50 protein-coding genes and 1 pseudogene (1 of these 51 cut by a window edge) are annotated in these 56,346 nt (G+C 67.4%); 31 read left to right on the top strand and 20 right to left on the bottom strand.

Annotated features, from left to right (window positions below):
- A protein-coding gene (locus tag LXM88_RS29505; protein ID WP_262546844.1) for a 3-deoxy-7-phosphoheptulonate synthase crosses the window boundary here: on the top strand, nt 1–903 show its 3' portion. The gene continues 228 nt to the left of window position 1, outside the view; only the last 903 of its 1,131 coding nucleotides appear in the window; its start codon lies beyond the left edge, outside the window; its stop codon occupies nt 901–903.
- Nucleotides 904–1,053: 150 nt separating this feature from the next.
- Entirely contained in the window at nt 1,054–1,482 is a 429-nt protein-coding gene (locus LXM88_RS29500; RefSeq protein WP_262546842.1) for a PRC-barrel domain-containing protein, read from the top strand.
- A gap of 221 nt (nt 1,483–1,703) precedes the next feature.
- Here LXM88_RS29500 and dapF read toward each other — a convergent pair whose 3' ends face one another.
- Nucleotides 1,704–2,534: a diaminopimelate epimerase gene (gene dapF, locus LXM88_RS29495; RefSeq protein ID WP_262546841.1), complete on the bottom strand. Its 831-nt coding sequence runs from the start codon at nt 2,532–2,534 to the stop codon at nt 1,704–1,706.
- Between the two features lie 281 nt (nt 2,535–2,815).
- Between dapF and LXM88_RS29490 the strand changes: the two genes are divergently transcribed.
- The 3 genes from LXM88_RS29490 to trhA all read left to right on the top strand — a co-directional run bounded on the left by LXM88_RS29490 (nt 2,816) and on the right by trhA (nt 5,932).
- Complete coding sequence (locus tag LXM88_RS29490; RefSeq protein WP_262546839.1) at nt 2,816–4,894, top strand: carbon starvation CstA family protein; 2,079 nt, start codon at nt 2,816–2,818, stop codon at nt 4,892–4,894.
- A 12-nt stretch (nt 4,895–4,906) separates the two neighbouring features.
- Nucleotides 4,907–5,113, top strand: a complete 207-nt coding sequence (locus LXM88_RS29485) for a YbdD/YjiX family protein (RefSeq protein ID WP_006761279.1) — start codon at nt 4,907–4,909, stop codon at nt 5,111–5,113.
- Between the two features lie 198 nt (nt 5,114–5,311).
- Complete coding sequence (gene trhA / locus LXM88_RS29480) at nt 5,312–5,932, top strand: PAQR family membrane homeostasis protein TrhA (RefSeq protein WP_262546833.1); 621 nt, start codon at nt 5,312–5,314, stop codon at nt 5,930–5,932.
- A gap of 59 nt (nt 5,933–5,991) precedes the next feature.
- On the opposite strand, the gene LXM88_RS29475 is transcribed toward trhA, so the two are convergent.
- From LXM88_RS29475 to LXM88_RS29465, 3 genes are all read right to left on the bottom strand, one after another.
- Entirely contained in the window at nt 5,992–7,398 is a 1,407-nt protein-coding gene (locus tag LXM88_RS29475) for an MFS transporter (protein ID WP_262546832.1), read from the bottom strand.
- Complete coding sequence (locus LXM88_RS29470) at nt 7,395–7,826, bottom strand: nuclear transport factor 2 family protein (protein WP_262546830.1); 432 nt, start codon at nt 7,824–7,826, stop codon at nt 7,395–7,397. The genes LXM88_RS29475 and LXM88_RS29470 overlap by 4 nt, the downstream gene beginning before the upstream one ends.
- Nucleotides 7,827–7,945: 119 nt before the next feature.
- Nucleotides 7,946–8,299 (bottom strand): DOPA 4,5-dioxygenase family protein, encoded by a 354-nt coding sequence (locus LXM88_RS29465; RefSeq protein WP_262546828.1) that lies wholly within the window; start codon nt 8,297–8,299, stop codon nt 7,946–7,948.
- 488 nt (nt 8,300–8,787) lie between these two features.
- Here LXM88_RS29465 and LXM88_RS29460 point away from each other — a divergent pair, with 488 nt between their 5' ends.
- Nucleotides 8,788–9,165 carry a hypothetical protein gene (locus LXM88_RS29460; RefSeq protein ID WP_262546825.1) on the top strand — a complete coding sequence of 126 codons (378 nt, stop codon included), beginning with the start codon at nt 8,788–8,790 and terminating at the stop codon, nt 9,163–9,165.
- A gap of 223 nt (nt 9,166–9,388) precedes the next feature.
- On the top strand, nt 9,389–9,880 hold the full coding sequence (locus LXM88_RS29455) for a hypothetical protein (RefSeq protein WP_262546823.1): 492 nt from the start codon (nt 9,389–9,391) through the stop codon (nt 9,878–9,880).
- Nucleotides 9,881–10,097: 217 nt separating this feature from the next.
- On the opposite strand, the gene hpnH is transcribed toward LXM88_RS29455, so the two are convergent.
- Nucleotides 10,098–11,258, bottom strand: coding sequence for an adenosyl-hopene transferase HpnH (gene hpnH / locus LXM88_RS29450; RefSeq protein WP_262546822.1), 1,161 nt, complete (start codon nt 11,256–11,258; stop codon nt 10,098–10,100).
- Nucleotides 11,259–11,270: 12 nt separating this feature from the next.
- Nucleotides 11,271–12,212: a 4-hydroxy-3-methylbut-2-enyl diphosphate reductase gene (gene ispH / locus LXM88_RS29445; protein ID WP_262546819.1), complete on the bottom strand. Its 942-nt coding sequence runs from the start codon at nt 12,210–12,212 to the stop codon at nt 11,271–11,273.
- 396 nt (nt 12,213–12,608) lie between these two features.
- Between ispH and LXM88_RS29440 the strand changes: the two genes are divergently transcribed.
- Nucleotides 12,609–13,796, top strand: coding sequence for a glycosyltransferase (locus tag LXM88_RS29440; RefSeq protein WP_262546816.1), 1,188 nt, complete (start codon nt 12,609–12,611; stop codon nt 13,794–13,796).
- A 130-nt stretch (nt 13,797–13,926) separates the two neighbouring features.
- Here the strand turns inward: LXM88_RS29440 and LXM88_RS29435 are convergent, their stop codons facing one another.
- On the bottom strand, nt 13,927–15,318 hold the full coding sequence (locus LXM88_RS29435) for a phage tail protein (protein ID WP_262546815.1): 1,392 nt from the start codon (nt 15,316–15,318) through the stop codon (nt 13,927–13,929).
- A gap of 108 nt (nt 15,319–15,426) precedes the next feature.
- Nucleotides 15,427–16,434 (bottom strand): hopanoid-associated sugar epimerase, encoded by a 1,008-nt coding sequence (gene hpnA, locus LXM88_RS29430; RefSeq protein ID WP_047902200.1) that lies wholly within the window; start codon nt 16,432–16,434, stop codon nt 15,427–15,429.
- A gap of 203 nt (nt 16,435–16,637) precedes the next feature.
- On the opposite strand from hpnA, the gene LXM88_RS29425 reads away from it, so the two are divergent.
- From LXM88_RS29425 to LXM88_RS29415, 3 genes are all read left to right on the top strand, one after another.
- Nucleotides 16,638–16,934, top strand: coding sequence for an acylphosphatase (locus LXM88_RS29425; protein ID WP_034187849.1), 297 nt, complete (start codon nt 16,638–16,640; stop codon nt 16,932–16,934).
- A gap of 16 nt (nt 16,935–16,950) precedes the next feature.
- Nucleotides 16,951–17,850, top strand: a complete 900-nt coding sequence (gene rarD, locus LXM88_RS29420; RefSeq protein ID WP_262546811.1) for an EamA family transporter RarD — start codon at nt 16,951–16,953, stop codon at nt 17,848–17,850.
- A gap of 410 nt (nt 17,851–18,260) precedes the next feature.
- Complete coding sequence (locus tag LXM88_RS29415) at nt 18,261–19,385, top strand: OpgC domain-containing protein (RefSeq protein ID WP_262546809.1); 1,125 nt, start codon at nt 18,261–18,263, stop codon at nt 19,383–19,385.
- A 46-nt stretch (nt 19,386–19,431) separates the two neighbouring features.
- Here the strand turns inward: LXM88_RS29415 and LXM88_RS29410 are convergent, their stop codons facing one another.
- Nucleotides 19,432–19,638: a hypothetical protein gene (locus LXM88_RS29410; protein WP_262546807.1), complete on the bottom strand. Its 207-nt coding sequence runs from the start codon at nt 19,636–19,638 to the stop codon at nt 19,432–19,434.
- Nucleotides 19,639–19,755: 117 nt separating this feature from the next.
- Nucleotides 19,756–21,276 carry a peptide MFS transporter gene (locus LXM88_RS29405; protein ID WP_047902203.1) on the bottom strand — a complete coding sequence of 507 codons (1,521 nt, stop codon included), beginning with the start codon at nt 21,274–21,276 and terminating at the stop codon, nt 19,756–19,758.
- A 499-nt stretch (nt 21,277–21,775) separates the two neighbouring features.
- On the opposite strand from LXM88_RS29405, the gene LXM88_RS29400 reads away from it, so the two are divergent.
- The 7 genes from LXM88_RS29400 to LXM88_RS29370 all read left to right on the top strand — a co-directional run bounded on the left by LXM88_RS29400 (nt 21,776) and on the right by LXM88_RS29370 (nt 29,645).
- A complete protein-coding gene (locus tag LXM88_RS29400) occupies nt 21,776–22,357 on the top strand; it encodes a cupin domain-containing protein (RefSeq protein ID WP_262546804.1) in 582 nt (193 codons plus the stop codon).
- 179 nt (nt 22,358–22,536) lie between these two features.
- A complete protein-coding gene (locus LXM88_RS29395) occupies nt 22,537–24,150 on the top strand; it encodes a peptide ABC transporter substrate-binding protein (RefSeq protein WP_175959962.1) in 1,614 nt (537 codons plus the stop codon).
- An 11-nt stretch (nt 24,151–24,161) separates the two neighbouring features.
- Entirely contained in the window at nt 24,162–25,100 is a 939-nt protein-coding gene (locus tag LXM88_RS29390) for an ABC transporter permease subunit (RefSeq protein WP_262546797.1), read from the top strand.
- A 13-nt stretch (nt 25,101–25,113) separates the two neighbouring features.
- On the top strand, nt 25,114–26,016 hold the full coding sequence (locus LXM88_RS29385; protein ID WP_262546796.1) for an ABC transporter permease: 903 nt from the start codon (nt 25,114–25,116) through the stop codon (nt 26,014–26,016).
- A 1-nt stretch (nt 26,017) separates the two neighbouring features.
- Entirely contained in the window at nt 26,018–27,010 is a 993-nt protein-coding gene (locus tag LXM88_RS29380) for an ABC transporter ATP-binding protein (protein WP_262546795.1), read from the top strand.
- Nucleotides 27,007–28,026 (top strand): ABC transporter ATP-binding protein, encoded by a 1,020-nt coding sequence (locus LXM88_RS29375; protein WP_262546792.1) that lies wholly within the window; start codon nt 27,007–27,009, stop codon nt 28,024–28,026. Before LXM88_RS29380 ends, LXM88_RS29375 begins: the two co-directional genes overlap by 4 nt.
- A 167-nt stretch (nt 28,027–28,193) precedes the next feature.
- A complete protein-coding gene (locus LXM88_RS29370; RefSeq protein WP_262546789.1) occupies nt 28,194–29,645 on the top strand; it encodes an OprD family porin in 1,452 nt (483 codons plus the stop codon).
- Nucleotides 29,646–29,696: 51 nt separating this feature from the next.
- Here the strand turns inward: LXM88_RS29370 and LXM88_RS29365 are convergent, their stop codons facing one another.
- The 3 genes and pseudogenes from LXM88_RS29365 to LXM88_RS29355 form a co-directional block, all read right to left on the bottom strand.
- Nucleotides 29,697–30,689 (bottom strand): DedA family protein/thiosulfate sulfurtransferase GlpE, encoded by a 993-nt coding sequence (locus LXM88_RS29365; RefSeq protein ID WP_262546788.1) that lies wholly within the window; start codon nt 30,687–30,689, stop codon nt 29,697–29,699.
- A gap of 154 nt (nt 30,690–30,843) precedes the next feature.
- On the bottom strand, nt 30,844–31,113 hold the full coding sequence (locus LXM88_RS29360) for a hypothetical protein (RefSeq protein WP_011353737.1): 270 nt from the start codon (nt 31,111–31,113) through the stop codon (nt 30,844–30,846).
- A 280-nt stretch (nt 31,114–31,393) separates the two neighbouring features.
- Nucleotides 31,394–32,155 (bottom strand): annotated as a pseudogene (locus tag LXM88_RS29355) (phospholipase domain-containing protein); the annotation flags it as partial.
- A 141-nt stretch (nt 32,156–32,296) separates the two neighbouring features.
- On the opposite strand from LXM88_RS29355, the gene LXM88_RS29350 reads away from it, so the two are divergent.
- Complete coding sequence (locus LXM88_RS29350; RefSeq protein WP_262546757.1) at nt 32,297–32,797, top strand: GNAT family N-acetyltransferase; 501 nt, start codon at nt 32,297–32,299, stop codon at nt 32,795–32,797.
- Here LXM88_RS29350 and LXM88_RS29345 read toward each other — a convergent pair.
- Nucleotides 32,781–32,978 (bottom strand): hypothetical protein, encoded by a 198-nt coding sequence (locus tag LXM88_RS29345; RefSeq protein WP_262546755.1) that lies wholly within the window; start codon nt 32,976–32,978, stop codon nt 32,781–32,783. The two genes, LXM88_RS29350 and LXM88_RS29345, sit on opposite strands and share 17 nt — an antisense overlap.
- A gap of 99 nt (nt 32,979–33,077) precedes the next feature.
- On the opposite strand from LXM88_RS29345, the gene LXM88_RS29340 reads away from it, so the two are divergent.
- Nucleotides 33,078–34,673 carry a thioredoxin family protein gene (locus tag LXM88_RS29340; RefSeq protein ID WP_262546754.1) on the top strand — a complete coding sequence of 532 codons (1,596 nt, stop codon included), beginning with the start codon at nt 33,078–33,080 and terminating at the stop codon, nt 34,671–34,673.
- A gap of 39 nt (nt 34,674–34,712) precedes the next feature.
- Here the strand turns inward: LXM88_RS29340 and LXM88_RS29335 are convergent, their stop codons facing one another.
- Nucleotides 34,713–34,964 carry a DUF4148 domain-containing protein gene (locus LXM88_RS29335; protein WP_262546752.1) on the bottom strand — a complete coding sequence of 84 codons (252 nt, stop codon included), beginning with the start codon at nt 34,962–34,964 and terminating at the stop codon, nt 34,713–34,715.
- Between the two features lie 386 nt (nt 34,965–35,350).
- Nucleotides 35,351–36,754, bottom strand: a complete 1,404-nt coding sequence (locus tag LXM88_RS29330) for a GntP family permease (protein WP_262546751.1) — start codon at nt 36,752–36,754, stop codon at nt 35,351–35,353.
- 316 nt (nt 36,755–37,070) lie between these two features.
- On the opposite strand from LXM88_RS29330, the gene LXM88_RS29325 reads away from it, so the two are divergent.
- From LXM88_RS29325 to LXM88_RS29305, 5 genes are all read left to right on the top strand, one after another.
- On the top strand, nt 37,071–38,558 hold the full coding sequence (locus LXM88_RS29325; RefSeq protein ID WP_262546748.1) for a sigma-54 interaction domain-containing protein: 1,488 nt from the start codon (nt 37,071–37,073) through the stop codon (nt 38,556–38,558).
- Between the two features lie 54 nt (nt 38,559–38,612).
- Nucleotides 38,613–39,140, top strand: coding sequence for a BON domain-containing protein (locus tag LXM88_RS29320; RefSeq protein ID WP_262546747.1), 528 nt, complete (start codon nt 38,613–38,615; stop codon nt 39,138–39,140).
- A 61-nt stretch (nt 39,141–39,201) separates the two neighbouring features.
- On the top strand, nt 39,202–39,474 hold the full coding sequence (locus LXM88_RS29315) for a hypothetical protein (RefSeq protein WP_262546745.1): 273 nt from the start codon (nt 39,202–39,204) through the stop codon (nt 39,472–39,474).
- A gap of 103 nt (nt 39,475–39,577) precedes the next feature.
- Nucleotides 39,578–39,877, top strand: coding sequence for an H-NS histone family protein (locus tag LXM88_RS29310; RefSeq protein ID WP_262546744.1), 300 nt, complete (start codon nt 39,578–39,580; stop codon nt 39,875–39,877).
- A 605-nt stretch (nt 39,878–40,482) separates the two neighbouring features.
- Nucleotides 40,483–42,840 carry a bifunctional acetate--CoA ligase family protein/GNAT family N-acetyltransferase gene (locus LXM88_RS29305; protein ID WP_262546743.1) on the top strand — a complete coding sequence of 786 codons (2,358 nt, stop codon included), beginning with the start codon at nt 40,483–40,485 and terminating at the stop codon, nt 42,838–42,840.
- A gap of 674 nt (nt 42,841–43,514) precedes the next feature.
- Here the strand turns inward: LXM88_RS29305 and LXM88_RS29300 are convergent.
- Complete coding sequence (locus LXM88_RS29300; protein ID WP_047902220.1) at nt 43,515–44,066, bottom strand: hypothetical protein; 552 nt, start codon at nt 44,064–44,066, stop codon at nt 43,515–43,517.
- 186 nt (nt 44,067–44,252) lie between these two features.
- Complete coding sequence (locus LXM88_RS29295) at nt 44,253–45,074, bottom strand: IclR family transcriptional regulator (protein WP_262546741.1); 822 nt, start codon at nt 45,072–45,074, stop codon at nt 44,253–44,255.
- A gap of 471 nt (nt 45,075–45,545) precedes the next feature.
- Here LXM88_RS29295 and LXM88_RS29290 point away from each other — a divergent pair, with 471 nt between their 5' ends.
- Complete coding sequence (locus LXM88_RS29290; RefSeq protein WP_262546739.1) at nt 45,546–46,394, top strand: ureidoglycolate lyase; 849 nt, start codon at nt 45,546–45,548, stop codon at nt 46,392–46,394.
- 147 nt (nt 46,395–46,541) lie between these two features.
- On the opposite strand, the gene LXM88_RS29285 is transcribed toward LXM88_RS29290, so the two are convergent.
- Nucleotides 46,542–46,925, bottom strand: a complete 384-nt coding sequence (locus LXM88_RS29285; RefSeq protein WP_174382474.1) for a VOC family protein — start codon at nt 46,923–46,925, stop codon at nt 46,542–46,544.
- A 257-nt stretch (nt 46,926–47,182) separates the two neighbouring features.
- On the opposite strand from LXM88_RS29285, the gene LXM88_RS29275 reads away from it, so the two are divergent.
- Nucleotides 47,183–47,827, top strand: a complete 645-nt coding sequence (locus LXM88_RS29275) for a CGNR zinc finger domain-containing protein (protein ID WP_262546736.1) — start codon at nt 47,183–47,185, stop codon at nt 47,825–47,827.
- 48 nt (nt 47,828–47,875) lie between these two features.
- Here LXM88_RS29275 and prpR read toward each other — a convergent pair whose 3' ends face one another.
- Nucleotides 47,876–49,858, bottom strand: a complete 1,983-nt coding sequence (gene prpR / locus LXM88_RS29270) for a propionate catabolism operon regulatory protein PrpR (RefSeq protein WP_262546734.1) — start codon at nt 49,856–49,858, stop codon at nt 47,876–47,878.
- A 170-nt stretch (nt 49,859–50,028) separates the two neighbouring features.
- On the opposite strand from prpR, the gene prpB reads away from it, so the two are divergent.
- From prpB to prpF, 4 genes are all read left to right on the top strand, one after another.
- Entirely contained in the window at nt 50,029–50,922 is an 894-nt protein-coding gene (prpB, locus tag LXM88_RS29265; RefSeq protein ID WP_262546732.1) for a methylisocitrate lyase, read from the top strand.
- 49 nt (nt 50,923–50,971) lie between these two features.
- Nucleotides 50,972–52,144 (top strand): bifunctional 2-methylcitrate synthase/citrate synthase, encoded by a 1,173-nt coding sequence (prpC, locus tag LXM88_RS29260; RefSeq protein ID WP_262546730.1) that lies wholly within the window; start codon nt 50,972–50,974, stop codon nt 52,142–52,144.
- A gap of 84 nt (nt 52,145–52,228) precedes the next feature.
- The gene (gene acnD, locus LXM88_RS29255; protein ID WP_262546980.1) at nt 52,229–54,826 is read left to right on the top strand and encodes a Fe/S-dependent 2-methylisocitrate dehydratase AcnD; all 2,598 of its coding nucleotides are present in this window, start codon (nt 52,229–52,231) and stop codon (nt 54,824–54,826) included.
- Nucleotides 54,827–54,850: 24 nt separating this feature from the next.
- Complete coding sequence (gene prpF, locus LXM88_RS29250) at nt 54,851–56,044, top strand: 2-methylaconitate cis-trans isomerase PrpF (RefSeq protein WP_262546728.1); 1,194 nt, start codon at nt 54,851–54,853, stop codon at nt 56,042–56,044.
- The last annotated feature ends 302 nt before the right edge of the window (nt 56,045–56,346 follow it).

Here is a 56,346-nt window from a genome sequence, read left to right as displayed (position 1 = left end):
GTCGTCGGCCCGTGCTCGATCCACGATCATGACCAGGCGCTCGACTACGCGCGCCGCCTGAAGATCGCCGCCGATGCGTTGAAGGACGACCTGCTGATCACGATGCGCGTCTACTTCGAGAAACCGCGCACGACGGTCGGCTGGAAGGGCTACATCAACGATCCGCGCCTCGACGGCAGCTTCCGCATCAACGAAGGGCTGCGTGCCGCGCGGCAGCTGCTGCTCGATATCAACGCGCTCGGCCTGCCGGCGTCGACGGAATTCCTCGACCTGCTGAGCCCCCAGTACATCGCCGACCTGATCGCGTGGGGCGCGATCGGCGCGCGCACGACCGAAAGCCAGAGCCATCGCCAGCTCGCGTCGGGCCTGAGTTGCCCGATCGGCTTCAAGAACGGCACCGATGGCGGCGTGCAGGTTGCGTCGGACGCGATCGTCGCCGCAGCCGCGAGCCATGCGTTCATGGGGATGACGAAGATGGGGATGGCCGCGATCTTCGAGACGCGCGGCAACGACGACGCGCACGTGATCCTGCGCGGCGGCAAGAACGGCCCGAACTACGATGCCGCGCATGTCGAGGAATGCTGTGCGGTGCTGCGCAAGGCCGGGCTGCGCGAGCAGGTGATGGTCGACTGCTCGCACGCGAATTCGAACAAGTCGCACGAACGGCAGATCGACGTCGGGCAGGACCTCGCTCGGCAACTGTCGCAGGGCGAGCACCGGATCGTCGGCGTGATGGTCGAGAGTCATCTCGAGGCCGGGCGGCAGGATTTGAAGCCGGGCGTGCCGCTGAAGTACGGCGTGTCGATCACCGATGCGTGCCTGAGCTGGACGCAGACGGAGCCGGTGCTCGACGTGCTGGCCGAGGCGGTGCGGCATCGCAGGGTGTATTCGCGCAACGCGTGACAGGGGCGGCGCCGACATGAGTGCTGCGTCATCGCGTCCGATGCAGCGTTGTGCGAGTAGCGCTAACATGGGCCGGTGCGATGGTTCGCGCACGGAGGCGGCGCGGCCGGCCGCCGATACCGACAACAATTCACCGGAGTCCACAACAGCATGTCGTTCTACAAAACCCTCATCGCAGCAACCGTCCTCGCATCGAGCGTCAGCGCACACGCGCAGATCGCCGGCGCACAGCCGCTCAGCGTCACCGTCGAGCAATCGCAGGCGCTGCTCGAAGGCTGGAGCGTGAAGAAGAGCGTGCTCGGCAAGACCGTTTATAACGACGCGAATCAGAAGGTCGGCACCGTGCGCGACCTGATCGTCGCACCGGACGGTTCGGTGTCGGCGGCGATCGTGTCGGCCGGCGGGTTCCTCGGCGTGGCCGCGCACGACGTCGCGGTGCCGATCGCGTCGCTCGACGTGCGCAACGGCAACATCTACCTGCCGGGCGCGACGAAGGATGCGCTGAAGGCGACGCCGGCATTCCAGTACGCGAAGGTGCCGTCGCCGCCGAAGCCGAAGAAGATCGACGACAAGCACTGATCGTCGATGATTGGCAGCCCGGCGCGCGCAGCGCCGGGTCTGACGAACCGCGGGCCGTCGATGGCCCCGCGAGTTTGCGTGAACGTCGGAGGCCCGACGCCGCATCATGGCGCCGAACGGATTGCCTCGACGATCGATGATCGATGACGACTGGGCTGCACACCGCGCGCCTGCCGGTGCGGTGATTCGCTCGACGCCGCGAATGCCGCACATGCCGGCGATCAGGTCGCCGGCCGCTCCCTGTCCACCCACACCGCGCTGAACCCGAACGTGACCGGCCCGCTCAGGAACACGCTGCCGGTGCCGTCCCATCGAACGGTGACGTCGCCGCCGTCGCAGGTCACGCGCACCGTATCGTCGAGCAGCCCGCGCCGGATGCCGTTGACCACCGCGCCGCACGAACACGAGCCCGAACCGAGCGGCACGCCGCCGCCGCGCTCCCAGATGCGCAGGCGGATATGCGCGCGGCCGATGACCTGCACGAAATGCACGTTGGTTTTCAACGGAAACAGCGGATGCGTTTCGATCGCCGGGCCGAGCGTTTCGATATCGACCATATCGAGATCGTCGACGAAGAACGTGCAGTGCGGATTGCCCATGTTGCACGCGGCCGGTGCGCCGCGCAGCGGGAGGGCGAGCGTGTCGACGGCTTCCGCGACGGGCACGTCCTGCCAGCCGGTGCGCGGCGCGCCCATCTCGACCGTGATCAGCCCGTGCGCATCGTGCGAACAGAGCAGGCGGCCGCGGTTGGTGCGCAGCACGACCGACGCCGCGCCGGTTTCCCGCATCAGCTTCCACGCGACGCCGCGCGTCGCGCTGCCGCACGTATCGAGCGCCGAACCGTCGGGGTTCCAGAACGCGACACGGGCGGCCGCGTCGTCGCAGTCGGACAGCACCGCGAGCTGGTTGAAGCCGATGCCGTTATGCCGGTCGCCCATGCGCCGGACGGGGTCGCGGTCGATCGTGAGCGCTTGCCCCTGATCCTGGCCGCGCAGGTCGACGATGGCGAAGTCATCGCCATTCGCGTTCATCTTCTGAAATCGGATCGGCATGGCGGTTCCGGAATCGACGCACGCGAACACTGTACGTGGCTTGCCTGGCGCGATCAATCGCGGCCGAACGATGCGCATGCAACGACCATGCGCCGCGAACCTACGTAATTCTACGTAGCCCCGCATACGTAGTTATCCGCTTGTAAGTCGCCCCCGTCGCACGGAATACTACGGCCCATCGCCGCGGCCTTTGCGAGACCGCGGCGCGACGCATCGACGTCACGCGTATGCGGCCACCTCGCCGCATGCCATCAAAACCACATTGGAGACCAGGAGACGCCATGAATCGGGCTTCCAGTACCCTGCTCTGGATCGCGGTCGCGCTGCTCGGCGCGTTCTCGTTCGGAACGATCGCACTCGCGCACGGCGAGCGCGTCAGTGCCCTCTGGATCGTGATCGCCGCAGTCTGCGTGTATCTGATCGCGTATCGCTTCTACAGCCGTTTCATCGCCAGCAAGGTCATGCAGCTCGACGGGCTGCGGATGACGCCGGCGGTCAAGTACAACGACGGCCTCGACTACGTGCCGACCAACAAGTACGTGCTGTTCGGCCATCACTTCGCCGCGATTGCTGGCGCGGGGCCGCTCGTCGGGCCCGTGCTCGCCGCGCAGATGGGCTACACGCCCGGCATGCTGTGGATCCTGGCCGGCGTCGTGTTCGCCGGCGCGGTGCAGGACTTCATCGTGCTGTTCATCTCGACGCGCCGCGACGGCCGCTCGCTCGGCGATCTCGTCAAGATGGAGCTCGGCACGGTGCCCGGCGTGATCGCGCTGTTCGGCGCGTTCCTGATCATGGTGATCATCCTCGCGGTGCTCGCGCTGATCGTCGTGAAGGCACTGACCAATTCGCCGTGGGGCACGTTCACCGTCGCCGCGACGATTCCGATCGCGCTGTTCATGGGCGTCTATACGCGCTACATCCGTCCGGGCCGCATCGGCGAAGTGTCGGTCATCGGCTTCTTCGGGCTGATGGCGGCGATCGCGTTCGGCCAGAACGTGGCCGCGTCGCCGACGCTCGCCGCGTGGTTTACGTTCAGCGGCACGCAACTCACGTGGATCCTGATCGGCTACGGCTTCGTCGCCTCGGTGCTGCCGGTGTGGCTGCTGCTCGCGCCGCGCGACTACCTGTCGACGTTCCTGAAGATCGGCACGATCCTCGGTCTCGCGATCGGCATCCTGGTCGTCGCGCCGGAACTGAAGATGCCCGCGCTGACGAAGTTCGTCGACGGCACGGGCCCGGTGTGGGCGGGCAACCTGTTCCCGTTCCTGTTCATCACGATCGCGTGCGGCGCGGTATCGGGCTTCCACGCGCTGATCTCGTCGGGCACGACGCCGAAGCTGATCGACAACGAAACCAACGCGCGCTTCATCGGTTACGGCGCGATGCTGATGGAATCGTTCGTCGCGATCATGGCGCTGGTCGCCGCGTGCGTGATCGAGCCGGGCATCTACTTCGCGATGAACGCGCCGGCCGCCGTGCTCGGCTCGACGCCGGAAGCCGTCGCGAACACCGTCACGCAGTGGGGCTTCGTGCTGACGCCCGACATGCTCACGCAGACCGCGAAGGCCGTCGGCGAAACGACGATCATCGCGCGCGCGGGCGGCGCGCCGACGCTGGCCGTCGGCATGGCGCACATCCTGCACCAGGTGATCGGCGGCGAAGCGATGATGGCGTTCTGGTATCACTTCGCGATCCTGTTCGAGGCGCTGTTCATCCTGACGGCCGTCGACGCCGGCACGCGCGCGGGCCGCTTCATGCTGCAGGATCTGCTCGGCACGTTCCACCCGGCGCTCAAGCGCACCGAGTCGCTGCCCGCGAACCTGGTCGCCACCGGGCTGTGCGTGGCCGCGTGGGGCTACTTCCTGTACCAGGGCGTGGTCGATCCGCTCGGCGGCATCAACACGCTGTGGCCGTTGTTCGGCATCTCGAACCAGATGCTCGCCGCGATCGCGCTGGTGCTCGGCACCGTCGTGCTGTTCAAGATGAAGCGCGAGCGTTATGCATGGGTGACGATGGTGCCGACCGCGTGGCTGCTGATCTGCACGCTGACGGCCGGCTGGCAGAAGATTTTCGACGCGAACCCGAAGGTCAGCTTCCTCGCGCACGCCGCGAAGCTGCAGGCCGCGGTGGACGAAGGCAAGGTGCTCGCGCCGGCGAAGTCGATCGCGCAGATGAAGCGGATCATCTTCAACGACTACATCGATGCGGCGCTGGCCGGGCTGTTCATCTTCGTCGTCATCAGTATCGCGGTGTACGGCGTGATCGCCGTGCTGCGCGCGCGCCGCGAGTCGAAGCCGACCGTGCGCGAGACGCCGTACGAAGCGATGCCGGCCGCGCAGGCGCTCGGCAGCGGACGTTAAGGGGAGGCCGCGATGTTCAGCGATCTTGGCGGCGACCTGCGCAGCGCGGGGCGTTACCTCGGGCAGGCGTTGCGGCTGATGGTCGGCCTGCCCGACTACGACACCTACGTCGCGCACATGCGCGAGACCCATCCGGACCGCGAGCCGATGACGTACGAGGAATTTTTCCGCGAGCGTCAGAATGCGCGGTACGGGTCGGGAGCAGGGAAGTGTTGCTGAACCAGCCGGGCCGGTGAAACGGCTCGGCGATCGACAAGGAAGCGCCGCGATGGATTTCGCGGCGCTTTTTCATTGGCGGGTACGGCGGCGCGTATCGCACTGCGGTCGCTTTGCCGTTTGCCGGAGCGCAGCACGGCAAACTCCGGCCGCCGGTATCATAGGGTTCATTTTCCCGATGGACCCGCAGGAGAACACGTCGTGCATGTCGGTGAGCGTTTCAACAGCATTTCCCATCTCGTCGGCGCGGTGCTGTCGGTGGCCGGCCTCGTGGCGCTCGTGACGATGGGCGCGCTCGAAGGCGACCCGTACAAGGTGGTGAGCTTCAGCGTGTACGGCGCGATGCTGATCCTGCTCTACGCGATCTCGACGCTGTACCACAGCGTGCGCAACCCGCGCCTGAAAGCGATCCTGCAGAAATGCGACCATTCGGCGATCTACCTGCTGATCGCCGGCAGCTACACGCCGTTCACGCTGGTCACGTTGCGCGGCCCGTGGGGCTGGTCGCTGTTCGGCGTGAGCTGGGGGCTCGCCGCGCTGGGCATCGTGCAGGAACTGACGCTCGGGCGGCGCACGCGCATGCTGTCGATGATCCTGTACGTGCTGATGGGCTGGCTGGCGCTCGTCGCGGTGCGTCCGCTGATCCATGCGCTGCCGCCGGTGGGCACCGCGTGGCTCGTGGCCGGCGGCGTGATCTACAGCGCGGGCATCTACTTCTTCATCAACGACGAGCGCATCCGCCACGGGCACGGTATCTGGCACCTTTTCGTGCTGGCCGGCAGCCTGTGCCAGTTCGTCAGTGTCGCGATGTATGTTGCGTGAGCGGAATGCGGCGTTGATCGCGTGACGGCACGCAAGCGGCGCGTCTGCCGCCGCATGCGCTAACGGCGCGCGGCGGTCCGCAGGCGCACGGCCGGTTCGCCGGTTGCAGGCACCGCCCGCGCCGTAATCCACCATATTGTCGCGGCGAGAGCCGACAAGCCGATCGCCGTCGCCAGCACCACCCGCATCGCGGCCGGAAACGGCTGCAGCGTCGCGATGCACGCGCCGAAGATCGCCACACCAAGCGCCGATCCGCTCTGCCGCGCCGCGTTCAGCGCGGCCGCCGCAATGCCGGCGCGGCGCCGGTCGACGGTCCCGAGCGCCGGCGATGTCGCGGCCGGCGAGATGAATCCCGATGCGAAGCCGATTGCGAGCATCGGCGCGACGGCGAGCCACGCGGGCGTCGTCGCGCTCATGGCCGTCATGCCGAGCGCACCGGCCGCATAGAGCCCGAACGCCGCGCACATCGTGCCGCGCGCGCCGAAGCGTGCCACCAGCCGTCCCGAACCCAGCCCGCCGAGCGCGACCATCGCGGTCATCGGCAGGAACGCCAGCCCTGTGTCGAGCGGGCTTGCGCCGCGAACCTGCCGGTAGAACAGGCTGAGCACGAACAGCAAGCCGTAGAACACGAACGCCGACGCCATCGACACGAACGTCGATCCCGCGAACAGCCGGTTGCGGAAGAACGCGAGCGGCAGCATCGGCTCGCGGCGCCGTGCTTCGATCGCGATGAATGCGATCCACGCGACGACGCTCGTCACCGCGCCGCCGACGACCGGCGCCGAGCGCCAGCCGAGCGACGGGCCTTCGATCAGCGTGCCGATCAGCGCCGCGATCGCGACGATGGCTGCCGCCTGGCCGCCCCAGTCGAAATGCCGCGATGCGTCGACGGCGGCGCGCGCGACCGAGCGGCCGAGCCAGATGCCGGCGAGCCCGAGCGGCAGGTTCACGAAGAAGATGCTGCGCCACCCGAACAGGTCGATCAGCAGGCCGCCGATCAGCGGGCCCGACGCCATCGCGATGCCGCCGCAGCCCATCCACACGCTGATCGCCGACGCGCGTGCGGCCGGTTCGGGGAACGCGCGGTTGATCAGCGCGAGCGAGCAGGGCACCAGCAGCGCGCTGCCGACGCCTTGCAACGCGCGCGCGATGGCGAGCGCCGGTAGATTCGGCGCGACGCCGCACAGCGTCGACGCGGCGACGAACACGGCCAGCCCCGCGACATAGACGGTGCGGTCGCCGAGCCGGTCGCCGAGCGTGCCACCCGTCATCAGCAGGCTCGCGAATACGAGCGTGTACGCGTTCACGATCCACTGCAGGCCGGCCACGCGACTGCCGAACGTGTGCGCGATGTCGGTCAGCGCGACATTGACGATGGAAGCGTCGAGCAGCACGAGCGTGTAGCTCACGCAGGTCGCGGCGAGCACGCGGCGGGCCGCGGCCCGGTTCGGCGCGGCGGCTGTCATGCGCGGTCGGGCGCCGGCGTGGCGGCCTGCAGCGCGAGAAAGCCGACCCAGCCCCAGTACACGCGATGATGGGCGATCAGCCCGTCGCGCAGATCCATCACCTCGACGAGATCGACCTGGTCGCCTTCCGGCGTGGCGCGCGGATATTCCCACGTGAGCTGGCGGCCGTTCGAGAAGAACAGCCTGGTCCGGTACCAGCGCCCGAGCCGGTTGCCCGGAGTGCGCAGGCCGGCCGCGAAGAATTCGCCGATCGCGGCCTTGCCGTGCAGCACGCCCGAGCCGTGGTCGGGCAGCGTGACGACGACGAGCGGCGTTTCGAGTATCGCGTCGTCCGCGTACAGCGACATCAGCGCGTCGAGGTCGCGAGCGACGACGGCGGCATGCCAGTTTTCATGAATGCGCCGGGCATCGGCGTCGTCGTGCGTCATGGCGGGTTTCCGTATGTGTCGATAACGGAACCCACTGTATTGGCGCGACGCGGCGAGACGTTTCACGTCAGCCCGAAACGTGGATGCGGCCCTGGTTGAAGGCGGCCGCGCGTCAGCCCTTATCCGGTCAGCGCGTCGAGATTCAGCACATACGACTTCCCGATCCACACCGCGCAATCGCGATGGTCGCGCAGGTCGTCGCCGGTATTCGGGTGCAGGAAGATGTCGAGCGCGCCGTGGTTCAGCACGAGCCACGGCACGATGCCGTCGAATTGCGCGGCGTCGAACGCGATCTGGTACGACCAGGCCGGATGCGGGCCGACGAGGCGTTCGTGAAAGCGGCCGAGTTCGATGACCGCGCCGAACCGTTCGTCGACGACCTGGCGAAACGCCCAGGCCGCGTCGCGGCTGGCCGCATCGAAATAGACGTGCGCGTGCCAACTGTCGATGGCGGTGGTGTCGAGGGCAGCCATGGAAGGACTCGATAAAAAGGGGAATGCATGAGGCGCCGTGCGAAACGGCCGATGGGTGATTATCGCGCGTCCTCGCCGGTTGCGTCGTGTCACGGTCCGGCAATCCGAAGCGGATGATTTGTCCTGTATCAGAAACGGTTTGCTCCGATGAAACCGCTCCCGTGTTATCCGCGTGCGCGATATCACGCCGGAAGCCTTGTCGGCACTTGCGCTGGCCGCAATCGCACCGACAACACGTCATTTCGGAAATTGAAAAAGCGGTGCGCGTGCCGTCTCGGGTCGTCCGGAAAAGTGCGATCAGGCAGTTGAATGAAATAAAGAAATTCCATTTCGGCGGGATTCACGAATGGCGCAGATCGCACGTCGAATGCAAAGCCGAAAATATCAATTGCGAAATAGGCTATTCAAGCGGAATGCAGCGCGACATACGATGGTTTCAACGCATCGACGATCGCGATCGATGCGGGGACAACCATCTGGAGGCCACCATGCGATCCCTCGTTCCCGTTGCTGTTCTCTCCTGCGCACTCGTTGCGCTGCCCGCCGTCAGCTTCGCGCAGTCGGCCGGCTCCGACTGGTCGCCGAACGCCGCGCGGTTGAGCTGGTCGGCGGCGCGCGCCGAAACCGACGCGCAATTGATGCAGATGACGCGTGCCGGCTATCGCGCGACGACGGCCGGCAACCAGAACTATCCGCTCGCGATGCAGCGTGCGCTCGAACGTGTCCGCAATCCGGTGCCCGACCGGTCGCGCGAAGAGCGGGCCGCGATGGAAGCGCGCGCCGCGCGCGACGTGCAGGGCGGCCATCCGGTCAACGCGTTCTTCGTGAAGACCGCGTACTACCTGAAGGGCGAGAACACGTTCTGATGTCGGAGACGAACGTGGTTTGCCCGATCCGGTTCGCCGACGTCGTGCGCGCGTCGGCGCCGCGCTGGCTGCCGGAGGCGCGAGCGACGCGGCGACGCAACGACATGCACGGCGCGCGATGTCGTGCGAAGCACAACCGTCATGCAGGCCGTGGCGCTGTCGCGTGCCGCATCGCGTCGCCGGTTTTCGCGGCGAGCGACGCTCCCGCAAGCGAGCACGAATCATGAAGGCCACCCGCAAAAACCGTCGCCACGTACCGCTGACCCGCGAGTGGCTGCTGCCGCTACCACCCGTGCATGCGCGCGACATCTCGCTGAAATGCCACATGGCGCTCGTCGCGCTGCGCGGCGAGCATGGCAACGAGGCGCTGCTGATGCGGCTGCGCACGAGCGTCTATCTGGTGTTCCTGGCGATCGACGACGCGGTGTGCCCGGAGGCAGGTATCGACTTGTGCGCCGACGCGGAGCGCGCGCTCGACGCGAGCGTGGCGCGTGCGGCACAAAGCGGCGCATGGAAGCTGCGCGACGACGAGTGCGCGGTGCTCGAGCGCGTGCTCGCCGCGCACGACACCTGCGTCGCGACGCTCGCGCGGCATCGGCTCGCCGAGCTGTGGCGTCACGTCTGCACGTTCGCGTCGAGCGGCCAGCCGGCGCTCGTGGCGAACGCGGCGGAGAAGATGCGCATGCACGAGGCCGCCGAATCGCTGGCCGCGTAGCGCCGCACCGGTTTCGCGGGGAGGATGGAGGAGACAGGGCCGGCCGCACCGGCGCGGCCGATGCAATCGCGCGACGCGGGCGATGGCACGGCCGCCGCGGCAACGTGGTGCGGGCAATCAAGCGGCCCAAAACAAAAGCGCCACGGAGCGAACTCCGTGGCGCTTCATTCCTGCCCGCCTGTGCGGAGGCTTGGCCCCCCCGCGTGGCGAAACGCGCTTAGGCCGCCGTTGCCGGCTTCGCCGGCTTCTGCAGCTTGCCCTTGCCGGCGCGCTGGATTTCCTCGAGCTTGATCTCGACGTGGCGCGAGAACACGTACTCGGCCGGACGCTGCTTCGCGATCGAGATGTCCGGTGCGAACGCGCCGTCGGTCCTGATGCCCTTGCGGCTCACTTTCAGCGCCTTCAGCGGGTGCGCGATCGTGTCCATCACGGCGGTGGCCTCGAAGCCGCAGTGGACCATGCAGTCCGCGCACTTCTCGTAGTTGCCGACGCCGTAGTTGTCCCACTCGGTCGTTTCCATCAGTTCCTTGAAGGTCTTCACGTAACCTTCGCCGACCAGGTAGCACGGCTTCTGCCAGCCGAACACCGTACGCGCCGGGTTGCCCCACGGCGTGCACTTGTACGTCTGGTTGCCGGCCAGGAAGTCGAGGAACAGCGACGACTGGCTGAACGACCAGCGCTTGCCGCCTTCGCCGCGCTTCAGGATCTCGCGGAACAGGTTCTTCGTCTTGTCGCGGTTCAGGAAGTGCTGCTGATCCGGTGCGCGCTCGTACGCGTAGCCCGGCGACACCGTGATGCCGTCGACGCCGATCGGCCCCAGCGTGTCGAAGAACTTCGCCACGCGCTCGGGCACCGCGTCGTTGAACAGCGTGCAGTTGATGTTCACGCGGAAGCCGCGGCGCTTCGCTTCCTTGATCGCCGCGACGGCCTTGTCGTACACGCCTTCCTGCGACACCGAGTGATCGTGCGCCTGCTGGTCGCCGTCGAGGTGGACCGACCAGACGAAATACGGGCTCGGCTCGTAGTCGTCCATCTTCTTTTCCATCAGCAGCGCGTTCGTGCACAGGTACACGAATTTCTTGCGCTTCATGATGCCCTTGACGATTTCCGGCATCTCCTTGTGGAGCAGCGGTTCGCCGCCGGCGATCGACACGACGGGCGCGCCGCACTCGTCGACGGCCTGCAGGCATTCCTCGACGGACAGGCGCTGGTTCAGGATCGGATCCGGATAATCGATCTTGCCGCAGCCGTTGCACGCGAGGTTGCAGCGGAACAGCGGCTCGAGCATCAGCGCGAGCGGATAGCGTTTGTTGCCGGACAGGTGCTGGCGCACGATGTATGCGCCGACACGGACTTGCTGGAGCAGCGGAATAGACAAGGGATGTCCTCCTTAAACTTCGCGGGCGACAGCTTGCGTGAGCTTCGCCGGCAGCTTGAATTCGACTTTTTCCTCACGGCCCGCCATCGTCGCGACATCGACGGGCCCCAGCGCGCGCAGCGCGCCGATTACATCCTCGACCATCTCTTCGGGCGCTGACGCACCGGCGGTCAGGCCGACCGTCTGCACACCCGTGAACCATTCGGCTTTCACTTCCGAGCCGTCGGCGACGAGATAGCTCGGCACACCGCTTTCGGTGCCGATCTCGCGCAGGCGGTTCGAGTTCGAGCTGTTCGTCGCGCCGACGACGAGCAGCACGTCAACCTGTTCGCTCAGCTCGCGCACGGCGGCCTGGCGATTCTGCGTCGCGTAGCAGATGTCACGCGTGTCCGGGCCGACCAGGTCGGTGAACCGGCGCTGCAGCGCTTCGATGATGCCGCGCGTGTCGTCGACCGACAGCGTCGTCTGCGTGATGTACGCGACCGGCGTATCGACGGGCAGCGTCAGCGTAGCGACTTCGGCTTCGCTCTGCACGAGGATCACCTCGGCCGGAATCTGGCCGATCGTACCCTCGACTTCCGGGTGGCCCGCGTGGCCGATCAGGATCAGCCGGCGGCCCGCCGCGGCATACTGGCGGCCCTGCACGTGCACCTTCGTGACCAGCGGACAGGTCGCGTCGAGCACGTCGAGCCCGCGCGTTTCCGCATCGCGCTCGACCGTCTGGGCGACACCGTGCGCGCTGAAGATCGCGACAGCGCCGTGCGGCACCTCGTCGAGTTCCTCAACGAATCGCGCCCCTTTATTACGCAGATTTTCGACGACATGCCGGTTATGAACGATCTCATGACGCACATAGACCGGCGCGCCGTGCTGTTGCAGCGCGCGATCGACGATCTCGATCGCACGGACAACTCCCGCACAAAAGCCGCGGGGCTGGGCAAGGATGACTCGCATATATGAGCGAACTCCGACGACAGACGCCGGGGTTCGAGGAGCTGGCACCGCTCGCTCGCCCCGGCTTTAAGTTATGAAGGCAGGAACGAACCGGCCAGGCCAGGCCCCGGAACCCCGAATTAATCGCGCATTTTAACCCTATCGGGAAGTCCTTGCTCTGGTGCCGTGTCGGCTGTGTTGCAATTGCGGGAGAGCCGCGTCGGCGCTGGCGTGCGCGGAACCCAGTAAACTACGCGGTTTCGCGGGCGGCCGCTCCGGCTGCCCGGCGTCGCGCTCATTTCAAGGCCATTCGATGACCGTCGATTCTTATGCGTATTGCCCGGCCGCCCGTGCGGCTGCAGGCGCTTTGTTCCTGACCCCTATTAAACATGCCGGCGTCCGGCCGGAGGCGTGCCGATGATGCTGGTGCTCGCATTCCTCGTATCCGGCCTGTCGCTGATGATCTGGATCGTGCTGCTCGTCGCGCGCGGCGGCTTCTGGCGCGCGGTGCCCGCGCGGCCGTTGCCGCCCGACGCGCGCGGCGCGGCGGCCGAGGCCGGCTGGCCGGCCGTCGTCGCGGTCGTGCCGGCGCGCAACGAGGCCGACGTGATCGCCCGCGCGGCGACTTCGCTGCTCGAGCAGGATTATCCGGGCGACTTTCATCTGATCATTGTCGACGACCACAGCGACGACGGCACCGCCGACGCGGCCCGCGCGGCGGCGCTCGCGATCAACCGCGCCGACCGGCTGACGGTGCTGGCCGCGAAGCCGCTGCCGGCCGGCTGGTCGGGCAAGGTGTGGGCGCAGTCGCAGGGGATCGCCGCGGTGCAGACGCTCGGCCTGCCGGCCGACTACCTGCTGCTGACGGATGCCGACATCGGCCACCCGCCCGACGCCGTCGCGCAGCTCGTCACGCGCGCGCAGGCCGAGAACCGCGATCTCGTGTCGCTGATGGTGCGGCTGCGCTGCGATTCGTTCTGGGAAAAGGCGCTGATTCCGGCGTTCGTGTTCTTCTTCGCGAAGCTCTACCCGTTCGCGTGGATCAACAACCCGCGCAACAAGACGGCCGGCGCCGCGGGCGGCTGCATGCTCGTGAAGCGCACGGCGCTCGAGGAAGCGGGCGGCATCGAGTCGATCCGCGGCGCGCTGATCGACGACTGCAGCCTCGCCGCGCAGATCAAGCATCGCGGCAGCGGCCGCCATCCGATCCGCCTCGACCTGGCCGACCGCAGCGTGTCGCTGCGCCCGTACGACAGCTGGCGCGACATCTGGAACATGATCGCGCGCACCGCGTTCACGCAGTTGCACTATTCGCCGCTGCTGCTGGCCGGCACGCTGCTCGGGATGGCGATCATCTACCTCGTGCCGCCCGTCGCGGCGCTCGCGTACGGCGCGCGCGCGTGGCCGGCGTGGCTCGCGTGGGCGTCGATGTGCGCCGCGTATGCGCCGATGCTGCGCTACTACCGGCGCTCGCCGCTGTGGGCGCCCGCGCTGCCGCTCGTCGCGCTGTTCTATGTGGGCGCGACGTTCGCGTCCGCGTGGCGCTACTGGCGCGGCAAGGGCGGCCAGTGGAAGGCGCGCGTGCAGGCGCCGGTGGATCGCTGAGCGTTTCGCGCGCCGCCGGCGCGCGTCCCGGGACGCTGCCTTCCCGGCAGCCGGAAAGCAAACAGCCCGATCGGTGGAAACCGGTCGGGCTGTTTCGTTTTCGACCCGTCGCGGACCGATGCGTCCGCGCTTACCGCTGGGTCAGCATCATGTACATCTGGACCACGACGTCCGGTGAGAACGTGAACGGCACCCAGCCGTAGCCGGTGTGGCGGGCGACCAGCAGGCGGTCGCCGTTCGACTGCTTCTGCACGGCCATCATCGGGTTCTTCGTCGTCACGAAACGCCAGCCGGCCGGGATGCCGGGCGGCGGCTCCGGCTGCATCGACGCGCGCGCATGCGCAAGTTCCTCGATCAACTGGCCCAGTTGCTCCGGATTCAGCGTGATCGATTCGCCGTTGATGGTCAGCGTGAGTTCGTTCTGTGACGGACGCGCCACGTGCAGCGTCGATTTGTCGGCCGGGTTGGCAGCGGCTTCGGTTTCCGTCGCGGTTGCGGCTTCGGCTTGCGCCGTCGCGACGACAGCGGTGCCTGCATCGGCCGCCACATCGACTGCAGCCGGCGCAGTTGCGATCACGGCCGGTTCCGCCGCCGGCGTGCCTGCCGGCGCCGGTTCGACGACTTCGGCGGCAACGGCCGTCGCGGCAACTGCGTTCGTCGCGGCTTCCTTGACGACGGCCTCGACCAGCGCCTCGGCGTCGGCGATGGCCTTCGCGTGGTGCTGCGCGGCGGCTTCGGCCTGCGCGATCGCTTCGGCATGGCGCTGCGTGACGGCTTCGGCCTGCGCGGTGGCGTCGGCGTGGCGTTGCGCGGCGGCTTCGGCCTGCGCGATCGCTTCGGCGTGGCGCTGCGCGACGGCTTCCGCGTCGGCGGCCGCGTCGGCATGACGCTGCGCGGCGGCCTGCGTTTCGGCGATCGCTTCCGTATGACGCTGCGCGAGCGCTTCGGCTTCGGCGATCGCGGCCGTGTGACGCTGCGTGGCCGCTTCGGCTTCGGCGGTCGCTGTCGCGTGACGCTTCGCGGCGGCCTCGGCTTCGGCGGTCGCTGCCGCATGGCGCTGCGCGGCCGCATCGGCTTCGGTCGCGGCGGCGTGATGGCGTTGCGCTGCGGCCTCTGCTTCTGCGATCGCCGCAGCGTGCCGTTGCGATGCGGCTTCGGCGTCCGCATGACGTTGCGCGAGCGCTTCGGTCAGTGCGGTGGCTTCCGTATGGCGCTGCACGGCGGCTTCGGCTTGCGCGGCGGCATCCGTATGACGGTGGGCGGCGGCTTCGGCGGCGGCGGTGGCTTCCGCGTGGCGCTGCTGCGCGGCTTCGGCCTCGGCGGTTGCCGCCGTGTGGCGCTGCGCGGCGGCCTGCGCTTCGGTTTCCGCGGCAGCGTGACGTTGCGCGGCGGCCTGGGCTTCCGCTGCTGCGGCGCGCGCGAAGGCTTCCGCGCTGCGGGCCGCTTGCTGCGCGGCGTGGTGATCGTGGAGGAGCTGATCGACGCCCGTGTTGAGCGAATCGATCTGATCGTTCAGGTTCATGCGTGTCTTCTCTGCGTAAGACCCGCGATTTTACCCGCTGCGCCGGTGCCGGTCCGCGCACGACGTGTAACAAAGTGCGCAAGGCGGCGCGAAGCGCGCCGCTTTGTGTTATTTCAGGTACCCCGCCGAGCCGAACCAGTCGAGCGCATCGCGCAGCCCTTCGCGGTACGGGCGCGCACGGTAGCCGAGTTCGCGCTCGGCCTTCGCGGACGTGAAATACATCTTGTTCTTCGACATCCGCAGCCCGTCCACGGTGACGAACGGCTCCTTCTTCGTGAACTTCGCGACCGCTTCGGCGCCGACCGCGAGCGGGTACAGCGGCCAGCGCGGCAGCGCGATCGTTGGCGCCTTGCGGCCCGTCATCTGCGCGATGTCGGCCAGCATCTGCTGCAGCGGCAGGTTCTCGCCGCCGAGGATGTAGCGCTCGCCGATCCGGCCATGCTCGAGCGCGAGGAAGTGGCCGTGCGCGACGTCGTCGACGTGCACCAGGTTCAGCCCCGTGTCGACGAACGCGGGAATCTTGCCGAGCGCGGCCTCGACGATGATGCGGCCGGTCGGTGTCGGCTTCACATCGCGCGGGCCGATCGGCGTCGACGGATTGACGATCACGGCCGGCAGCCCTTCGTCGGCGATCATCCGCTCGACCGCGCGTTCCGCGAGCACCTTGCTGCGCTTGTAGACGCCGATCGCCTGCTCGGGCGTGAGCGGCCGGTTTTCGTCGGACGGGTCGCCCGCGCTCGTGACCTTCAGCGTCGCGACGCTGCTCGTGTAGACGATCCGCTCGACGCCTTCGGCGCGTGCCGCGCGCATCGTCGCGACCGCGCCTTCGAGGTTCGCGCGCTCGATCTCGTCGGGATCGGGCGCCCACAGCCGGTAGTCCGCCGCCACGTGCAGCAGGTAGCGCACGCCGCGCAGCGCGGCGCGCATCGACGCCTCGTCGCGCATGTCGCCGGTGACGATCTCGGCGTCGAGATCCGCGACGTTCGTGCGCGGGCTGGTCGGGCGCACGAGCACGCGCACCGCAAAGCCTTTCTGCTGCGCGATGCGCGCGACGGCCGAGCCGACGAAACCGGACGCGCCGGTGACGAGAACGAGATCGCGGGAGGTATCAGTCATGCGTTTCCTTCAGGGCCGCGCGCGAGCGGCGCGGCGGTTGAGCACCGGCGAGATTGTACGTGGTCGGCGCGCGCGGCGACGCAAGGCCGGCGCCTCGGCGGGCCGTGCGTCTCCGGCGGCGCGCGGCCGGTCCGCCGGACGCGTGTGCGAAGCGGCCGACGCGACTACAATGCCGGGCTTGAATGCAACGGGAGGGCGACGCGATGAGCCGCAATGAACTGGACGAACGGATCGAGACCTACTACGTGCGGGTGCGCGGCGTCGTGCAGGGCGTCGGCTTCCGTCATGCGACGGTGCGCGAAGCGCATGCGCTGAAGCTGCGCGGCTGGGTCGCGAATCTCGAGGACGGCAGCGTCGAGGCGATGATCCAGGGCCCCGGCGCGCAGATCGACCGGATGCTCGCATGGTTGCGTCACGGGCCGCCGGCCGCGCGCGTGACAGAGGTGACGTTCGAGGAACGCCGGACCGAAAGGCGCTTCGAGCGTTTCCAGCAGCAGTAAGCGGCGCACCACAACCATGACGGGGTATCCGGAAGCCGGGCGCGGCCTCTTGCTGTCGGTGATGGCATCGATGCTGTTCGCGCTGATGTCGGCTTATGCGAAATTGCTCGCGCCGCTCACGGGGCTCGACATCTTCGCGTGGCGCGTATTGTGGACCGCGCCGGGTGCGCTCGCGCTGATCGCGTTGCGCGGCCGCTGGCCCGCGCTCGTCGAGCTCGCGCGGCGCAGCGTGCGCGACTGGCGTTTGCTGATTGCGCTGCCCGTGAGCGCGGCGCTGCTCGGCCTGCAGTTGTGGCTGTTCCTGTGGGCGCCGCTGCACGGCCGCATGCTCGAGGTGTCGCTCGGCTATTTCCTGCTGCCGCTGACGATGGTGCTCGTCGGCCGCTTCTACTATCACGAACGCCTCGACCCGCTGCAGTGGGCGGCGGTCGCGTGCGCCGCGCTCGGCGTCGCGCACGAAGTATGGGCGACGCGCGCGTTCGCGTGGCCGACGCTCGTCGTCGCGCTCGGCTATCCGCCGTATTTCGTGCTGCGTCGGCGGATCAACGCCGATTCGCTCGCCGCGTTCGCGGTCGAGATCGTGCTTCTGTGCCCGATCGCGTTCGCGATGGTCGCGACCAGCGCGACGCGCGTCGGCAGCCATCCGGTGCTGTGGGCCGCGCTGCTGCCGGGGCTCGGCGTGCTCAGCACGCTCGCGCTCGCGAGCTACCTGAAGGCGAGCCGGATGCTGCCGATGGCGCTGTTCGGGATTCTCGGCTACGTCGAGCCCGTGCTGCTCGTCGCGGTGTCGCTGCTGCTGCTCGGCGAGACGCTGAGCGTCGCGAAGCTCGCGACGTACGGGCCGATCTGGGTCGCCGTCGCGCTGACCGCGTGGCACAGCGCGATGCTGATGCGGCGATTGCCCGCACGCAGATAAGCTTCGATCCCGACTGCGGTGCGGCGGCGCGCACGGAACGCGCCGCACATCGCGCATCGCATTTCTCTCGGCGATCGAACAGCGGTCGAACGCATCGATGCTGACCGCAAACTGGCGACGCGCTGGCGTGAATCTGGCGACACTGCCGGCTTCATCTCGCCGGTCCCGCGCTTGTAATCGAACAGAAGATTCGGTTGCACTTTGTTACTTAGGGTCTCCCCCGATCGGCCACTAGACTGGCCTGACCGACTTCCCTTCGTATGCAGCTTTCCAATGAACGGTCATCCCCGTGCCTGGCCGGCCGGGTTGGCGCGATGCGGGCATACGCGTATCGCCGCTGATCGCGCTCGCCTGCTCCTTCCCGATCCATTCCCCGGCGCCGGTCGCGCCGCCGTTGCACAGGTGTGCTCATGTCGTTGAGCATGCCGTCTTCCGCCACGATTCAGCCGTCGCGCAGCGGCCGCCTGATCGAAGTCGATTTCTTCCGCGGGCTCGTGCTGTTGATGATCGTCGTCGATCACATCGGCGCGAGCGTGCTGTCGCGCGTCACGCTGCACGCGTTCGCGCTGTGCGATGCGGCCGAGGTGTTCGTCTTCCTCGGCGGCTTCGCGACCGCGAGCGCGTACGGCGCGATCGCCGAACGGCAGGGCGCGCGTGCCGCGCAGCGCCGGTTCGTGCGCCGCGCGATGCAGATCTACCGCGCGTTTCTCGCGACGTCGACGCTGATGCTCGTCGTGTCGGCCGTGCTCGATCACTACGGGATCGATGCACCGAACCTCGCGCTCGACGACGTCAGCGTGATGCTCGCGTCGCCGCTCACGGGCCTTGCCGAATTGCTGACGTTCCAGCGCCAGCCGTATCTCGCGTCGGTGCTGCCGATGTACGTGCTGTTCGCGCTCGCGTCGCCCGTGCTCGTGCCGTTCGCGCGCCGCCATCCGTGGCTGCTGGTTGCGCTCAGCGTCGCATCGTGGCTGGCAGCGAGCTGGCTCGGTCCCGAACTGCTGGACACCGACGGCTTCCGCTGGAGCTTCAACCCGTTCGCATGGCAACTGATGTTCGCCGCCGGCGTGCTCGCGCGCTGCCAGCCGTTCTATCGGCGCATCGCGCTCGGGCGGTGGGGCGCCGCGGCGACCGGCGTCGCGTGCGCGGTCGTGCTCGGCTGTGCGAGCTACAAGCTGTTCTCCGGGCTGCCGCTGCCCGAAGGCGTGCTCAAGCGCGATCTCGCGCTGCCGCGCGTCGTGAGCTTCGCGGCCGTCGCATGGCTGATGGCCGATTGCGTGCGCTACGGCTGGATCGCGCGAATCGCGCAGGGCGTGCGGCCCGTCGTTGCGGTCGGCCAGCGCGGGTTGATCTGCTTCGTCGCCGGCGCGGCGATCTCGCTCGTCATCGATTCGCTGCTGCACCCGGTCGCGCACGGCGCCGACCTGCGGCATGTCGGCGTGGGCCTCGTGGCCGACGCATGCGCGCTCGGGCTGATGATGGCCGTGGCCGGTTCGGGAACGTGGATCGCGCGGTGGCGCAGTGCGGCCGCGTGAGCGGCGCGGGAAGAGGCGCATGCGGCACGCAACGTGCCGCGCGGCGTCAGTGAGGTGAGCCGATACGGGAGCGGGGAACGGCGGTTGCTTCGTCGGATTCGGCGTCGTCGCGTTCGTCCGGCGCAGCGTCGTCGTGCTCCGCGAGTACCGCGTCGACTTCGGCCGCGGCCCGGGCGGCGCGTATCGCGGTGCAGCGCTGCGCGTGCCGGATGTCCGACAGCATCCTCAGGATCCGCGTGGTCTTGCTTTTCATCGTATTCCCCTGCCTGTCGCGCGTCCTGGTTGAAGCGCTTCTTGCAACCAGTGTAGGACGCGATCGCGCAACCGGCAGGAGAATGTGGCGTGCATGCCGCACGCCAAGGGATAGTACTTACTGGGTCGCGACGGCGCCCTGCGCCTGCAGCGCTTCTTCGCGGCGCTCTTCCGCGCAGCGCTGATGCTGGCGCGACAGGCGGTTCATCAGCGGCAGCAGCAGCAGTGCGAGCAGCATGCCGATCGCGGCGAGCCAGCCGAGCTTCTCGAACAGCGACAGGTAGAGCGGCAGCGATTCGGTGGCCGGCAGCTCGTGCGACGGCATCTGCGCGAAGTTCGCGACGACGCTGCCGAGATACTGCGACACGCCCGTCGCGACGAAATACGCACCCATCATGAAGCCGCTCATGCGCGCCGGCACGTAGCGGGCGATCATCGCGAGGCCGAGGCCGCTCACCAGCAGTTCGCCGAGCGAGTAGAGGCCGTAGCCCCACACCATGAACCACGACGACACGCGGCCGTCGACCGCGTAGCGGCCGCTGATCGTGAACACCAGGTAGCCCGCGGCGACCGCGCCGAAGCCGAGCGCGTACTTCGCGGCGACCGGGAGGTCACGGCCGCCCTTCGCGACCGAGTTGTAGACCCACACGAGCACCGGGCTCAGCAGCATGATCCAGATCGGGTTCAGCGCCTGGAACTGCGCGGCGCTCCACGTGAACAGCGTCGTGCCGAACAGGATGAAGCGGGGATCGACGTTGCGCAGCGCGAACAGCGTCAGCGACGTCGACATCTGCACGTAGAAGATGAAGAACAGGATCACCTGGCCGATCAGCACGAGCGCCGCGATCAGGCCCGCGCGTTCCGAGCGCTCCGACTTCGCGATCATGTACGCGAAGATCGCGAGGATCGCGAACGCCGCCGTCCACACGCTGGCGACCGCGAGCTGCTTGTGCTGCAGCACGTACAGCGTGATCAGCGCGAGCGCGACGCCGCCTGCCGCGACCGCGCCGAGGCGCTTCCAGCGGATCGGCTGTTCGTCGGGCTGCGAGCCGACGTGCGCGAGCGTGCGGTGCATCAGCATGAAGTTGAGGATCGCGAGCAGCATGCCGCCGCAGCAGACCGCGAACGCGGTGTGCCAGCCCCAGTGATCCTTGATCCACGGCGTCGCGAGCATCGACACCGTCGAGCCGATGTTGACCGCCATGTAGTAGATCGTGAACGCGCTGTCGATGCGCGCATCGTCGCCTTCATAGATGCGGCGCACGAGGTTCGCCGCGTTGGCCTTGAACAGGCCGTTGCCGACGACGATCACGCCGAGCGACGCGTACATGTACGTGAGCTGGTCGTTCGGTACCGCGAGCATCAGGTAGCCGGTGCACAGCACGGCCGCGCCGATGATCATCGTGCGGCGGGCGCCGAGCACCTTGTCGCCGATCCAGCCGCCGATCGACGGGGCCGCATAGACGAGCGCGGTGAACGCACCCCAGGTCAGGTTCGCATGGCTGTCGGTGAAACCGAGCCGGTCGACCATGAAGAGGACCAGGAGCGCGGCCATGCCGTAGTAGCCGAAGCGCTCCCACATTTCGATGAGGAAGACCGTCGTAAACGATCGGGTTTGTGAAACAGGTGAATGCATCATCAATCTCGGTTGAAACGGACGGCACGGATCACGCGTCGTCTTGGGGTCGAACTGGCGCCGATGCACAATGGGCCGGGTAGGTCTTGCGCTGGCGATGGAACAGTCGGGCGGTTAGCCCGGGCCGGGGGCGGACACCGCCCGGTGAGGCGGCGAGTGGCCCCGACCGGCGCGCGAATGGTAACGTTCGCCGGTCCGGTGCGTCAGGTATGCGCCACTCAGGGAAACTCCCGATGTGGCAGCAGCTTTCAGGAACATTCGTCTCGTCATCTATTTGTAAACATGTCGACCGGCTCTCCGAAGATTCCCGGAGAGCCGCTTGCAGCTTGCCTGTGAAGCCGGCGAGTCTGGCAAGATAGCGCGTCGTTTCGCTCGCTTCGTGCCCCGTTTAGTGCACCGGGCTCAACGCCGAAGGCGTGTGTTAACCCGAAGACTAAGCTATATCGATCTAACTTAGTTATTTTCCATCAAACATTTTTTGACGACTACTTTTCGGCCTGCTATGGTTCCCCCCACTGAAAACCCGCGGTCCGCAGACGCTGCCGCCGCACTGGGCAGCAAGATTCGCGCGTTGCGCCAACGACTCAAGCGCACGCTCGACGACACCGCTACCGCCGCGGGGATTTCGAAGCCGTTTCTGTCTCAAGTCGAGCGCGGGCTCGCGTCGCCGTCACTGACGTCGCTGGCCGGTATCGCGCACGCGCTCGGTGTGACGGTGCAGTACTTCGTGGATACGCCGAGCGAGGAACGCTCGGTCTGCCGAGGCGAGCAGTTGCGCTTCTTCGGGTTTGCCGATTCGGCGAACCTGTTCGCGAGGCTGACGAACGTATCCGAAGGGCGACAGCTCGAGGCGATCCTCGTGAGGTTGCCGCCGGGGCAGAAGCGGTCGGAAGTGACGACACATGCGGGAGAGGAGTTCCTGTATGTGATTGAAGGGGAAGTGTCGCTGACGCTGGAAGGCAAGACGTTCGTCCTGCAGGCCGGCGACAGTTCGCACTATCAGTCGACGGTCCCGCACAGTTGGGTCAACACCGCGAAGATCGAGTCGGTGGTGGTCTGGGTCGGTACGCCGAGGCTGTTCTAACGCACAGGTATTCCTTCGTTTCCAAGACGGGATGCCTGTCGAAAGAAACGTAAGGAATACTAAAATGCAATACGAGAATCACGGGCCTCCTCAATCGCTGCACCCGTCAGCGTCTCACGCGTAAGCCGCGGCATTCGCCGCGCGACGCTCACCGAACACACTTTCTCAAGACTGCCACGATGAAATCCTTGCATGCCATGTCGGCCGTGCTGGCCGCGCTCGCCCTGACGACGCCCGTTGCCCACGCCGTTACCGTTCCGTCGAACGTCGCGCTCGCTCCTCAACAGGACCTGACGCGACAGGTGCCCGCCGAGGTCGAGTCGCTCGACCCCGCGCACATCGAATCGTGGACCGGCAATACGATCGGCCTCGACCTGTTCGAAGGGCTTGCCCGCATCGATGCGGCCGGCCAGGTCGTGCCGGGCGTCGCGCTGTCGTGGGAACGCAAGACGCCGCAGACGTGGATCTTCAAGCTTCGCCACGACGCGAAGTGGAGCAACGGCCAGCCGGTGACGGCCGCCGATTTCGTCTATGCGTGGCAGCGCCTCGTCGATCCGAAGACGGGCTCGAAGTACACGATCCTCGTCGAGTTCGTGAAGAACTCGAAGGACATCATCGCCGGCAAGGCCGCGCCGTCGACGCTCGGCGTGCGCGCCGTCGACCCGTACACGCTCGAGGTGACGACCGACGTGCCGGTCGCGTTCTTCCCGGAGCTGACCGCAATGGTGCCGCTCGCGCCGGTGAACAAGGACACGGTGACGAAGCTCGGCGACGCGTGGACGCGCCCGGGGAACATCGTCAGCAACGGCCCGTTCCAGCTGGTCGACTGGCAGCCGAACAACCGCATCGTGATCTCGAAGGACGCGAAGTACTGGAACGCGCCGAAGGTCGTGATCAACAAGGTCACGTACCTGCCGATCGAGAGCGACGAGACCGCGATGCGCATGTACCAGGCCGGCCAGATCGACTACAGCTACTCGATTCCGTCGGGGATCTTCCAGCAGGTCAGCAAGCAGTTCGGCGGCGAACTGCGCCAGGGCCTGCAGCTCGCGACGTACTACTACTACCTGAACAACAGCGATCCGGCGCTGAAGGACAAGCGCGTGCGCCAGGCGCTGTCGATGGTGCTCGATCGCGAGGTGCTGACCTCGAAGCTCACGCAGGCCGGCGAGAAGCCGATGTACGGGCTGATGCCGAACGGCACGAAGGGCGTGCAGCCGTTCACGCCGGACTGGGCGTCGTGGCCGATGGCCAAGCGCGTCGAGACGGCGAAGAACCTGCTGAAGCAGGCCGGCTACTCGGATGCGAAGCCGCTGTCGTTCACGCTGACCTACAACACCAACGACCTGCACAAGAAGGTCGCGCTGTTCGCCGCGTCGGAATGGCGCACCAAGCTCGGCGTCAACACCAAGCTCGAGAACGTCGAGTTCAAGGTGCTGATGAAGGAGCGGCATGACGGCAAGGTGCAGATCGCGCGCGACGGCTGGTTCGCCGACTACAACGACGCAATGACGTTCTTCGACCTGCTGCGCTGCGGCAGCGCGCAGAACACCGTCGGCTACTGCAACAAGCAGGCCGACGCGCTCGTCGACGAAGGCAACCAGAAGCTCGACGACAAGGCGCGTGCCGCGCTGCTCACGCAGGCACACGACCTCGCGCTGAACGACACGCCGATGGTCCCGCTGTTCCAGTACTCGGCCGACCGTCTCGTGAAGCCCTACGTGGGCGGCTACTCGCTGAAGAACGTGATCGACATGCGTGCTTCGCAGGACATGTACCTGATCAAGCACTGAGCGGAGCGATCATGCTGGCCTACGCACTGAGGCGCACGTTGTGGGCGGTGCCGACGATCCTCGCGGTCGTCACCGTCTGCTACCTGCTGCTGCACTTCACACCCGGCGGTCCGTTCGATACGGAGAAGCAGCTTTCCGCGGCGACGCTCGCGAACCTGAACGCGAAGTACCACCTCGACCAGCCGCTGTGGAAGCAGTACCTGCTGTATCTCGACGCGCTGCTGCACGGCGACCTCGGTCCGTCGTTTCGCTATGTCGACTGGTCCGTGAACGATCTCGTGCGCAAGGCGCTGCCGGTGAGTCTCGGCGTAGGCGGCGTGTCGATCCCGATCTCGATCGGGCTCGGCGTGCTGCTCGGCACCGTCGCGGCCGTGCGCCGCGACAGCTTCATCGACCGCATCGTGATGCTGATCGGCAACGTCGGCAACGTCGTGCCGCCGTTCGTGCTCGGCCCGGTGCTCGTGTGGATCTTCGCGATCCTGCTGAAAACCTCGGCCGGCAACGGCTGGCTGCCGGCGGGCGGCTGGGGCGACGGCGGCTGGGAGTACCGGCTGCTGCCGATCGTGCTGCTGACCTTCATCAACATGTCGCTGCTCGCGCGCGTGATGCGCGGCTCGATGATCGAGACGCTGTCGAGCAACTACATCCGCACCGCGCGCGCGAAGGGCCTGCCGGGCTCGACGATCGTGCTGCGCCACGCGCTGAAGCCCGCGCTGATGCCGGTCGTGTCGCTGTTCGGCACGGTCTGCATCTCGTCGATCACCGCGGCCGTCGTCACCGAATCGGTGTTCGCGCTGCCGGGGCTCGGCCAGCTCGTCGTGAACGGCGCGATCAACCGCGACTACACGCTCGTGCTCGGTCTCGTCGTGCTGACCACCGTCTGCGCCGTGCTGTTCAACCTGCTGGTCGACCTCGCGTACGCGTGGCTCGACCCGCGCATCCGTTATTGAGCGAGGCACCGCGATGACTCCGACTACACCCGTCGTCGGCCTGCCCGTGCAGACCGACTCGCCGCCGCGTTCGCGCTCGCCGCTCGCGCTTGCGATGGCGCGTTTCCTTCACAACCGCGCGGCCGTGTTCAGCCTCGTGCTGCTCGCGCTGATCACGCTCGCGTGTTTCGTCGGCCCGTGGTTGCTTGCGGCCGACCCCGCCGCAAGCGACTGGGGCTCGATCAGTCTCCCGCCGACCTGGACGAACCAGCACTGGTTCGGCACCGACGAGCTCGGCCGCGACCTGCTCGTGCGCACGCTGATCGGCGGCCGCGTGTCGATCGAGGTCGGTGTGCTCGGCACGCTCGTGTCGGGCCTGTTCGGCGTCGCGTGGGGCGCGACCGCGGGCTTCGCGGGTGGCCGCGTCGACTCCGTGATGATGCGCATCGTCGACATGATGTACGCGATCCCGTACCTGCTGATCGCGATCCTGATGATGACCCTGTTCGGCCGCTCGTTCATGCTGGTCGTGCTGACCATCAGCGCGTTCTCGTGGATCGACATGGCGCGTGTCGTGCGCGGCCAGACGCTGTCGCTGCGCAGCCGCGAGTTCGTCGACGCGGCCCGCGCGATCGGCGTGACGCCGACGTCGATCGTGCTGCGCCACGTCGTGCCGAACCTGCTCGGCGTGGTCGTCGTGTACGCGACGGTCTCGGTGCCGGGCATCGTGCTGACCGAATCGGTGCTGTCGTTCCTCGGCCTCGGCGTGCAGGAGCCGATGACGAGCTGGGGCGTGCTGATCCAGGACGGCGCGCAGAAACTGGAATCGATGCCGTGGCTGCTGCTGGCCCCGGCCGTCATGCTGTGCGTGACGCTCTACTGCGTGAACTTCGTCGGCGATGGCCTGCGTGACGCGCTCGACCCGAAGGATCGCTGAGATGGCCGCACTACTAGAAGTCGACAACCTCGGCGTGCGCTTCACGCGCAAGGATGCGCCGCCGATCGACGCCGTGAGCGGCGTGTCGTTCTCGCTCGAAGCCGGCAAGACGCTCGGCATCGTCGGCGAATCGGGCTCGGGCAAGAGCCAGACCGTGATGGCGCTGCTCGGCCTGCTGGCCGGCAACGGCACGACGACCGGCGCCGCGCGCTATCGCGGCGACAACCTGCTCGACATGGATACGCGCGCGCTGAACAAGGTGCGCGGCGACCGGATCGCGATGATCTTCCAGGATCCGATGACGTCGCTCAATCCGTTCCTGACGATCGAGCGGCAGATGACGGAGACGCTGCAGCTGCATCGCAAGCTGTCGCGCCGGGAAGCGACCAAGCGCGCGATCGAGGCGCTCGAATCGGTGCGCATTCCCGACGCGGCGCGGCGCATCCGCATGTATCCGCACGAGTTCTCGGGCGGCATGCGCCAGCGCGTGATGATCGCGATGGCGCTGCTGTCCGAGCCGGAAATCCTGATCGCCGACGAGCCGACCACCGCGCTCGACGTGACCGTGCAGGCACAGATCATCGACCTGCTGCGCGAGCTGAACCGCGAGCGCGGCACCGCGATCGTGCTGATCACGCACGACATGGGCGTGGTCGCGGGCCTCGCGGACGACGTGATGGTCATGTATGCGGGCCGCACCGTCGAATACGCGCCGGCCGATTCGATCTTCGCGGCGCCGTCGCATCCGTACACGATCGGCCTGCTCAACGCGCTGCCGCGCCTGACCGACGCGCACGATGCGCCGCTCGTCGCGATTCCCGGCAATCCGCCGATGCCCGGCACCGCGCCGGCCGGCTGCGCGTTCGCGAAGCGCTGCACGTATGCGGAAGAACGCTGCGGCGCCGCGCGCCCGGCGCTCGAAACCTATGGCGCCGTGGGCGCGGTGCGCGCATGCCACCGCCCCGTCGCCGATCTGGCGGGAGGTCTGCGATGAGCGTCAATGAACGCCGCAATGCCGGCGCGACGGACGACACGCTGCTGTCCGTCGAGGATCTGAAGGTGCATTTCCGCGTGCCGCTCGGCGGCTATCCGTGGTCGCCGAAAGGCACGCTGCGCGCGGTCGACGGTGTGTCGTTCGACGTGAAGCGCGGCGAGACGGTCGGGCTCGTCGGCGAATCGGGCTGCGGGAAGTCGACGCTCGCGCGTGCGCTGATCGGCCTCGTGCCGATGACGGCCGGCACCGTGAAATGGCGCGGCGAAGCCGTCACGCCCGATCACTTGCGCGGCAACGCGATGCGGCGCGAAGTGCAGATGATCTTCCAGGATCCGCTCGCGTCGCTCGATCCGCGCATGACGATCGAGCAGGTCGTCGCCGAGCCGCTCGTCACGCACCAGGCCGGCCTCGGCCGCACCGAAGTGCGCCGTCGCGTGGTGTCGATGCTCGAACGCGTCGGCCTGAACGCACATCACCTGCTGCGTTATCCCCACGAATTCTCGGGCGGACAGTGCCAGCGCGTCGGCATTGCCCGCGCGCTGATCGGCGAGCCGAAGCTCGTGATCTGCGACGAACCCGTGTCGGCGCTCGACGTGTCGATCCAGGCGCAGATCGTGAACCTGCTGCGCGACCTTCAACGAGAACTATCGTTGTCCTATCTGTTCGTCGCGCACGATCTGGCGGTGGTCAAGGCCATCAGCCAGCGCGTGCTCGTGATGTATCTCGGCCGCGTGATGGAGTTCGGCACGCGGCATGACGTGTACGGCGTGCCGCAGCACCCGTACACGAAGGCGCTGCTCGATGCGGCGCCGACGCCGGAGCCGGCGCGCGAGCGTGCTCGCCGTCCGATGCTGCTGGCGGGCGAGATGCCCTCGCCGCTCAACCCGCCGTCCGGCTGCGCGTTCCGCACGCGCTGCCCGGTCGCGATCGACGCGTGCGCGCAGGACGTGCCGCTGCCGGAAGTGCGGCAGGGGTCGGCGGCGCGTGTCGCGTGCATTCGTGCGGGCGCGGCGTGATCTGAAGTAACTCGGCAAACAAAACCAAGGCTGGTCAACAGGGGCAAGGGGCGGCGCGAACGATCTTCGCGTCGCGGGGTACAGGCGCGTCCTTAACCGGGCGCGCCGGGGGGCCGGGAGCGGATCGCAACCGGCGTGGACGATATCAACACAAGACGAGAATGACGATGAAGAAACAGAAGACGATCGGGACGGCATCGAAGATGCTGCTTGCATGGGGACTGCCGGCACTCGCCGGTGTCTCGCTGACGGGCGTGGCGCACGCTGACGACGCGGCCCCCGCGCCGCTGACGGTCGCGCAGGCCGCACCGGCCACCGGCGCACCGACACAGAACGCCATTATCAATGCCGAGGCGACCCAGGCCGTCACGCCGCCCGACGAGCCGTCGGCGCAGTCGAAGTCGAAGGGCTTCATTGCCGACAGCCATCTCGACTTCCTGTTCCGCAACTATGCGGACGTGCTCGACAGCAAGGGCGGCCCGCATCGCCACGCGTGGGTCCAGGGCGCGATGGCGAACTTCGAGTCGGGCTATACGACGGGCCTGATCGGTATCGGCTTCGACGCGTCGCTGTATGCGGCACTGAAGCTCGACGGCGGCAAGGGCGCCGGCAGCATGGTGCACATCGCGAAGGGCGGCGGCGGCAGCAACCAGCTCGCATGGGCCTACCCGGGCATCTACGACATCAAGGCGCGCATCTCGAACACGGTGGTCAAGTACGGCCTGCAGGCCGTCGACAACCCGTTCATGGAGCAGCACGACAACCGTGCGCTGCCGCCGACGTTCCTCGGCGCGACGATCGTCAGCAATGAATTCAAGAACGTGATGCTCGAGGCCGGCAGCTTCACGAAGACCAACGCGCGCGGTCACACGACGCTCACCAACCTGACGACGCAATACGGCGGCACGCGCATCGATCGCCTGACGTATGTCGGCGGCACGTGGGACTACTCGCCGAACGGCGAAGTCGCGCTGTACGCGAACCAGGCCGACGACGTGTGGCACCAGTACTACGCGTCGGTGAAGCACAGCATCGGCAGCCCGCAGACGATCAAGTGGACCGGCTTCGGCAACGTCTACTCGACGCACGACACGGGCGACGCGCGGCAGGGCAAGATCGACAACAACGCCTACAGCCTGTCGGTGGCCGCGCAGCACGGCCCGCACGAGCTGCTGCTCGGCTTCCAGCAGGTGCTCGGCGACCAGTTCTTCGACTACCTGAACGAAACGAACGGCATCTTCCTGACCAACTCGATGGACGTCGACTACAACGCGCCGCACGAAAAGTCGCTGCAACTGCGTTACACGTTCTACGGCAAGGAAGCGGGCCTGCCGGGCTTCAAGGCAATGGTCTGGGGCGTGACGGGCTGGGGTGCGGACGGCAGCGCGGGCGCGGCGAACGACCCGAGCAAGTCGAGCATCTACTGGAGCAACGGCGCGCCGGTGCAGGGCCGTCACCACGAGTTCGGCTTCATCCCGTCGTACACGTTCCAGAGCGGCAAGCTGAAGGACACGAAGGTCACGTTCATCGCGATGTGGCACAACGGTTCGGCACACTCGTCGGACGCGACGAACCGCGAGTACCGTCTGGTCGTGAACCTGCCGCTGCACGCGTTCTGATCGAAGGGGGCACGGCCCCCGCATCGCGCGGCCGGCCTGCGAGCAGTGCGATCAGGCCGGCTTGTGCAACCCCGCGACCGGATCGTTCGCGGCGGGCATCTCTTCCGCGAGCGACGTGAGCTGGCGGCCCGTATCGCGCCATGCGTCGAGGCCGCCGCGCAGCGCGAGCGCATCGGTGAAGCCTGCGTCGAGCAGGCGCTTCGCCATCAGCGCGGCCGTCACTTCGTTCGGGCACGAGCAGTACACGACGAACTTCTGCGTGAGCGGATAGCGCGCGACGATGTCGCCGATCTGCCGATCGTCGGCGAACTGCGCACCGGGAATCGTGAACGGGTCGAGCTTGCGGTGTTCGGGCGAGCGCACGTCGAGCACCACCGGCGCGGTGGCGTCGCGCAGCAGCCGGTCGAGTTCGTCGACGCCGATCCGCGCGTTCGCGAGCTGGCGGATCAGCGCGCGGCGGCGCATCCAGCGCACGGCCGCATAGATCGCCAGCAGCGCGACGATGACCAGCAGCACCGCGCGGCCGAGGTGGCTCGCGCCGGCGAACAGCCAGTCGATCTGCCGGTAGAACACGATCCCGGCCACCAGCCCGACGATCGTCCACAGCGCGGCGCCGAGCGCGTCGTAACCGGCGAACGTGCGATAGCGCGTGCCGAGCGCGCCGGCCATCGGCACCGACACGAGCGACAGCCCGGGGATGAAGCGTGCGACGGCGAGCACGCGCACGCCGTAGCGGCCGAAGAAGCGCTCGGTCTTTCTCACGCAGGTATCGCGCGACAGCGACAGCCGGCAGATCGTCTTCAGCGTCGTGCCGCCGTAACGCCGCCCGGCGACGTACCAGACGGTGTCGCCGATCAGCGCACCGAACACCGACAGCGCCACCACCGTCACCAGTTGCGAGCCGATCATCTCCGGATGCATCGCGGACATCGCGCCGAACAGCACGAGCGTCGGCATCGCGGGCACCGGCAGGCCGATGGCCGCCGCGAGCACGTTGGCGAAGACGAGAAGCGGCCCGTATTGGGCGACGAGGTCACGGAGCATGACGGCTGGCCGAAAAGGAAGTGCGTGGGCAGGAAACGCAGATGGGCCGATTATCGGCCATTTTCAAGACAGCGGCGGGAATGACGGAAAGCGCCTGACGGCGGCAGGGAGATCGCGGTGAGCCGGCGCGCTGCGCGCGGCTCACCGTTCGAAATCAGGAGGACGTGCGGGCGAGCGACGCGGCGCCGTGGTTTTCGCCGGGCAGCTCGGCGCCGTGCGAGCGGATCGCCGCGATCAGTTCGGCCGGCGTGATCTCGTAGCGGACCTCGCGGTGGATGCCGGGCTTGCGTTCGTCGATCTCGATCAGCAGCACGCTCTTGCCGTCGCCGGTGGCTTCGAGCCGGAGCGACCGCAGTTCGCGGCCGTCGGCCGGGTCGTGTTCGGTGAGCAGGGTCATTGCCCCGGATGAGCCGGTAGTGCGCATCGAACCTATCCTCGTGTCGTGGATGCCGTAGCGGCAAAGATATCTTTGTTGAATACAGCTTGTGGGAGTTTAACGCGAACGGGCCACAACACGGAGCATTTTCGTGGGGTGAATTGAGGGCTGAACCATCGATCCCTCCGATGTTTGAGTCGCGTTTGACCCGCGCCGGGCGGGCGTTTCAGCCGGATCGGGCGCGGCGGCGGTGGGCGCCTGGGCGGCGTTCGCGGTCGTGCCGGCGCGGGCGGCGACACGCGGTGCAACGCGCGTCGCCGCCGCGGCGTCAGAAGCGGTCGGCCAGCCCCATCGCCGGGTCGCTGACCGAGTGGCGGCCCGTTTCGACACGGCCGGCCACGCGGCGCGAGAAGCTCGCGTCGCTGTCCGCGGTGACGATGAAGTCGTACCAGTGGCCGGTCGAGTCGAGCTTCCAGTGCAGCTCGGACTGGTCGCCGGCCCGCACCGTGGCGGTCCACGTGGTGCCCGTGCCGTTGCCATTGCCGTAATAGTGACCCTGGCTGTTGCCGTCCTCGTTGCCGTGGCCTTGACCGCGATCGTCGTTCGCGCCGCGGCCGGACTGCGGGCCGTAGACCTGATTCGACTTCACCGTGAAACGCACCGTGCCGCCGCGGTCGTTGCGCAGTCGCAGGTGGAGGTTGCCGCTCGCGCCCGCATAGCCGACGCGAACTTCCGGATGAGGTGCGCGCGCACCGGCCAGGCGGCTCAGGTCGCCGGTGAAGAGGCGGTGATAGCCGTTCGGGCCGAGCACCCGCAGGTCATATTTACCGCCGTTGTCGGCGCGCGCGGCCCAGTCGCCGTGCAGCGTCTTGCCCGGTTCGACGACATGGCGCTGCGGCAGGCGGTCGAGATGCAGCTTGTCATAGACGTGAAACACGGCGGCGGCGCGGCCCGTGTTCGCGAACGTCAGCGTGACCGTGCCGGTGCCGGCATCGGTGCGCACGCTCGCATGCAGCTCGTACGGCAACGCGCGCGACGGGCGCACGCCGGTGGCCTGCGTGGGCAGCGCCGGCGCGGCCGGCGGCGTGATTGCGTGTCGTTGCGGATGCAACGGCATCGCGCGACCACGCGACGCCCATGTTTCAAATGCGTGAAATCGGATAAGCTCGAAACGTTGCTGCGCATGTGCGCAGTCCGCGCCGCAGGCGCGACTTTTCGGACCGGCCCACCCATGACCGACATCAAGATCCGGCACAGCGAGACGCACGACGTCGACGCGATCCGGCAGATCGCCGCCCATCCCGCGGTGTACATGAATACGTTGCAGCATCCGTTTCCGTCGCTCGAGAAATGGCAGAAGCGGCTCGAAAACGCGCGCGAGCGCGGCGTGAGCCTCGTCGCCGAAATCGACGGCGCGGTGGTCGGCCATCTCGGCCTGGACGTCGGGCCGAATCCGCGCCGGCGCCATGCGGCAGGGATCGGCATGATGGTCGATGCGGCCCGCCATGGGCATGGCATCGGCCGCCGGCTGCTCGCGGCCGCGATCGATCTCGCGGAAAACTGGCTGAACATCACGCGTCTCGAGTTGACCGTGTTCACCGACAACCGCGCGGCAATCGCGCTCTACGAGAAGCACGGTTTCCGGATCGAAGGCGAATCGCCGGGCTATGCATTGCGCGACGGCGTGCACGAGGCCGTGTATCACATGGCGCGGATCAAGGGCCGGGAGTGAACAGGCGGCCGGCGCGGCCGCGGTGCCGCGCGTCATATTCATTCGAGAATTCGTTCGTTTCCCGCAGGCTGCGCCGGTCGTATCGTTGATCGATTTGCCGGTCGCTTCGGCCGGCGTCCGCGTCTTTTGCTTCGATGCGCGCGCGCCATGCGCCGCCGCATTCCGGCGTGCGCGTTGCCACACGTCGGTGCGCTTCATCGCTTCATGAACATCGCTTCATGACCGTCGTTTCGCGTGACACACCTTCCCGCAACCGTCTCTTTCAACGGAACCCGCTTCGATGAAAACCGCTCTCCGGAATCTGACTGCCGCCTGCCTGTTCGCCGCCGCGGGTGCGGCGTTTGCCGCTGCCGCGCCTTCGGGCGCCACCGTATCGAGCGCGTCGCCCGAAGGCGCGCATCTGCCGCCCGGCATCGCGTGGCAGCACGGCGATGTCGATGCCGCCTTCGCGCTGGCGAAGCGCACCGGCAAGCCGCTGCTGCTCTACTGGGGCGCGGTGTGGTGCCCGTCGTGCAACCAGGTGAAGTCGACGATCTTCAGCCAGCAGGCATTCAAGACCCGCTCGTCGTTCTTCGTGCCCGTGTATCTCGACGGCGATACCGAAAGCGCACAGAAGCTCGGCGAGCGTTTCAAGGTGCACGGCTATCCGACGATGATCCTGTTCCGCCCCGACGGCACCGAAGTGACGCGGTTGCCGGGCGAGGCCGATCTCGACCGCTACATGCAGGCGCTGTCGCTCGGGATGACGGCCGCGCATCCGGTGCGGCAGACGCTCGCGACGGCGCTGAAGAACGGGGCGTCGCTGACGCCGGACGAATGGCGCCTGCTGGCCGATTATTCGTGGGATACCGACGGCGCGTTGCCGGTGCCGGCCGATCGTGTCGCCGAGACGCTGCAGTCGCTCGCGCAACGCGCGCGGGCAGCCGGCGCGAAGGCCGAATCGGCGCGCTTCGCGCTGAAGTCGGCGGTGGTCGCCGCGTCGGACGATCCGGCGCAGGCCGGCGCGCTCGACAAGGCGGCGCTCGCCGATTCGCTGCGCACGGTGCTGCACGATCCCGCGCTGTCGCGGGCCGATTCGGACGTGCTGGTCGCGGCGCCCGCACGCGTGGTCGCGTATCTCGGCGGCGACGACACGCAGCGCGCGAAATTGCGCGGCGCGTACGACACGGCACTCGCGCGCCTGTCGACCGACACCACGCTGTCGTCGATCGACCGGCTGATGGCGCTGCACGGCCGCGTGCTGCTCGCGCGCGGCGACGCGCGCAAGGGCGCGCCGCTCGCTGCGCCGGCGCTGGCCGACGCCGCGCGCAAGCAGATTGCCGCATCGGTGCAGGGCGCCGCGAATGCGTATGAACGGCAGGCGCTCGTCAGCGAAGGCGCGGACACGCTGACCGACGCGGGGCTGTACGACGAATCCGATGCATTGCTGAAGGCCGAGCTGCCGCGTTCGTCGACGCCGTACTACTTCATGTCAGGGCTGGCCGCAAATGCGAAGGCGCGTGGCGACAAGGCCGCGGCGCTCGACTGGTATCGCAAGGCATACGACTCGGCGAGCGGGCCGGCGACGAAGCTGCGCTGGGGCGCGACCTATTTTGCGAATACGGTCGAACTGGCGCCGGACGATTCGGTGCGCATCGAAGGGATTGCCGCAAGCGTGCTCGCGCAGGCCGGCAAGACCCGGGACGCGTTCTACGGCGCGAACCTGCGCGCGTTGACGAAGGTCGTCACGCAATTGAACCGCTGGCGCAGCGGCGGCGCGCACGATGCGTCGGTCCGGTCGGTCGTGAAGCAGTTCGACGGCGTATGCGGGAAGCTGCCCGCGGGCGATCCGCAGGCAGCGGCGTGCGCGAAGCTGATCCAGCCCGTGAAGGCGTAACGACGCACGCACGCATCGTCGAGCGGGCCGGACGGTCGATTACCGGCCCGACTCCGACGACGCGCCGCGATCGCTGCCATATCCGGCGTCGTGCTCGCGGGCAATCTTCGCTTCGGCGGAAACGATGCTGGCCGGATAGAACCAGTCGCTCGACTGGAAGCCGGCTTGCTTCAGCGCCTTCACTTCGGCGCGGACCTGCGCGCGTGTCAGCGGCTGGTTCGACTGCGCATGCGCGGCGAGCGGGGCCGATACGGCCAGGGCAATGGCAACGGCTTGGATCAGGCGCTTCATGATCGGGACCTCCAGGATTCCGGTGATTCGCCGCGCTTCGTTCGTCGAGGCGCCGGGCGACGTTGGAACCAGTGTAGGCCCGGGCGGGCGCGCGAAAAATGCGATCGCGCCCAACGCAGTGTTTTGTTGCGGGCAACAATGGGCGGGCGGTGGCGGATGGCGGCTTGACTAGAGTGTCGGGCGAGACGCCATGCGCGCCGCGCGGCGGTGCGGAGCCGACCGGGTCCGGCGAGCGGGGAAATGGAATCGGACCGCATGCGAATTCCGGAATCCATTCCGGTTCGCATGCGGTCCGATCGTGACAGGCAGGTCCGGCTGGAAGACGCCGGCCGCGGCGATGCGGCCGGCCGGGAGGCGGCGTACGGAACGCCGCCTCATGCAGGCACTTACACGAGCCCCGTCGTGTAATACACGGCGATCACGAAGAACACCGCGAGCGTCTTGATGACGGTGACCGCGAAAATGTCGCGATACGACTCGCGGTGCGTGAGGCCGGTGACCGCAAGCAGCGTGATGACCGCGCCGTTGTGCGGCAGCGTGTCCATGCCGCCGCTCGCCATTGCTACGACCCGGTGCAGCACGTCCATCGGAATGTTGGCTGCCTGTGCGCCCTTGACGAACAGGTCCGACATCGCGGCGAGCGCGATGCTCATGCCGCCTGACGCCGAGCCGGTAATACCGGCGAGCGAGCTGACCGACACGGCCGCGTTGACGAGCGGATTCGGGATGCTTTTCAGCGCATCGCCGACGACCAGGAAGCCCGGCAGCGCGGCGATCACGCCGCCGAAGCCGTATTCCGACGCGGTGTTCATCGCGGCGAGCAGTGCGCCGCCGACAGCGGCTTTCGAGCCGGCCGCGAAGCGGTCGCTGACGCGCCCGAACGCGGTCAGCACGACCAGGACGATGCCGAGCAGCAGCGCGGCCTCGACCGACCAGATCGCAACGACGGTCTTGATCGACGTCGTCACCGGCGTGTGCACGCCCGGCAGCACGTCCGGCGCGACCGTGTACGACGCGGCGCCGTACCACTGCGGGATCAGCTTCGTGAACAGGAAGTTCGACACGCCGACGAGGATCAGCGGCAGGATCGCGAGCGCCGGGTGCGGCAGCGACGTCGCCTCGACGCGTTCCGGCTCGTTGACGAGCGACGTGCCGTAGCCTTCGCCCTTCGCCATCGCCGAACGGCGGCGCCATTCCAGATAAGAGAGGCCGACGACGACGATGAACAGCGAGCCGATCGTGCCGAGTGCCGGTGCGGCCCACGCGGTGGTCTTGAAGAATGTGGTCGGGATGATGTTCTGGATCTGCGGCGTGCCGGGCAGCGAATCCATCGTGAACGAGAACGCGCCGAGCGCGATCGCGCCGGGCATCAGCCGCTTCGGAATGTTGCTCTGGCGATAGAGTTCGGCCGCGAACGGATAGACCGCGAACACCACGACGAACAGCGACACGCCGCCATAGGTGAGCAGCGCGCACACCGCGACGATCACCGCATTCGCGCGCGAGCGGCCGATGTAGCGGATCGCCGCATGGACGATCGACTCGGAGAACCCGGACAGTTCGATCACCTTGCCGAACACTGCGCCGAGCATGAATACCGGGAAATACAGTTTGACGAAGCCGACCATCTTCTCCATGAAGATGCCGGAGAAGACCGGTGCGACGGCGGCGGGTTCGGTCAGGAGCACCGCGCCGAGTGCGGCGATCGGCGCGAACAGGATCACGCTGTAGCCGCGATACGCGGCGTACATCAGGAACGCCAGCGCGGCGAGGACGATCACGAATGACAAGGGAGTCTCCTAATGGCTTTGATAGTTGTTCGATCGCGCGACGTGTCGCGGACCGGCTCAGGTTCGTGCAGGTTTCGTGCCATCGGCCGGATTGCGCCGCCGGACGTGGGTCCGCCGGAGACGGGCGGGGCCGCGCCCGTCCATGTCTGACGATTCTACAGAAAACGTCTCCATCCGGAGACGATATGGCCGTCCGGCCAGCCCGCAAAATCGGGCAGGGCTTTCCCGGACAACGCATTGTGGCGTGTCTCCGGAGTGAGATAATCCGTCTCGTTCCGGAGACAACCGGCCGAAAATACACGGAGACGAAGACACGATGATGAATGACTGGGCCCGCCTGCCCGTCAACTACGGCGACGTGCTGCGGCGCGCCGCCGAGTCGCTGTTCCGGACCTTCGAGGATTCGAGCGCGGGCACGGTGGTCGTCGATCGCGATGCGCGCGTCGTGTGGATGAACGAGCGTTACGCGGCGCGCTTCGGTTTCGCCGATCCGCAGCAGGCCGTCGGTCTCGACTGCGAGACCGTGATCCCGAACAGCCTGATGCGCGAGGTCGTGTCGACCGGGCAGCCGATCCTGCTCGACATCATGGAGACGGGCCGCGAGCCGCTCGTCGTCACGCGCCTGCCGCTGAAGAACGAGGCCGGCGAGACGGTCGGCGCGATCGGCTTCGCGCTGTTCGACCAGTTGAAGACGCTCACGCCGATCTTTTCCCGCTACGCGCAGCTTCAACAGCAACTGATCGCGACGCAGCGTTCGCTCGCACAGGCGCGCCGCGCGAAATACACGTTCGCGAGCTTCGTCGGCACGAGTGCCGCGAGCCTCGAAACCAAGCGCCAGGCGCGGCGGGCCGCGCAAGTCGATTCGCCGGTGCTGCTGCTCGGCGAGACGGGCACCGGCAAGGAACTGCTCGCGCACGCGATCCACGCGGCGTCGGCGCGTGCGCTCCAGCCGCTCGTGACCGTCAACGTCGCCGCGATTCCCGACACGCTGCTCGAAACCGAATTCTTCGGCGCGGCGCCCGGCGCGTACACGGGCGCCGACCGCAAGGGGCGTGTCGGCAAGTTCGAGCTGGCCGATCGCGGCACGCTGTTTCTCGACGAGATCGGCGACATGCCGCTGCCGTTGCAGGGCAAGCTGCTGCGCGTGCTGCAGGACAAGGAGTTCGAGCCGGTCGGCTCGAACCGGATCGTGCGCGCGGACGTCCGGATCATCGCCGCGACGTCGGCCGACCTGCCGGCGCTCGTCGAAGCCGGACGTTTTCGCGCGGATCTCTATTACCGTCTCAACGTGCTGACGATCCACGCACCGCCGCTGCGCGAGCGGGCATCCGACATCGCGGCGCTCGTCTATGCGACGCTCGAGGAACTGGCCGCCCAGCACGGGCGTGCCGCGCATTGCGAGCTGACCGACGATGCGCTGCGGATGCTGTGCGCGTATCCGTGGCCGGGCAACGTGCGCGAGTTGCGCAATACGCTCGAACGCGCGCTGATGCTGTCGGACCGTTCGGTGATCGATGCGCGCGCGCTCGCGCCGTTCCTCGGGCCGGTGCGCGTGTCGGCGGACGCCGGATCGCCGGCGCCGAGGATTGCCGCGGCGCCGGTCGAGCGGAGCGCGGGCGACGCGGCCGGTGCATCCGGCGCGCCGGTCGCTTCGTATGCCGATGCATTGGCGGCGTGGGAGCGTCAGTTCCTGGTCGACGCGCTGGCGGCCTGTGACGGCAAGGTCGTGGAAGCGGCCGCGCGTATCGGGATCGGCCGCGCGACGCTGTACAAGAAGCTGGCGGCGCTGGGCATCGACCGGTAGGCCGATCGGCGATGCCGATGCGGTCGGACGTGAAGCATCGAACAGGAGATCACGATGAAGCGGATCGGTATCGCAGGGTGCGTGACCATGTTGCTGGCGACTACCGCGCTCGCGCAGTCCGGCGACGCGAATGCGCCCGAGGCGCGGCGCAACTGGTACAACGATCCGTTCATTGCGTTGTCGCGGGACGTAGCCGAATGCCCGTTGCCGCTCGGCCCGTGGATGACCCGCGCCGAGATGACCGACGACGCGCACTACCGCGCCGAACGCGGTACGACCTGCTGGCTCGCCCACCGCTGCACGAAACCCAACTCGTATATGTATGACGCGCAGATCGCCGATGCCGCGAAGGCGCACTTCGCAGGCTCCGATCACCTGCACGGTACGAGCCTGTGGATCACCGTGCAGCGGCGTTTTATCTATGTCGAAGGATGCGCGGATACGGCATTCGATCGCCACGCGTTGCAACGCGAACTCGAGGCGCTTCCGGACGTCGAGCAGGTGTTCGTTCGCATCACCGACGATCCGCGCCGGAGCTTGCCGTACAAGGCGCGCGGGCAACCTGACCGCACCCCGAACTGACGACGGAAGGGCCGCGCATGGCATACTCGCGACATTCAAAAAATGGTTGACGGGAAGAACAATGAAACACATGCTTGCGTCGGTCAGTCGATGGCCTCGGGCGGCCGGATTGTTGGCTCTGGTTGTAGCGCTCGGCGGGTGCGGTGGCAGCGCGCCGCTGTTCACGTCGGACGGGCGTCCGACTACGCAAGTGCAATGCACCGGCAGCGACTGGAGCAACTGCACGGACAATGCCCGGGCCATCTGCAACGGGGATTTCGAAGTGATCAAGCAATCGACTGATGACGCCACACGAAACCTTCTCTTCGCATGCAAGAAGAAAAGCGGTTATTGATCCCGAAATGACCGGCTGAAGAGACCACGATCGGGTGAAGCGCTTTTCTGTTTGCTTAGAGTCACCTATTTTTCACGAATAACACTCACGGAGTCCCATCCATATGGCGACCTACAGGCAACTGACCGCGCAGCTCGAACGGCTTCAGCAAAAGATCGACAAGGAACGCGAAAAGGCGATTGCCGACGCGATTGCCGATATCCGCGCGAAAATCGACGAATGCGACATTACGCCGGAAGAGCTCGGTTTTCGTCCGGCGGGATCCGCCGCCGCGACCGCGAAGCCGAAGCGTACGTTGCCGCCGAAATACCTGAACCCGAAGACGGGCGAAACCTGGAGTGGCCGCGGGCGGGCGCCGACGTGGCTCGGCAAGAACCGCGCACGTTTCCTGATCAAGGACTGACTCCCGAAAAGTCTCACCTTTCGCGCGTCGACTGACGGTGCGAACGGCCATGCGGCCGTCGCACCGTTTTGTTTTTGCGCAGTCGCCGCGCGATTCCCATCGACGAATTGACGTGAAATGCCGTGCGATTAACGGATCCCGTTTTGCGAATTCGCCGCGATTCGGCTGGCTATCGCGGCGAATTCCGGTAAACAACCGTGCAATTGCGCAGCGCATGCGCATTGGCATTCGCGATTTTCGCGGTGCAGATGCGCCGAGGATTCTCATCACCTTTCGCGCGTTTGCGCGTTGCGTCGTTCAATTCCCGAAAATACTCACCATGGCTCCTGTAAATCCTCACCTTTGAGGAAGCGGCCGCAGCGTCGCGCCGCGTTGCTTGCGTTGTGCGCGCGGTGCGAACGTGCGCGGCCGGCGTGCGGCGATGCCGGGCCGCGCTGGTATTGCAGGTCCATGGTGCGAGCGTTGACGTGCGTCGGGTAGTCGGCCGTTCGGCATATAGGCAGCCGCATGCGCTTCGCCTATGCTTGGGGTTCGCGTCGAGCGGCGCATGGCCCGTCCGTGCCGTATGCCGCTCGGGTCGTCTTTCGTTACCGCAGGGAGCCGATGTGACCGTTCGCCATCTCGATGCGTTGTTCCAGCCCAAGTCCGTTGCGGTCGTCGGCGCGTCGTCGCGCGCGGGCAGTATCGGCGCGATGGTGTGGTCGCGCGTGCTCGACGGCGCGTTCGACGGGCCCGTGTGGCCCGTCAATCCGAAGTATCGCGACCTGAACGGTCACGCGGTCGTCTCCGACGTCGACCGGCTGCCCGCACCGCCGTCGGTAGCCGTGATCTGCACGCCGCCCGCGACCTGGGCCGGCATCGTGCGCAAGCTCGGCGAGCTCGGCACGCGCGTCGCGGTGATCGTCGGTGAGGCGCGCACGGATGCCGATCTCACCGCGCTCGATCGCACGCTGAAGGCGGCAAAGCCGTTCGTGCTCCGTATCGTCGGGCCCGGCAGCCTCGGCGTGCTGTCGCCCGCGCGGCATGCGCATTTCGGCGCACCAGCCTATACGGCGCGCTCGGGCGGCGTCGCGTGGGTATCGCAATCGAACGCGTTGACGAACGCGGTGCTCGGCTGGGCCGACGCGCGGGGCCTCGGGTTTTCGCATGTCGTCGCGCTCGGCAGCGAGTCCGACGTCGATGCGGGCGACGTGCTCGATTATCTTGCGAGCGATCCCGGCACGCGCGCGATCCTGCTCGAACTCGATACCGTGCGCGCGGCGCGCAAGTTCATGTCGGCCGCGCGCGCGGCCGCGCGCAACAAGCCGGTGCTCGCGTTGCGCACCGGGCGCGCCGATCCCGGCGACGCGCTCTATACGGCGGCGTTCCAGCGCGCAGGGATGGTGCGCGTCGATGCGCTCGACGATCTGCTCGACGAGATCGAGACCCTCGGCGTTGGCCGTGTCACGGCGCGCGGTGCAGCGACGCTCGTGACGAGCGATGCGGGTGTCGCGAAACTCGCGGTCGATGCGGTCGCGGAGGTCCGCGTCACGCTGGCCGACTGGTCGCCTGCGGCAACGTCGGCCGTGTCGGCTGCGCTGCCGCACCTGACCGCGCCCGGCAATCCGCTGACGCTGGGCGACGATGCGCGCCCCGAGCACTTCGCCGCGGCGATCAAGGCGCTCGCGCCATTCCCGCAAACAGGCCCGCTGTTCGTCGTCCATTCGACGTCCCACAGCGCGCCGGCCGATTCGGTCGCGCGCACGCTGATCGAATCGCGACAGCACGCGCATCGCGGCATCCTCGCGTGTTTCTTCGGCGCGGTCGACGCGGCGACGCGCGATGCGCTGCACGCGAACGGCATTCCCGTGCACACGACGCCGCAGCGGCTCGCACGCGCGTATGCGCGTCTCGTCGACTACAGCCTCGGGCGGCAACTGCTGATGCAGACGCCCGAGGGCACGCCGCTGCAGCCCGCCGAGTGCGTTGCGTCCGCACAGGCCGACGCGCGCCGGATGGTCGAAGCGGGCCAGCATGAACTGGCCGGCGACGCCGCGCTGCGCTGGTTGTCCCATTTCGGCCTGCAGCACGAGCAGGCAGGCGAGCCGGCCGGCGTGAAAGTCGTCGATGTCACGGTCGACATGTACGACGATTCGAACTTCGGTCCGGTGTTTCGCTATGCCGTGCCGCCTGCGGACGGTGTATCGGCGCCGTTCGTCGTCTACGGACTGCCGCCGCTGAACACCGTGCTCGCCCGCGCGGTGATGGAACGCTCGCCGTATGCGCGCAGCACGCCCGTCGAGCCGACGCTCGATGCGTTGACGGCGCTGTCGCAGGTCGTCTGCGACGTGCGCGAAGTCGTCGCGATGTCCGTCACGCTGCGCGTGTTGTCCGACCGCGCGCAGGTGATCGCGCCGCGCATCACGCTGGCTGCCGGGCGCAGCCGGCTTGCGATCATGCCGTATCCGCGCCATCTCGAGCAGACGCTCGAGTGGCGCGGCGAGACGGTGACGATCCGTCCGATCCGTCCGGAAGACGAGGCCGCGCATAACGAACTGCTCGGCGCGATGACGCCGGACGATCTGCGCATGCGTTTCTTCGGCGCGGTGCGCAGCTTCGATCATTCTCAGGTGGCGCGCATGACGCAGATCGACTACGACCGTGAGATGGCTTTCATCGTGTCGTTCACCGATGTGTCGGGGCGCGACCATACGCTCGCGGTCGCGCGCGCGGTCGCCGACCCCGACAACGAGACGGCGGAGTTTGCAATTGCGGTGCGGCCCGATCAGAAGGGCAAGGGGCTCGGCCGGCTGATGATGACCCGCATCATCGACTACGCGCGCTCGCGCGGAACCGCATGGATGATCGGCGAGGCGCTGCGCGAGAACTCGGCGATGATCTCGCTCGCGAAGTCGTGCGGTTTCGCGGTGTCGACGACGGAGGAGCCCGGCGTAGTGGGCTTCAGGATGAAGTTGCAGCAGTAGCATTCGTCGGCTGCGTGAAGCGCGGCGCCATCGTATGCGGTCGATGGCGTCGATCCTTCACCGCATTGCGCATGCATTCATTCAGGGATGCAAAGTATTCAAGCAGGTGTCTTGTACGAAACGCCGAAGCGTATCGGGGCCGTTCGCCATCGCGGTATCGATGCCCGCATGGCTTCAGGAGCGCTGGCTGCGTGCCGCGCTATCCGCTCCGCACGGTCGTTTCACGCGGTGTGTTCACGCGCATTCGCAACCGCATTCCGGCCTCGCCGATTCGGAATCGCGACAAAGGTGAGACTTTTCGGGAGCCGCGAGTGAGCTTTTCCGGGGAAGCGTGGTGAGCCGATACGGGAGCGTTCGGTGAGCCTTCCCGGGAGCGGCCGGTGAGCACTTGCGGGAGACGCTGGTGAGCCTTTTCGGGACACGTTAGTGAGCCTTTCCGGGACACGTCGGTGAGGGTCTGCGGGAGGGTTCGGTGAGGACATTCGGGAGACTGTGGTGAGGGTCTCCAGGAGCCTTGGGTGAGCTTTTGCGGGAGCTGTGGGTGAGCGCTTGCGGGACACCAGGGTGAGACTTTTCGGGAGCATGCGGACCCACGGCTCCCGCGAGCGCGGCGCCGGCCAATGCCGGCGTCACGCATGGGTGCGGGCGCGCATGATCCGTGCCCGCGATCAGATTCAGGCAGCGAGTTTCGATGCGGCGTCGTTCACCTGGTCGCGCGAAATCGCGAGTTCCTCGAGGTGCGGATCGGCATAGACGGCGCCGGTTTCACGCTCGAGGCGGGCGATCGTCAGCGCGCAACGCGCGGTGTCCTTCGGCATCGCGATGAAGCGCTTGACCGACTCGCCGGACGTGAATGCTTCGAACAGCGCGCCGCGCACATCGTCCGGAAGCGTCTTGGTCCACTGGTACGGCTTGCCGTTGAACGTGATCGACGGCGGCAGCGTGCGTTCCTTCTTGGTCGCGGTGATGAGCCCGTAGGTGCGGGCCGCATCGCCGATCTGCTCGGGAGAGAAGAGTTCGTCGGGCGTGATGTCGAACTGCTCGATGTAGTTTTCGATCGCCTGCATCGCAGCGGTACGATCGTCGCGCTTCTTCTGCGCACGCGCGACGATATCGCGCAGCTCGTCCGCCTCTTCGGGCGTGATCGTGAAGCTTGCCTGCTTCTGCTGAAGTTCGGAGAAACGCTGGAATTCTTGATCGTTCAGAAGTTTGGCCATGACATCCATCGGACACGACAACCGTGACAACCGGCCGCCGTAGTTTTTGAGAGGGCCGCTATTCTAGCGTAGCGCCGAGAGCGCACGATATGGCACCGCGCACCGCGCACCGCGCATCGCGCATTGCACCGGTGTCGCGCGCGACCGGGCCGGCGCAACTGCGCCGTACCCGGTGCGCTTCGTCGAACCCGCGCGTCAGCAGGTCTCGGTGCGGCCCATCGACAGCTGGGCGGCCGTGTCGCGCAGCCCGTCGACGACGACATCGACGGACGGCGCCGCGTGCGCGTCGATCCGGCGCATGTACGGGCAGGTCAGCACCGCGATCGCATGGCCGGACGGCCCGAGGATCGGCGCGGTCAGGTCGGTCACGCCGTACGCCTGGCGGCTGTCCTGGCGCAGGTAGCCATCCTGCCGGATGGACTGGCACGCATACGCGAGTTCCTGCTCGTTCAGCGGCGCTTCACCCTTGACCTTGCGATGCTCCGCGAGCATGTGCGCGCGCTGTTCGGGGCCCTGGAACGACACCATCACGCGCCCCGACGCCGTATCGGCGAGCCCGACACGCGAGCCGAGCCGGACCGACACGCCCCACGGGCCGGGCCCGTCGACCTGGGCGATCACGAGCAGGTTGCCGCGATCGTAGACGGACAGGTGGCACGACTGTTCGGCGGCATCGGCGAAGCGCTGCATCGGCGGCAATGCCTCGGCAATCAGCCGGCTCATCGGTGGATGCCGGTGCGCGAGCGCGAACAGCTTCAGGCTGAGCGTGTAGCGGTCGCCGCCGGTCGAGCGCATCACATAGCGGCGCGCGACGAGGCGTTCGAGCATCCGGTAGATTTCGCTCGCGTTGCGGCCGAGCTCCTTCGTGATTTCGGTGCGCGTGAGTCCTTCTTTCTGCTCGGACAGGAGCTCGAGAATGTCGAGGCCCTTGTCGAGCGCGGGTGCGCGATAGCGGTCGATGGCGGCCATCGATTCCCGTGCGTCGCAGCCGGGAAGCGGGTCGTTGGTTGTCTGCATTTTTGGTGTGAGGTTGGGGGATTACCGTCGATCGGTTGGCGACGCACGCTGGCCAGTTCTGCACGCGCATAAGTCGGGCCCGCGTATGGCGATGAAAGCCATTCGTACGAGCTTAGCAATAAACATACAGTGTGCAATGCAGCGTCTTTTTACGGATCATTACCGGAGAAGAACGGATTGGCAAACGTTTCCGATGACAGGGGCACCCCGAATAGCCAGTATTCACGCCCCGATGGCTGGCGATGCCGCCATGCGCGGCGGATCGCGCTGCGCGGGTGCGGCCGATGTTGCGCCGCAACGTCTGCAGGCGCACCAATAGTCGGTATCCGTCGCGCGTCATTTCACGGCGCGCGGCCGATGGTACAAAGGCTGGCGGGCCAGCGTCGGTGCGGCCGCGCGTGAGCGGCACGCGGCTTCGAATGGCCGCGTCGGCCGCTATCCTGTCCCATTCGACAACAGAGGTTGACCACGATGAAACTGCTTCGCTATGGCCCGTCCGGTCAGGAAAAGCCCGGTATTCTCGACGCGGACGGCCGGCTTCGCGACTTGTCCGCACACGTGCCGGATCTTGCCGGCGATGTGCTGTCCGACGCGGGTCTCGCGCGGCTGCGCGCGATCGATCTGGCGACGCTGCCGCTCGTGTCCGGCGAGCCGCGCATCGGCGCGTGCGTCGGGCAGGTCGGCAAGTTCATCGGCATCGGCCTGAACTATGCCGATCACGCGGCCGAAGCCGGCATGCCGGTGCCGAAGGAACCGGTCGTGTTCGGCAAGTGGACGAGCTCGATCTGCGGCCCGAACGACGGCATCGACATCCCGAAGGGTTCGGTCAAGACCGACTGGGAAGTCGAACTGGGTGTCGTGATCGGCGCGCGGTGCAAGGGCGTCGACGAAGCGAGTGCGCTCGATTACGTCGCGGGCTATTGCGTCGTCAACGATGTGTCCGAACGCGAGTGGCAGATCGAGCGCGGCGGCCAGTGGGACAAGGGCAAGGGTTTCGACACGTTCGGCCCGATCGGGCCGTGGCTCGTCACGCGCGACGAAGTGCCCGATCCGCAGCGTCTCGACCTGTGGCTCGAAGTCGACGGCCATCGTTATCAGAACGGCAACACGCGCACGATGGTGTTCACCGTCGCGCAGTTGATTGCCTATCTGTCGAGCTGCATGACGCTGCAGCCGGGCGACGTGATCACGACCGGCACGCCGCCGGGCGTCGGGATGGGCATCAAGCCGTCGCCGATTTTCCTGAAAGCCGGCCAGATGGTGCGCCTGGGGATCGAAGGGCTCGGCGAGCAGTTGCAGCACACGCGCGGCGCACAGTAACCGCACGAGCCGCGATCCTGTTGAGCGACCGCTGCAGGCGGTCGCCGCAAACCGGACGCTGAAACGAACGTATCAAAACCAGGGGCCCGATTCCGCGCAACACGGAATCGGGCCCCTGCCGTTTGTACGCCGTGTACGCAGGCCCGATCACACGACGTTGTCGAGTTCGCAATGCGCTTCCAGCCGATACCCGTCGGGATCGACGACGAACGCCGCGTAGTAGCCGGGGCCGTAGTGCTCGCGCTTGCCGGGCCCGCCGTTGTCCTGGCCGCCGTGCTCGAGCGCGGCGCGGTAGAACGCGTCGACCTCGACGGGCGAAGCGGCCTTGAACGACAGGTGCAGCCCCGATTCGGGATCGGCGGCGATCGGGCGGGCAGCGTGCTGCAGCCACAGCTCCGGTTCGGTCGTGCCGTACCCGATGGAGCCGTCGTCGCTATACAGCCGCTTGTATCCGAGCGCGCCGAGCGTGCTGTCGTAGAACGTGCGGCTGCGGCCGATATGGGCGACGCCGAAGGAAAGGTGATCGATCATCTGTTGGCTCCTTGAATTGAAGGGGGACCTCAGTGCAGCAAACCCGCTCATAAGCACCATGACAGCCGCTTGTAGCGGAGCGCGCCGAGCGTGCTGTCGTAGAACGCGCGGCTGCGGTCGTTGTGGATAACTCCGCAGGAAAGGCGATCGATCATCTGTGGCTCCTTGAACTGCATGGGGGGACGTCAGTGCAGCAAACCTTCTTGTAACCGCCATGATGGTTATGTTAGAAAGCGTCCGGACGCTTGTCAACCGGCATGGTGGTTAGATACGATGCGTGCATGAGCAATACGCAACCTTCCGTCACGATGGACTGCCTGATTCCGGCGCCGCCCGAAACCCTGAGCATCGATTTCGCGAACACGCTGTACTGGCGTGGCAGCGACCCGCCGACGGAAACCTTCGGAACGATGGACGACCTGCTGGCGTGGTGCCGCGAGCAGGCCGGCGTGCCGGCCGGCCTGGCCGACAAGTGCCGCGTGCACGGCGTGGAGGAAGACGAGCCGGCGATGCTGGCGCGTGCGCTCGCGTTGCGCGAGGCGCTGTATCGGCTCTTTCGTGCGCAGGCCGAGCGGCGCGAGCCGCAGGCCGACGATCTCGCGCTGCTCGGCGGCTTCCTGGCGGAAGCGTCGCCGCGCGTCGCGCTGGCGCGCGTCGAAGGCCGCTATGCGTGGCGGATCGGTGACGCAGGCGCAACGCTCGCGGGGCTGCTGAGCCCGGTGCTGTGGTCGGCGATCGACCTGCTCGGCGGTGCGCGGCTCGCGAAGGTCAAGCGATGCGCGAACGACGCATGCCAGTGGCTGTTCATCGACGACAGCAAGAACGGCAGCCGCCGCTGGTGCTCGATGTCGTCGTGCGGCAATCGCGCTAAGGCGTACCGCCACTATCACAAGGCCGACTGACGAGCCCGTTCAGGCACGGGCATGCCGGCGCGTCGAACCCGAACCTTCCTACTTCGCCGACAACTTCCGCCACAGCGTTGTCTTGCTGATGCCGAGCATCGCGCATGCGCGGTCGCGGTCGCCGCCGCACGCGTCGAGCACCGCGCGGATCTCGTCGGCTTCCGCGCGGCGGCGGCGCGCGTGCAGCGTCTGCGCATCGTCGGTGTCGGCCGCGTCGGGCAGTGCGGCGAACAGCTCGGGCGCGATCGCCTGCAGCGCGTCGGGATCGAGCGGGGCGCACGCGGCGGCGGGATCGTTTTCGTCGGTTTCCTCGGCGAGTTCCACCGCGATGCGCTCGATCACGTTCTGCAGTTCCCGCACGTTGCCGGGCCACCGATAGCGCGCCAGGGTTGCCTGCGTCGCGCCGAGCACGCGCTCGGCATCGCCGGCGTCGCGCAGGCGCTCCGCGAGACGCGGCTCGCGCCGCGCGGCCTGCACGAGCAGCGTCGCCGCGAGCGCGGGGAGGTCGGCCGCGCGCTCGCGCAGCGGCGGCAGGCCGACGTTCAGGATATTGAGCCGGTAATAGAGATCCGCGCGGAACGTGCCGGCTTCGACGGCCGCGAGCAGCGGACGATGCGTCGCGGCGATCACGCGCACGTCGATGCGGATCGGCTCGGTCGAGCCGAGGCGGATCACCTCGCGCTCCTGCAGCACGCGCAGCAGCCGGCTCTGCAGCGACGGCGGCATCTCGCCGATCTCGTCGAGAAACAGCGTGCCGCGATGCGCGGCCTCGAACAGGCCGGTCTTGCCGCCGCGCCGCGCGCCGGTGAACGCGCCTTCCTCATAGCCGAACAGCTCGCTCTCGAGCAGCGCTTCCGGGAACGCGCCGCAATTGACCGCGACGAACGGGTAGCTGCGCCGCGCGGACAGCGCGTGCAGGCTTTGCGCGATCATTTCCTTGCCGGTGCCGCTTTCGCCCAGCACGAGCACGGTCGCGTCGGATTTCGCGTAGCGGCGCACGAGGTCGCGCACGCGCGTCATCGGCGCCGATGCGCCGATCACGTCGTCGAGCGCATAGCGCGCCGCGAATTGCTGCGTAGTCGGCTGCGAACGCAATGCGCGGTCGAGCCGTTCGACCGCGCGCGATTCCTGGAACGTCAGCACGCTGCCGGACGTCACGCCGCGATCGACGAGCGGCCCGCGATGCACGACGTAGCGCACGCCGCGCACGGTCGCGAGCGCGTCGCCGTCCTCGCCGCGCAGCGTGCGCAACTCGGGCCGCAGATCGACGAGCGCGCGGCCGACGGCCGCCGCGGGTTCGACCCCGAGCGCCGACGCGAGCCGCTCGTTGATTGCCTCGACGCGGCCGCGCGCATCGAGCGCGACCACGCCGTCGCGCAGGTGTTGCAGCAGGTTGTCGAGCCGCTGGCGGCGGAACGCCTCGGCGTGCGTCGCATACGCGACTTCGAGCGCCGTATCGACGGCCTTGCGCACCGACGCATGCGAATACAGGAACACCGCGCCCATGCCGGCGCTGGCCGCGAGGTCGGTAACGAGGCCGGGGCCGACGATCGTCTCGATGCCGCGGTCGCGCAGGTCGTGCACGCAGGCTTCCGCTTCCTGCGCGGACTGATATGACGCAAACTGCACGTCGAGGCCGTACGCGGCGACGAAGCGGCGCACTTCGGGCGGCGTTTCTCCGGCGCTGACGAGCGCGATCCGCGACGCGTCGCGCCGGGCGCGTGCGAGCGCCTGCATCACGTCGAAGCCGGTCGGCGACACGACCACGACCGGCACCTGCGCACGCGTCTTCAGGAAGGCGCCGTTCGAGCCGGCCGCGACGATCACGTCGGGCCGCGCGGCGCCGGCCTCGGCGATCGCGCTGAGCGCATCCTCGTACGCGCGCGTCACGATGCGCACGTCGGCGCGTTCGTCGAATTCGCCGGCGATCTCGCGAAACAGCTCGCGCAGGCGGCTGATGCCCATCGCCCAGATGCGCGGGCGCGCCGCGCGATCGGCCGGGCCGACAGGCTTGGTCGAGGAGAGGTCCATGACGGTCGATTATGCGCGCAGCATTTCATTTTTGAAACACGAAATTGCCGAATTGAAATCGCCGGGCACTGCGTCGCCCGCGCCGGTTACTTAAGAATCAGTGGGTTAGCGACGTTTCGCGAGCTGGCCCGGTCCTTGCTGTTATCGGGCATTCCTTCAGGAGGCCGTTCATGAGCAACACGCATCTTCAGAGCGCCGGCGCGAAGTTCCGCGCGGCAGTCGCGGCCGAGCAGCCGCTGCAGGTAGTCGGCGCGATCACCGCATACGCAGCCAAGATGGCGCAAGCGGTCGGCTTCAAGGCCGTGTACCTGTCGGGTGGCGGCGTTGCCGCGAACTCGCTCGGCATCCCCGACCTCGGCATCAGCACGATGGAAGACGTGCTGATCGACGCGAACCGGATCACCAACGCGACCGACCTGCCGCTGCTCGTCGACATCGATACGGGCTGGGGCGGCGCATTCAACATCGCGCGCACGGTCCGCTCGTTCATCAAGGCCGGCGTCGCGGCCGTGCACATGGAAGACCAGGTCGGCCAGAAGCGTTGCGGCCATCGTCCGGGCAAGGAAGTCGTGCCGGCCGACGAAATGGTCGATCGCATCAAGGCCGCGGTCGATGCGCGTACCGACGAGCAGTTCGTGATCATGGCGCGCACCGATGCGGCGGCCGCCGAAGGGATCGATTCGGCGATCGAACGCGCGGTCGCGTACGTCGAAGCCGGCGCGGACATGATTTTCCCGGAAGCGATGAAGACGCTCGACGACTATCGCCGCTTCAAGGCGGCCGTGAAGGTGCCGATCCTTGCGAACCTGACCGAGTTCGGTTCGACGCCGCTGTTCACGCTCGACGAACTGCGCGAGGCGAACGTCGACATCGCGCTGTACTGCTGCGGCGCGTATCGCGCGATGAACAAGGCCGCGCTGAACTTCTACGAGACGCTGCGCCGCGACGGCACGCAGAAGGCGGCCGTGCCGACGATGCAGACGCGCGCCGAGCTGTACGACTTCCTCGGTTATCACGAATACGAGCGCAAGCTCGACGAGCTGTTCGCGCAGGGCAAGAAGTAACGCGGCCCGCCCCTCGATACACGCATCTGGAACATTGGAGAACGGAAACATGAGCGAGACGAAAGACGCAGCAGCACCGGCCGCCGCAGGCGCATTCAAGCCGAAGAAGTCGGTGGCGCTGTCGGGCGTGACGGCCGGCAACACGGCGCTGTGCACGGTCGGCAAGACCGGCAACGACCTGCACTACCGCGGCTACGACATTCTCGACGTCGCCGAGTCGTGCGAATTCGAGGAAATCGCGCACCTGCTCGTGCACGGCACGCTGCCGAACCTGACCGAACTGACCGCGTACAAGACCAAGCTGCGCGCGCTGCGCGGCCTGCCGAGCGCGCTGAAGGCGGCGCTCGAGCAGATCCCGGCGTCCGCGCACCCGATGGACGTGATGCGCACGGGCGTGTCGGTGCTCGGCACCGTGCTGCCTGAGAAGGACGACCACAACCTGCCGGGCGCGCGCGACATCGCCGACCGCCTGATGGCGTCGCTCGGCTCGATGCTGCTGTACTGGTATCACTTCTCGCACAACGGCAAGCGCATCGAGACGGAAACCGACGACGACTCGATCGGCGGCCACTTCCTGCACCTGCTGCACGGCAAGACGCCGTCGAAGTCGTGGGTCGAGGCGATGCACACGTCGCTGATCCTGTACGCGGAGCACGAATTCAACGCGTCGACGTTCACCGGCCGCGTGATCGCGGGCACGGGCTCGGACATCTACTCGGCGATCACCGGCGCGATCGGCGCGCTGCGCGGGCCGAAGCACGGCGGCGCGAACGAAGTCGCGTATGAAATCCAGAGCCGCTACAGCTCGCCGGACGACGCCGAAGCGGACATCCGCCGCCGCGTCGAGAACAAGGAAGTCGTGATCGGCTTCGGCCACCCGGTCTACACGATCTCCGATCCGCGCAACAAGGTGATCAAGGGCGTCGCGCACAAGCTGTCGAAGGAAGCGGGCGACACGAAGCTGTACAACATCGCCGAGCGCCTCGAATCGGTGATGTGGGACGCGAAGAAGATGTTCCCGAACCTCGACTGGTTCAGCGCGGTGTCGTATCACATGATGGGCGTGCCGACCGCGATGTTCACGCCGCTGTTCGTGATCTCGCGCACGTCGGGCTGGAGCGCGCACATCATCGAGCAGCGCGTCGACAACAAGATCATCCGTCCGAGCGCGAACTACACGGGCCCGGAAGACCTGCAGTTCGTGCCGATCGAGAAGCGCTGATCGCCAGCAGCGCGCAGCGGCCGATGCCTGTTGGATGCACGGCCGCCGCGCGCTGAACGTCCTACCCAGTTTGCCCCCCACATGATGAATACCGCCAACCGCAAACCCCTGCCCGGCACGTCGCTGGACTATTTCGACGCGCGCGCCGCGGTCGAAGCGATCGCGCCCGGCGCCTACGACACGCTGCCGTACACGTCGCGCGTGCTCGCCGAAAACCTCGTGCGCCGCTGCGATCCGGCAATCCTTGACGCATCGCTGAAGCAGATCATCGAGCGCAAGCGCGAAAGCGACTTCCCGTGGTTCCCGGCGCGCGTGGTGTGCCACGACATCCTCGGGCAGACGGCGCTCGTCGATCTCGCCGGCCTGCGCGACGCGATCGCGGATGGCGGCGGCGACCCGGCGAAGGTGAACCCGGTCGTGCCCGTGCAACTGATCGTCGATCACTCGCTCGCCGTCGAATGCGGCGGCTTCGATCCGGACGCGTTCGCGAAGAACCGCGCGATCGAGGATCGCCGCAACGAGGATCGCTTCCACTTCATCGAGTGGACGAAGAAGGCGTTCGAGAACGTCGACGTGATCCCGCCGGGCAACGGCATCATGCACCAGATCAACCTCGAGAAGATGTCGCCGGTGATCCAGGTCAGCGGCGACGGCGTCGCGTATCCGGACACCTGCGTCGGCACCGACAGCCATACGCCGCACGTCGACGCGCTGGGCGTGATCGCGATCGGCGTCGGCGGGCTCGAAGCCGAGAACGTGATGCTCGGCCGCGCATCGTGGATGCGCCTGCCCGACATCGTCGGCGTCGAGCTGACCGGCAAGCGCCAGCCCGGCATCACCGCGACCGACGTCGTGCTCGCGCTGACCGAGTTCCTGCGCAAGGAAAAGGTGGTCGGCGCATACCTGGAATTCCGCGGCGAAGGCGCGGCGAGCCTCACGCTCGGCGATCGCGCGACGATCTCGAACATGGCGCCCGAATACGGCGCGACGGCCGCGATGTTCTTCATCGACGGCCAGACGACCGACTACCTGCGCCTTACCGGCCGCAGCGACGAGCAGGTGAAGCTCGTCGAGACCTATGCGAAGGTGGCGGGCCTGTGGGCCGATACGCTGAACCATGCGCAATACGAGCGCATGCTGTCGTTCGACCTGTCGAGCGTCGTGCGGAACATGGCCGGCCCGTCGAACCCGCACAAGCGGCTGCCGACGTCCGACCTCGCCGCACGCGGGATCGCCGGCCAGTGGGAAGAGAAGGCGGGCGAGATGCCCGACGGCGCGGTGATCATCGCCGCGATCACGAGCTGCACGAACACCAGCAACCCGCGCAACGTGATCGCCGCGGCCCTGCTTGCGCGCAACGCGAACGCGCGCGGCCTCGTGCGCAAGCCGTGGGTGAAGAGTTCGCTCGCGCCGGGCTCGAAGGCGGTCGAGCTGTACCTGGAAGAAGCGAACCTGCTGCCGGAACTCGAAAAACTCGGCTTCGGCATCGTCGCGTTCGCGTGCACGACCTGCAACGGAATGTCGGGCGCGCTCGACCCGAAGATCCAGCAGGAGATCGTCGATCGCGACCTGTACGCGACGGCCGTGCTGTCCGGCAACCGCAACTTCGACGGCCGCATCCACCCGTATGCGAAGCAGGCGTTCCTCGCGTCGCCGCCGCTCGTCGTCGCGTATGCGATCGCCGGCACGATCCGCTTCGACATCGAGAAGGACGTGCTCGGCCACGACCAGGACGGCAAGCCGGTCACGCTGAAGGACATCTGGCCGACCGACGAGGAGATCGATGCGATCGTCGCGTCGAGCGTGAAGCCCGAGCAGTTCCGCAAGGTCTACGAGCCGATGTTCGCGCGCAGCGCCGATGCGGGCGAGCGCGCGGCGCCGCTGTACGACTGGCGCGCGCAGAGCACGTATATCCGCCGTCCGCCGTACTGGGAAGGCGCGTTGGCCGGCGAACGCACGCTGCAGGGCATGCGCCCGCTCGCGGTGCTCGGCGACAACATCACGACGGACCACCTGTCGCCGTCGAACGCGATCCTGCTGGACAGCGCGGCCGGCGAATATCTCGCGAAGATGGGCCTGCCGGAAGAAGACTTCAACTCGTACGCGACGCACCGGGGAGACCACCTGACCGCGCAGCGCGCAACCTTCGCGAACCCGACGCTGATCAACGAGATGGCGGTCGTCGACGGCGCGGTAAAGAAGGGCTCGCTCGCGCGCGTCGAGCCGGAAGGCAAGGTCATGCGGATGTGGGAAGCGATCGAGACGTACATGAACCGCAAGCAGCCGCTGATCGTCGTCGCCGGCGCGGACTACGGCCAGGGCTCGTCGCGCGACTGGGCCGCGAAGGGCGTGCGGCTCGCGGGCGTCGAGGCGATCGCCGCCGAAGGGTTCGAGCGGATCCATCGCACGAACCTGATCGGGATGGGCGTGCTGCCGCTCGAGTTCAAGCCCGGCACGAACCGGACGACGCTCGGCATCGACGGCACCGAGACTTTCGACGTGATCGGCGAGCGCACGCCGCGCGCCGACCTGACGCTCGTGATTCACCGCAGGAACGGCGAGCGCGTCGAGGTGCCGATGACGTGCCGGCTCGATACGGCCGAGGAAGTGTCGATCTACGAAGCCGGCGGCGTGCTGCAGCGCTTCGCGCAGGACTTCCTCGAATCGTCGCAGGCGGCGTGATCGGGTCACATTGAGAACACAGACATGGCTCACATTCCTCAAATCAGGATTCCCGCGACCTATATCCGCGGCGGCACCAGCAAGGGCGTGTTCTTCCGGCTGCAGGACCTGCCCGACGCGGCGCAGGCGCCGGGCGCCGCGCGCGACGCGCTGCTGCTGCGCGTGATCGGCAGCCCCGATCCGTACGGCAAGCAGATCGACGGGATGGGCGGCGCGACGTCGTCCACCAGCAAGACGGTGATCGTGTCGAAGAGCACGCGGCCCGGCCACGACGTCGACTACCTGTTCGGCCAGGTCGCGATCGACAAGGCGTTCGTCGACTGGACCGGCAACTGCGGCAACCTGTCGGCGGCGGTCGGCCCGTTCGCGATCAGCGGCGGGCTCGTCGATCCGGCGCGCGTGCCGCGCGACGGCGTCGCGACCGTGCGGATCTGGCAGGCGAACATCGGCAAGACGATCGTCGCGCACGTGCCGGTCACGAACGGCGCGGTGCAGGAGACGGGCGACTTCGAGCTGGACGGCGTCACGTTCCCGGCCGCCGAAGTGCAGCTCGAATTCATGGATCCGGCCGCCGACGAAGAGGGCGCGGGCGGGTCGATGTTCCCGACCGGCAACCTCGTCGACGATCTCGCGGTGCCGGGCGTCGGCACGCTGAAGGCGACGATGATCAATGCGGGGATCCCGACGATCTTCGTCGAGGCGGAGGCGATCGGCTACACGGGCACCGAACTGCAGGACGCGATCAACGGCGACGCGAAGGCGCTCGAGAAGTTCGAGACGATCCGCGCGCACGGTGCGCTGCGCATGGGGCTGATCGATACGCTCGACGAAATCGCGACGCGGCAGCACACGCCGAAGATCGCGTTCGTCGCGAAGCCGGCCGATTACGTCGCATCGAGCGGCAAGCGCGTGAACGCGGGCGACGTCGACCTGCTGGTGCGCGCGATGTCGATGGGCAAGCTGCACCACGCGATGATGGGCACGGCGGCGGTCGCGATCGGCACGGCCGCGGCGATCCCCGGCACGCTCGTCAATCTGGCGGCGGGCGGCGGCGAACGGAACGCGGTGCGCTTCGGGCATCCGTCCGGCACGCTGCGCGTCGGCGCGGAAGCGCAGCAGCAGGAGAACGGCGAGTGGACCGTCACGAAGGCGATCATGAGCCGCAGCGCGCGTGTGTTGATGGAGGGCTGGGTGCGGGTGCCGGGGGATGCGTTCTGACGCATGCCGGTTCCGGCGTGCCAACCGGCACGCGCGCTCGGTACCCCGATCCCTGCGAAGCGGATTCCGCCGCGCAGGGATTTTTCGTTTGATGCGCGCATGACGGACGCGATCCGGTGCGCCACGCACGGGTCCGGAATCCGTACTGAGCGCGGACACTGGTCGACTGCAACGCATGGGGCCAGCGTTACCGCTAAAGTGGTAACGCGGATCGATCGCGAAGCATGGGACCGGCGTAAGCGCTGAAGCGCTAACTCCATCCAGCCACGCCATGGGATCAGCGTAACCGCTAAAGCGGTAAC

Source organism: Burkholderia sp. S-53 (genome assembly GCF_025560745.1).
Classification (GTDB): Bacteria; Pseudomonadota; Gammaproteobacteria; order Burkholderiales; family Burkholderiaceae; genus Burkholderia; species Burkholderia pyrrocinia.
The sequence above is the reverse complement of the archived record's forward strand: the minus strand, read 5'-3'. Positions and strand labels throughout refer to the sequence as shown.

Excerpts from the sequence above, each read along its gene's own strand:
- LXM88_RS29325 (WP_262546748.1), top strand. The coding sequence starts at position 37,071 with ATGATGAATGACTGGGCCCGCCTGCCCGTCAACTACGGCGACGTGCTG.
- ispH (WP_262546819.1), bottom strand. The coding sequence starts at position 12,212 with ATGCGAGTCATCCTTGCCCAGCCCCGCGGCTTTTGTGCGGGAGTTGTC.
- LXM88_RS29335 (WP_262546752.1), bottom strand. The coding sequence starts at position 34,964 with ATGAAGCGCCTGATCCAAGCCGTTGCCATTGCCCTGGCCGTATCGGCC.
- LXM88_RS29490 (WP_262546839.1), top strand. The coding sequence starts at position 2,816 with ATGAATCGGGCTTCCAGTACCCTGCTCTGGATCGCGGTCGCGCTGCTC.
- LXM88_RS29425 (WP_034187849.1), top strand. The coding sequence starts at position 16,638 with ATGAGCCGCAATGAACTGGACGAACGGATCGAGACCTACTACGTGCGG.
- LXM88_RS29440 (WP_262546816.1), top strand. The coding sequence starts at position 12,609 with ATGATGCTGGTGCTCGCATTCCTCGTATCCGGCCTGTCGCTGATGATC.
- hpnA (WP_047902200.1), bottom strand. The coding sequence starts at position 16,434 with ATGACTGATACCTCCCGCGATCTCGTTCTCGTCACCGGCGCGTCCGGT.
- LXM88_RS29455 (WP_262546823.1), top strand. The coding sequence starts at position 9,389 with ATGAAGGCCACCCGCAAAAACCGTCGCCACGTACCGCTGACCCGCGAG.
- LXM88_RS29435 (WP_262546815.1), bottom strand. The coding sequence starts at position 15,318 with ATGAACCTGAACGATCAGATCGATTCGCTCAACACGGGCGTCGATCAG.
- LXM88_RS29500 (WP_262546842.1), top strand. The coding sequence starts at position 1,054 with ATGTCGTTCTACAAAACCCTCATCGCAGCAACCGTCCTCGCATCGAGC.
- rarD (WP_262546811.1), top strand. The coding sequence starts at position 16,951 with ATGACGGGGTATCCGGAAGCCGGGCGCGGCCTCTTGCTGTCGGTGATG.
- LXM88_RS29340 (WP_262546754.1), top strand. The coding sequence starts at position 33,078 with ATGAAAACCGCTCTCCGGAATCTGACTGCCGCCTGCCTGTTCGCCGCC.
- LXM88_RS29395 (WP_175959962.1), top strand. The coding sequence starts at position 22,537 with ATGAAATCCTTGCATGCCATGTCGGCCGTGCTGGCCGCGCTCGCCCTG.
- dapF (WP_262546841.1), bottom strand. The coding sequence starts at position 2,534 with ATGCCGATCCGATTTCAGAAGATGAACGCGAATGGCGATGACTTCGCC.
- LXM88_RS29360 (WP_011353737.1), bottom strand. The coding sequence starts at position 31,113 with ATGCGCACTACCGGCTCATCCGGGGCAATGACCCTGCTCACCGAACAC.
- LXM88_RS29295 (WP_262546741.1), bottom strand. The coding sequence starts at position 45,074 with ATGCAGACAACCAACGACCCGCTTCCCGGCTGCGACGCACGGGAATCG.
- LXM88_RS29400 (WP_262546804.1), top strand. The coding sequence starts at position 21,776 with ATGGTTCCCCCCACTGAAAACCCGCGGTCCGCAGACGCTGCCGCCGCA.
- LXM88_RS29470 (WP_262546830.1), bottom strand. The coding sequence starts at position 7,826 with ATGACGCACGACGACGCCGATGCCCGGCGCATTCATGAAAACTGGCAT.
- LXM88_RS29350 (WP_262546757.1), top strand. The coding sequence starts at position 32,297 with ATGACCGACATCAAGATCCGGCACAGCGAGACGCACGACGTCGACGCG.
- LXM88_RS29315 (WP_262546745.1), top strand. The coding sequence starts at position 39,202 with ATGAAACACATGCTTGCGTCGGTCAGTCGATGGCCTCGGGCGGCCGGA.
- LXM88_RS29300 (WP_047902220.1), bottom strand. The coding sequence starts at position 44,066 with ATGGATGTCATGGCCAAACTTCTGAACGATCAAGAATTCCAGCGTTTC.
- LXM88_RS29385 (WP_262546796.1), top strand. The coding sequence starts at position 25,114 with ATGACTCCGACTACACCCGTCGTCGGCCTGCCCGTGCAGACCGACTCG.
- LXM88_RS29475 (WP_262546832.1), bottom strand. The coding sequence starts at position 7,398 with ATGACAGCCGCCGCGCCGAACCGGGCCGCGGCCCGCCGCGTGCTCGCC.
- prpB (WP_262546732.1), top strand. The coding sequence starts at position 50,029 with ATGAGCAACACGCATCTTCAGAGCGCCGGCGCGAAGTTCCGCGCGGCA.
- LXM88_RS29275 (WP_262546736.1), top strand. The coding sequence starts at position 47,183 with ATGGTGGTTAGATACGATGCGTGCATGAGCAATACGCAACCTTCCGTC.
- LXM88_RS29310 (WP_262546744.1), top strand. The coding sequence starts at position 39,578 with ATGGCGACCTACAGGCAACTGACCGCGCAGCTCGAACGGCTTCAGCAA.
- LXM88_RS29380 (WP_262546795.1), top strand. The coding sequence starts at position 26,018 with ATGGCCGCACTACTAGAAGTCGACAACCTCGGCGTGCGCTTCACGCGC.
- LXM88_RS29405 (WP_047902203.1), bottom strand. The coding sequence starts at position 21,276 with ATGATGCATTCACCTGTTTCACAAACCCGATCGTTTACGACGGTCTTC.
- acnD (WP_262546980.1), top strand. The coding sequence starts at position 52,229 with ATGAATACCGCCAACCGCAAACCCCTGCCCGGCACGTCGCTGGACTAT.
- LXM88_RS29415 (WP_262546809.1), top strand. The coding sequence starts at position 18,261 with ATGTCGTTGAGCATGCCGTCTTCCGCCACGATTCAGCCGTCGCGCAGC.
- LXM88_RS29465 (WP_262546828.1), bottom strand. The coding sequence starts at position 8,299 with ATGGCTGCCCTCGACACCACCGCCATCGACAGTTGGCACGCGCACGTC.
- LXM88_RS29390 (WP_262546797.1), top strand. The coding sequence starts at position 24,162 with ATGCTGGCCTACGCACTGAGGCGCACGTTGTGGGCGGTGCCGACGATC.
- LXM88_RS29370 (WP_262546789.1), top strand. The coding sequence starts at position 28,194 with ATGAAGAAACAGAAGACGATCGGGACGGCATCGAAGATGCTGCTTGCA.
- LXM88_RS29375 (WP_262546792.1), top strand. The coding sequence starts at position 27,007 with ATGAGCGTCAATGAACGCCGCAATGCCGGCGCGACGGACGACACGCTG.
- prpF (WP_262546728.1), top strand. The coding sequence starts at position 54,851 with ATGGCTCACATTCCTCAAATCAGGATTCCCGCGACCTATATCCGCGGC.
- LXM88_RS29285 (WP_174382474.1), bottom strand. The coding sequence starts at position 46,925 with ATGATCGATCACCTTTCCTTCGGCGTCGCCCATATCGGCCGCAGCCGC.
- LXM88_RS29320 (WP_262546747.1), top strand. The coding sequence starts at position 38,613 with ATGAAGCGGATCGGTATCGCAGGGTGCGTGACCATGTTGCTGGCGACT.
- LXM88_RS29485 (WP_006761279.1), top strand. The coding sequence starts at position 4,907 with ATGTTCAGCGATCTTGGCGGCGACCTGCGCAGCGCGGGGCGTTACCTC.
- LXM88_RS29290 (WP_262546739.1), top strand. The coding sequence starts at position 45,546 with ATGAAACTGCTTCGCTATGGCCCGTCCGGTCAGGAAAAGCCCGGTATT.
- LXM88_RS29365 (WP_262546788.1), bottom strand. The coding sequence starts at position 30,689 with ATGCTCCGTGACCTCGTCGCCCAATACGGGCCGCTTCTCGTCTTCGCC.
- LXM88_RS29460 (WP_262546825.1), top strand. The coding sequence starts at position 8,788 with ATGCGATCCCTCGTTCCCGTTGCTGTTCTCTCCTGCGCACTCGTTGCG.
- prpC (WP_262546730.1), top strand. The coding sequence starts at position 50,972 with ATGAGCGAGACGAAAGACGCAGCAGCACCGGCCGCCGCAGGCGCATTC.
- LXM88_RS29410 (WP_262546807.1), bottom strand. The coding sequence starts at position 19,638 with ATGAAAAGCAAGACCACGCGGATCCTGAGGATGCTGTCGGACATCCGG.
- prpR (WP_262546734.1), bottom strand. The coding sequence starts at position 49,858 with ATGGACCTCTCCTCGACCAAGCCTGTCGGCCCGGCCGATCGCGCGGCG.